Source organism: Vibrio sp. 10N.261.46.E11 (assembly GCF_041472735.1).
Lineage (GTDB): Bacteria > Pseudomonadota > Gammaproteobacteria > Enterobacterales > Vibrionaceae > Vibrio.
Genome location: NZ_JBFRQW010000002.1, coordinates 173,014 through 230,177, shown reverse-complemented (window position 1 = coordinate 230,177; position 57,164 = coordinate 173,014). Strand labels below are relative to the sequence as shown.

Annotated in this window: 40 protein-coding genes and 1 pseudogene; 24 read left to right on the top strand and 17 right to left on the bottom strand. The window is 44.5% G+C overall.

What is annotated here, in order from left to right:
- Positions 1–476 (top strand): annotated as a pseudogene (locus AB4407_RS01410) (hypothetical protein); the annotation flags it as partial.
- 2 nt (positions 477–478) lie between these two features.
- Positions 479–2,158 (top strand): BatD family protein, encoded by a 1,680-nt coding sequence (locus tag AB4407_RS01405; RefSeq protein WP_372117874.1) that lies wholly within the window; start codon positions 479–481, stop codon positions 2,156–2,158.
- 137 nt (positions 2,159–2,295) lie between these two features.
- Here AB4407_RS01405 and AB4407_RS01400 read toward each other — a convergent pair whose 3' ends face one another.
- The 5 genes from AB4407_RS01400 to AB4407_RS01380 form a co-directional block, all read right to left on the bottom strand.
- A complete protein-coding gene (locus tag AB4407_RS01400) occupies positions 2,296–4,440 on the bottom strand; it encodes a GGDEF domain-containing protein (RefSeq protein ID WP_372117872.1) in 2,145 nt (714 codons plus the stop codon).
- 320 nt (positions 4,441–4,760) lie between these two features.
- Positions 4,761–5,510, bottom strand: coding sequence for a phosphate ABC transporter ATP-binding protein PstB (gene pstB / locus AB4407_RS01395; RefSeq protein ID WP_004732036.1), 750 nt, complete (start codon positions 5,508–5,510; stop codon positions 4,761–4,763).
- Positions 5,511–5,600: 90 nt separating this feature from the next.
- Positions 5,601–6,464, bottom strand: coding sequence for a phosphate ABC transporter permease PstA (gene pstA / locus AB4407_RS01390; RefSeq protein ID WP_372117869.1), 864 nt, complete (start codon positions 6,462–6,464; stop codon positions 5,601–5,603).
- 15 nt (positions 6,465–6,479) lie between these two features.
- Positions 6,480–7,409 carry a phosphate ABC transporter permease subunit PstC gene (pstC, locus tag AB4407_RS01385; protein WP_372117866.1) on the bottom strand — a complete coding sequence of 310 codons (930 nt, stop codon included), beginning with the start codon at positions 7,407–7,409 and terminating at the stop codon, positions 6,480–6,482.
- A 110-nt stretch (positions 7,410–7,519) separates the two neighbouring features.
- On the bottom strand, positions 7,520–8,341 hold the full coding sequence (locus AB4407_RS01380; protein ID WP_372117864.1) for a phosphate ABC transporter substrate-binding protein: 822 nt from the start codon (positions 8,339–8,341) through the stop codon (positions 7,520–7,522).
- A gap of 448 nt (positions 8,342–8,789) precedes the next feature.
- On the opposite strand from AB4407_RS01380, the gene AB4407_RS01375 reads away from it, so the two are divergent.
- Entirely contained in the window at positions 8,790–10,433 is a 1,644-nt protein-coding gene (locus AB4407_RS01375) for a methyl-accepting chemotaxis protein (RefSeq protein ID WP_372117861.1), read from the top strand.
- A gap of 181 nt (positions 10,434–10,614) precedes the next feature.
- On the opposite strand, the gene AB4407_RS01370 is transcribed toward AB4407_RS01375, so the two are convergent.
- Positions 10,615–11,508 (bottom strand): lipase secretion chaperone, encoded by an 894-nt coding sequence (locus AB4407_RS01370; protein WP_372117858.1) that lies wholly within the window; start codon positions 11,506–11,508, stop codon positions 10,615–10,617.
- A 38-nt stretch (positions 11,509–11,546) separates the two neighbouring features.
- Positions 11,547–12,488 carry a lipase family alpha/beta hydrolase gene (locus tag AB4407_RS01365; protein ID WP_372117855.1) on the bottom strand — a complete coding sequence of 314 codons (942 nt, stop codon included), beginning with the start codon at positions 12,486–12,488 and terminating at the stop codon, positions 11,547–11,549.
- Positions 12,489–13,003: 515 nt separating this feature from the next.
- Between AB4407_RS01365 and AB4407_RS01360 the strand changes: the two genes are divergently transcribed.
- Positions 13,004–14,251, top strand: a complete 1,248-nt coding sequence (locus AB4407_RS01360; RefSeq protein ID WP_372118041.1) for an SGNH/GDSL hydrolase family protein — start codon at positions 13,004–13,006, stop codon at positions 14,249–14,251.
- 149 nt (positions 14,252–14,400) lie between these two features.
- Here the strand turns inward: AB4407_RS01360 and AB4407_RS01355 are convergent, their stop codons facing one another.
- Positions 14,401–15,732 carry a DEAD/DEAH box helicase gene (locus AB4407_RS01355; RefSeq protein WP_009845828.1) on the bottom strand — a complete coding sequence of 444 codons (1,332 nt, stop codon included), beginning with the start codon at positions 15,730–15,732 and terminating at the stop codon, positions 14,401–14,403.
- A gap of 360 nt (positions 15,733–16,092) precedes the next feature.
- On the opposite strand from AB4407_RS01355, the gene AB4407_RS01350 reads away from it, so the two are divergent.
- Entirely contained in the window at positions 16,093–16,359 is a 267-nt protein-coding gene (locus AB4407_RS01350; RefSeq protein WP_372117852.1) for an Lpp/OprI family alanine-zipper lipoprotein, read from the top strand.
- A gap of 196 nt (positions 16,360–16,555) precedes the next feature.
- On the opposite strand, the gene AB4407_RS01345 is transcribed toward AB4407_RS01350, so the two are convergent.
- Positions 16,556–17,530 (bottom strand): L,D-transpeptidase family protein, encoded by a 975-nt coding sequence (locus AB4407_RS01345; protein WP_372117849.1) that lies wholly within the window; start codon positions 17,528–17,530, stop codon positions 16,556–16,558.
- A gap of 347 nt (positions 17,531–17,877) precedes the next feature.
- On the opposite strand from AB4407_RS01345, the gene deoD reads away from it, so the two are divergent.
- The 4 genes from deoD to AB4407_RS01325 all read left to right on the top strand — a co-directional run bounded on the left by deoD (position 17,878) and on the right by AB4407_RS01325 (position 23,374).
- Entirely contained in the window at positions 17,878–18,588 is a 711-nt protein-coding gene (deoD, locus tag AB4407_RS01340; protein ID WP_004732072.1) for a purine-nucleoside phosphorylase, read from the top strand.
- Between the two features lie 80 nt (positions 18,589–18,668).
- On the top strand, positions 18,669–20,138 hold the full coding sequence (locus AB4407_RS01335; RefSeq protein ID WP_372117846.1) for a lactate dehydrogenase: 1,470 nt from the start codon (positions 18,669–18,671) through the stop codon (positions 20,136–20,138).
- Positions 20,139–20,324: 186 nt separating this feature from the next.
- Complete coding sequence (locus AB4407_RS01330; RefSeq protein WP_372117844.1) at positions 20,325–21,794, top strand: tetratricopeptide repeat protein; 1,470 nt, start codon at positions 20,325–20,327, stop codon at positions 21,792–21,794.
- Entirely contained in the window at positions 21,794–23,374 is a 1,581-nt protein-coding gene (locus tag AB4407_RS01325; protein WP_372118039.1) for a diguanylate cyclase domain-containing protein, read from the top strand. The genes AB4407_RS01330 and AB4407_RS01325 overlap by 1 nt, the downstream gene beginning before the upstream one ends.
- 55 nt (positions 23,375–23,429) lie before the next feature.
- Here the strand turns inward: AB4407_RS01325 and AB4407_RS01320 are convergent, their stop codons facing one another.
- Positions 23,430–24,338, bottom strand: coding sequence for a DMT family transporter (locus AB4407_RS01320; protein ID WP_372117843.1), 909 nt, complete (start codon positions 24,336–24,338; stop codon positions 23,430–23,432).
- Positions 24,339–24,600: 262 nt separating this feature from the next.
- On the opposite strand from AB4407_RS01320, the gene AB4407_RS01315 reads away from it, so the two are divergent.
- The 5 genes from AB4407_RS01315 to AB4407_RS01295 all read left to right on the top strand — a co-directional run bounded on the left by AB4407_RS01315 (position 24,601) and on the right by AB4407_RS01295 (position 29,525).
- Positions 24,601–24,996, top strand: a complete 396-nt coding sequence (locus AB4407_RS01315) for a DUF3302 domain-containing protein (protein ID WP_372117840.1) — start codon at positions 24,601–24,603, stop codon at positions 24,994–24,996.
- Positions 24,996–26,126: an HlyD family secretion protein gene (locus tag AB4407_RS01310; protein WP_372117837.1), complete on the top strand. Its 1,131-nt coding sequence runs from the start codon at positions 24,996–24,998 to the stop codon at positions 26,124–26,126. Before AB4407_RS01315 ends, AB4407_RS01310 begins: the two co-directional genes overlap by 1 nt.
- Positions 26,127–26,439: 313 nt before the next feature.
- Positions 26,440–26,988: an ECF-type riboflavin transporter substrate-binding protein gene (locus tag AB4407_RS01305; RefSeq protein WP_048662433.1), complete on the top strand. Its 549-nt coding sequence runs from the start codon at positions 26,440–26,442 to the stop codon at positions 26,986–26,988.
- A 6-nt stretch (positions 26,989–26,994) separates the two neighbouring features.
- On the top strand, positions 26,995–28,689 hold the full coding sequence (locus AB4407_RS01300; protein WP_372117834.1) for an ABC transporter ATP-binding protein: 1,695 nt from the start codon (positions 26,995–26,997) through the stop codon (positions 28,687–28,689).
- On the top strand, positions 28,686–29,525 hold the full coding sequence (locus AB4407_RS01295) for an energy-coupling factor transporter transmembrane protein EcfT (protein ID WP_372117831.1): 840 nt from the start codon (positions 28,686–28,688) through the stop codon (positions 29,523–29,525). Before AB4407_RS01300 ends, AB4407_RS01295 begins: the two co-directional genes overlap by 4 nt.
- Before the next feature lie 153 nt (positions 29,526–29,678).
- Here AB4407_RS01295 and glgB read toward each other — a convergent pair whose 3' ends face one another.
- From glgB to AB4407_RS01280, 3 genes are all read right to left on the bottom strand, one after another.
- Positions 29,679–31,859, bottom strand: coding sequence for a 1,4-alpha-glucan branching protein GlgB (gene glgB / locus AB4407_RS01290; RefSeq protein ID WP_372117828.1), 2,181 nt, complete (start codon positions 31,857–31,859; stop codon positions 29,679–29,681).
- Between the two features lie 175 nt (positions 31,860–32,034).
- Positions 32,035–34,215: a 4-alpha-glucanotransferase gene (malQ, locus tag AB4407_RS01285; RefSeq protein ID WP_372117824.1), complete on the bottom strand. Its 2,181-nt coding sequence runs from the start codon at positions 34,213–34,215 to the stop codon at positions 32,035–32,037.
- 176 nt (positions 34,216–34,391) lie between these two features.
- Complete coding sequence (locus tag AB4407_RS01280) at positions 34,392–36,845, bottom strand: glycogen/starch/alpha-glucan phosphorylase (RefSeq protein ID WP_372117822.1); 2,454 nt, start codon at positions 36,843–36,845, stop codon at positions 34,392–34,394.
- 566 nt (positions 36,846–37,411) lie between these two features.
- On the opposite strand from AB4407_RS01280, the gene malT reads away from it, so the two are divergent.
- The 7 genes from malT (at position 37,412) to sstT (ending at position 46,574) form a co-directional block, all read left to right on the top strand.
- Positions 37,412–40,120 carry an HTH-type transcriptional regulator MalT gene (malT, locus tag AB4407_RS01275; RefSeq protein WP_372118037.1) on the top strand — a complete coding sequence of 903 codons (2,709 nt, stop codon included), beginning with the start codon at positions 37,412–37,414 and terminating at the stop codon, positions 40,118–40,120.
- A gap of 568 nt (positions 40,121–40,688) precedes the next feature.
- A complete protein-coding gene (locus tag AB4407_RS01270) occupies positions 40,689–41,609 on the top strand; it encodes a DUF368 domain-containing protein (RefSeq protein ID WP_269334816.1) in 921 nt (306 codons plus the stop codon).
- Between the two features lie 203 nt (positions 41,610–41,812).
- On the top strand, positions 41,813–42,253 hold the full coding sequence (locus AB4407_RS01265) for a hypothetical protein (protein ID WP_372117819.1): 441 nt from the start codon (positions 41,813–41,815) through the stop codon (positions 42,251–42,253).
- Positions 42,250–42,846 carry an SCO family protein gene (locus AB4407_RS01260; protein ID WP_372117817.1) on the top strand — a complete coding sequence of 199 codons (597 nt, stop codon included), beginning with the start codon at positions 42,250–42,252 and terminating at the stop codon, positions 42,844–42,846. The genes AB4407_RS01265 and AB4407_RS01260 overlap by 4 nt, the downstream gene beginning before the upstream one ends.
- 114 nt (positions 42,847–42,960) lie before the next feature.
- Positions 42,961–43,419: a copper chaperone PCu(A)C gene (locus tag AB4407_RS01255; RefSeq protein ID WP_009845847.1), complete on the top strand. Its 459-nt coding sequence runs from the start codon at positions 42,961–42,963 to the stop codon at positions 43,417–43,419.
- A gap of 483 nt (positions 43,420–43,902) precedes the next feature.
- A complete protein-coding gene (gene rsgA, locus AB4407_RS01250) occupies positions 43,903–44,967 on the top strand; it encodes a ribosome small subunit-dependent GTPase A (protein ID WP_372117814.1) in 1,065 nt (354 codons plus the stop codon).
- Between the two features lie 389 nt (positions 44,968–45,356).
- A complete protein-coding gene (gene sstT, locus AB4407_RS01245) occupies positions 45,357–46,574 on the top strand; it encodes a serine/threonine transporter SstT (RefSeq protein WP_372117812.1) in 1,218 nt (405 codons plus the stop codon).
- Positions 46,575–46,876: 302 nt separating this feature from the next.
- Here the strand turns inward: sstT and AB4407_RS01240 are convergent, their stop codons facing one another.
- From AB4407_RS01240 to AB4407_RS01230, 3 genes are all read right to left on the bottom strand, one after another.
- The gene (locus tag AB4407_RS01240; protein WP_372118033.1) at positions 46,877–48,112 is read right to left on the bottom strand and encodes a tetratricopeptide repeat protein; all 1,236 of its coding nucleotides are present in this window, start codon (positions 48,110–48,112) and stop codon (positions 46,877–46,879) included.
- Positions 48,113–48,420: 308 nt separating this feature from the next.
- Positions 48,421–49,350, bottom strand: a complete 930-nt coding sequence (locus AB4407_RS01235) for a LysR family transcriptional regulator (RefSeq protein WP_372117809.1) — start codon at positions 49,348–49,350, stop codon at positions 48,421–48,423.
- Between the two features lie 26 nt (positions 49,351–49,376).
- Positions 49,377–49,817: an Lrp/AsnC family transcriptional regulator gene (locus AB4407_RS01230; RefSeq protein ID WP_009845852.1), complete on the bottom strand. Its 441-nt coding sequence runs from the start codon at positions 49,815–49,817 to the stop codon at positions 49,377–49,379.
- Positions 49,818–49,958: 141 nt separating this feature from the next.
- Between AB4407_RS01230 and AB4407_RS01225 the strand changes: the two genes are divergently transcribed.
- Complete coding sequence (locus tag AB4407_RS01225; RefSeq protein ID WP_372117807.1) at positions 49,959–50,543, top strand: LysE family translocator; 585 nt, start codon at positions 49,959–49,961, stop codon at positions 50,541–50,543.
- A 54-nt stretch (positions 50,544–50,597) separates the two neighbouring features.
- Here AB4407_RS01225 and AB4407_RS01220 read toward each other — a convergent pair whose 3' ends face one another.
- A complete protein-coding gene (locus AB4407_RS01220) occupies positions 50,598–50,987 on the bottom strand; it encodes a DUF1294 domain-containing protein (protein WP_372117804.1) in 390 nt (129 codons plus the stop codon).
- Positions 50,988–51,364: 377 nt separating this feature from the next.
- On the opposite strand from AB4407_RS01220, the gene pulA reads away from it, so the two are divergent.
- The gene (gene pulA / locus AB4407_RS01215; protein ID WP_372117802.1) at positions 51,365–55,102 is read left to right on the top strand and encodes a pullulanase-type alpha-1,6-glucosidase; all 3,738 of its coding nucleotides are present in this window, start codon (positions 51,365–51,367) and stop codon (positions 55,100–55,102) included.
- 255 nt (positions 55,103–55,357) lie between these two features.
- Positions 55,358–57,124 carry an alpha-amylase family protein gene (locus AB4407_RS01210; RefSeq protein WP_372117799.1) on the top strand — a complete coding sequence of 589 codons (1,767 nt, stop codon included), beginning with the start codon at positions 55,358–55,360 and terminating at the stop codon, positions 57,122–57,124.
- Positions 57,125–57,164: the final 40 nt, after the last annotated feature.

Below are 57,164 nucleotides of genomic sequence, written 5' to 3'. Positions count from 1 at the left end.
AAGGTCAGCAAGGTCAGCAAAATGATTCTTCGAAAAGCTCGCAGGATCAACAACAAAGCTCTAGTGACAATGGCAAGTCGCAAAGTCAAAGCGGCAACCAAGATCAAAGTGAAAACCAAGCTCAGAATACTGACCAAAGCCAAGCTGATAACCGCTCTGATTCCAAGATGGATGAAGAAAACGACAAGCAAGCTGTGCAACAAAACAAAGCGGCTCAAGCAGGTAGGCCGTCACAAGACAAAGATGACTCTGCATCTCAGACAGCTCAAGCTCAAGAGGCTGCTAAGGAAGACAGTGATAACAACACTCAACAAACTTCAGCACAAGTATCAGGTCAACCTATGTCGAGCGATCCTGATATGCGAAAACTTGAACAAGTAGAAAGCGCCCGAGACCCGAGTCAGCTGCTTAAAGCGCAAATGATTTTACAAGCACGACAAAAAAGTGCTCCTAACAACCAGAACAAAAAGTGGTAACCATGCGATTTCTAAACAAGCCATTTTTATCCGTACTCCTAACATTGTTGTTGGGAGCTTTCTCGTCCTTCTCAGCATTGGCTGCAAACGCTGTGGCGAGTGTTTCACATAACAGTGTCACCAAAGATGAAGTATTCCTACTTAGAGTCGCGACCGATGAAAAGGTCTCTTCTGATGCTTTAGATCTAACGGCGCTCCAACAAGACTTCTATGTCGGTACACCAAGCTTTGGCTCGTCGATGCGAATCGTCAATGGCATCCGCTCGGTGTCAAGTGAATGGAACATCAGCCTTGCTCCGCTGCGTTTAGGCAAGGTTCAGATCCCTAGCTTTGATATTGAAGGGGCGAAAACCAAGCCAATTACCATCAATGTTGCCGTTAATAAAGCTGCACCCACTCAACATGATATGGCTGAGTTCCAGCTTAATCTGAGTAAAGACTCGCTGTACCCGCAAGAAGTCGCTGAACTTGATGTAAAGCTGATAATTAAAGCTGATCCAAGAAGGCTGCAAGATCCCAAGATAGCACCACCGAGCTCGCCGGGCTTAGATGTGGAACCTATTGGTGAATCAAAGCAATTTCAAGATGTCCTCAATGGGCAAGAGGTGACGGTTGTTCAACAGTCTTTCCGCATCTCGTCACAAAAAGCGGGACAATTTAAACTGAACGGGCCGAAGCTGACTGGCGCCGTTGTTTACTCGACCAACAACTCCAGTACAACGCGCTTGTTTCAACTCGACACTCCCGTTGAAACCCTAGATGTAACCGTCAAAGAGGTGCCAAAAGGCTATCAAGGTGAGTGGTTACCAACATCGAACTTCAAGTTGATTCAAAAATGGTCAGATAGTCAAGGTAACGAGCTAACCAATAACAATGGTTTAGAAAGCGACAAGCAAACCATTGAAATGGAAGCGGGTGATTCGTTAACTCGTACCATTACTATGACAGCCAGCAACTTGACCCAACACCAACTGCCAAAACTGAATGTCACCTACCCTAAATCGATACGTGTTTATGAAGAGAAACCGCAATTTGGTACCACACAGTCAGGCGATGCGGTGGTGGTTTATAAACAGGTATTGATCCCGAAAGAAGCTGGAAAGATTTCGCTTCCGGATGTATCTCAAGCTTGGTTCAACACTGATTCACAATCTGAGCAAACCAGTAAAGCGCTTGGACTAGAGTTAGTGGTAAAGGCAAGTGACCGTGCGACATCTAGCACACCACCAGTCACAACACCGCCAACCCAACAAGTAAGCCCGACGGTTGTGACGGTTGATAGCCCGGGGTTCTGGCCTTACCTAACCGCGCTGTTCGCTGCCTTGTGGTTAATCAGTTCTACAGTTGCTTTCTACTTCTGGTCACGCCGCGGCACAACAGTAAAACCAAAGCGCCAAGATGAACATCAATCCGATACAGCCGAAGCGCTGATTACCGCGCTGAAAGCGAAAGATGGGGTGATGACGAGAACCTTGTTTGAGCAATGGAAAACAGAAAACTCAAGCTTGAGTGGTGAAACGTTAGAAGCAATTGAAGCGGAGCTAACCAAGCTCAACCAAAGCCTCTATGCTGAAGCCGGCTCACCAAGTCAGTCATGGGATCCAGCTCTAGCAATCAAAGCGGTTAATAAGCCAAAACGCATCTCGAACAAAGCTCATAAGAGCACGTTAGAAAGGCTTTAATTAACCAGCCATCTAAATAAGCAGAACGCTAGTTGAGCAGAGAATCTAAGTAAACAAAAAAAAACGAAGCCGTGATGACCACCTTGTGAACATCACGGCTTCAGTCGTTTTTGAGACCGGAAAAAATAAAAGTCAAACTAAGTCAGTGGCGTCGCGACCTTTCTTCGCTTCATAGCCGAGCCAATTCTATTTCGCCCTGAATCTTTCGCCTTATACAAAGCCTTATCAGCCTTGCCATACAACAAATCAAAATCGAACTGGCGCTGATCCGAAGTTATCGATGCATAACCCACAGATGCGGTTAAATATTGGCTAGTGCTACTTTTACAATGGAGAATTTTTGCATCTTCAATACTTTGTCGAATCGACTCTGCACGCTGCTTTGTTGTCGTGTGATTGGTGCCGATCATCAACAACATAAACTCTTCACCACCAATACGACAGAAAGTTTCCTTATCGCTATGAACATGAGCATTCAGTATCTTGCCGATGGTTCGCAGAGCAGCATCACCCTCTGTATGACCATAAACACTGTTGTACAAACCAAAATGATCTAAATCGACAAGGATAAGCCCAAATGTAATTTCATGTTGTGTGGCAAAAGCACCTTGATCGTCGCAGTTCAAATCTTCTAAGACCTGCGACAGCATACGACGGTTTCCAAGACGTGTTAGAGGGTCTAATTTAGAAATAATATCCAACTGTTCATTGGCTCTTTCAAGCTCTTGAGTGCGTTTGCTAACCTCTTGTTCAAGCGTTTCATTGAGATTTTTCAGCTCCTCTTGAGCCATGGTTCTTTGCAATACCTCTGCAAGGCTAGAGGCGAAGATACGAATCACTTCACGCAGTTGTGAAGTTAAGGGACTGCGAGTTAACAAGTTATCAGCTGCGATAAACGCAATCGGCTCACCCGTGTTTGTAGTGAGCATAGTCATGGCCGTCCAACCGACTCCGACAATATTGAAGTCGTGATAAATAGGGACTGATTCTTCAAACGCCACTTGATTAGGGCAAGCACGAGCTGCGGCTACGATGTCTCGCTCTACCAGCTCAGAGCGATAATAGGACTCATCGACAATATCGCCTTTTATGTCCGTGCCCCACGTGCCTTGCATGTAACTGCAATTTTTATCGGTAAGGAAAACGGCTAATCGATCAATGCCTAAATGCTGAATAGCAAAACTGACGGCAGACTTACACACAGCACTGACGCTATCGCAGCGAGACAACTCAACCATACTCGAATGCAGCATTCGGATGTTCAGTTCTTGGCGTTTACGAATGTATATCTGAGACAGCAGAGAACCAAACGATTCAAGCATCTGCTTTTGGTAATTGGTAATTGGCGAGCGGTGAATGTAGTTGTCCATGGCAATCCAACCTACGGGTTTATCCCCTTCACGTAAGATAAGCATGCCATTCCACCCTTGCCCGACCACTTTTCCTTCAGTGTAGAGTGGAGCATGTTCAATAACCACCAAGTTAGTGTGGTTGTCAGACAATGCCTCGATATATTCCGATTCAAGCTGATGCAGGTCATATTGAGTGTGATGTTCGCTGTTGGTTTTTCCTAGTTCATCGGTGCCGTAAGTGCCACTAAAACAGCGCTTTTTCATATCCAATAGCATGAAGATCGCTCGGTCAAAGCCTAGACGGTCGCGCACTGCCTCAACAGAAGCCTTATGCAAAGCATCCAAAGAGTCAGGATTAGAAAGCTCTAACGCGACCTGATGGACTAGTTTCATGTTCTCAACAAATAGCTCTCGCAGCTTAATTTCATCAAGGTACTGCGCTTCACGTGTGTCTCTGTATTTTATCTCTAGCGCAGCGTTCTTTTCCGCACGAATACACTGCCAGCGAGCTGCGGCTAGTTGAAGGACATCCAGCCCTTGGTCAAACGTTTGGTTGATCTGCTGAGCATTGCAATTTTGAACAATTAAATAAGTTCTGCAGGCAGGCGCGTTGTCTAGCATCATGATGAACGACTCACCACCCAGCACCTTCATGTGTTCCCACTTACAAGTATTGATAGACATTGGAAGCACACCATCTGCGGTATCAAACTGGGAAACCCAAGGCCAAAATGTTGAGGGATACTTGTCGAGGGAGGTTAGCTCACCGCAAGAAAACAAGGGTAATGAATCGCCTTCTGGTGTTGGCTCGGCAAATACTCCGATCCCTTTTGGCGCGAGCACCTCAACAAGGTAATCAAAAAGAGATTCTGCCAACAGGCGGTGGTCACGCGTAGCAGATATTTGTTTTGCAAAGGCTTTAACAGGCACAGCTTCCGTCCATTGGCTAATGAGATTGAAGCAAAAATACCGAAGCCTTGATATGCAATCAATGTAACTAAAAATGAGATGTTAAGCGGGTCGCAATTTCACTTTTTACATTATCACAAGCATGAGAAGGACGACAAAAATGGGATTTCCTGCCCAAAATTTCATCGACATTAATACTTTTTTAGCAACATAAAAAAGCCCCACATTAGAGTGGGGCAAAACTTCCATCGCTTATAGTTATAGTGATAATTCTGTCGATCTATTCGATTATCTAACCTGCGTTTCAGTTAGTGGTATTGGCCACGTTATCGATTAAGCAATTAACCAAAGTCACCGTTTACATAACCTTTAGTGCGATCATCTTTTGGTTCGCTGAAGATAACGCTGGTTTCGTTGTGCTCTACAAGCTCTCCCATTAGGAAGAAAGCAGTACGGTCTGAGATACGACGCGCTTGCTGCATTGAGTGCGTTACGATAACGATAGTGAAGTCTTTCTTCAGATCTTCCATCAATTCTTCAATCTTATGCGTCGCGATTGGGTCTAGAGCCGATGTTGGTTCATCCATTAGGATTACATCCGGTTCCATTGCAATGGTACGAGCGATACATAGACGCTGTTGCTGACCACCAGACAAGCCAAATGCGTGTGCTTTCAAACGATCTTTCACTTCATCCCAAAGTGCCGCACTGCGCAGTGAACTTTCTACAACTTCATCAATGTGCTTCTTGTCTTTGATACCTTGAGCACGTAGGCCGTAAGCCACGTTCTCGTAGATGCTCATTGGGAATGGGTTTGGCTTTTGGAATACCATGCCTACGCGGATACGCAGGTCAGCCACATCAATATTGCCGTAGATGTTTGTGCCATCCATATCCAGCTTACCTTTGATAGTAACGCCTTCAATTAGGTCATTCATGCGGTTCAAACAACGTAGTAGCGTTGACTTACCACAACCAGATGGGCCAATCAGTGCCGTAACCTGACGCGTTGGAATTGGCAGGTTGATAGATTTAAGCGCTTGGTTGTCGCCGTAAAACAGATCTAGGTTCTCAATATCAAATTTGTTCATGTTCGTAATCTCTAAATTCTTAAATTCGTGTCTAGCTTGATGCTTTCTTTATCACGGGGGCTCTCTTTATTGTTGAGCCAGCTAATCAGCTTAATAAGTTGCCGTGTTGAAGCGTCTTGCAATCAGTTTTGTAACCATGTTGATCAAGAGAACCAATACGATTAGGACTGTCGCCGTGCCGTAGGCTTGGTTCCACTCATCGATAGTAAATAGCTCTGTCGTCAGCTTATATAGGTGAACCGTTAGTGTACGGCCAGAATCGAATACCGATTCAGGAACACGTGCCACCATACCTGCTGTTAAAAATACAGGTGCAGATTCGCCAATTACACGACCAATACTAAGAATGACCGAAGTTAAGATACCTGGCATTGCGCTTGGTAAGATCAAACGCCAGATAGTGTAGATTTTTGAAGCGCCAAGGCCGTATGAGCCTTCACGGTAAGTTTGTGGTACTGCCATCAATGCTTCTTCTGTAGTACGAATAATGATAGGAAGAATCAAGATACTTAGCGTTAATGCACCCGACAGAATCGAGAAGCCTAGGCCAAGAATCGAAACAAAGAAGGTCATACCGAACAGACCAAAGATAATCGATGGGATACCAGCGAGCGACTCAGTACAGAATCGAATCACTTTCACCAATCGGCTACCTACTTTCGCATATTCTGTTAGGTAGATTGCCGTCATGATGCCCAGTGGCGCTGCGACTGCAATCGATGCAATGACCATGTAGATCGTGGCGATGATCATTGGGAAAATACCACGTTCTTCACCAGTACGAGTGTAGTCATCAGTGATGAAGTTCCAATCTACGTATTGCAGACCGTTCGATAGGATGTACCAAATGATCCAGAATAAGAAACCAACGGTTACAGCTGCTGCCGCCCAGATAAAGCCTTTCAGGATGTTATCTTTGGTTTGACGTGCTTGTTTTAGTTTTACGAGATCCATATTACTCATCCTCGCCTACTTCGCTTTTTCACGGTTAAGATAAAGTAGAGCACCATTTAACATCATGATGAACACTAGAAGTACAACACCTGTTGCGTACAGTGCGTTAGCGTGAACGCCACTGGCGTAAGACATTTCAATAGCAATGTTTGCTGTTAACGTACGAGCCGAGTCCAAAATACCTTCTGGCATTGCTGGCGCGTTACCCATAACCATGATGATTGCCATCGTTTCGCCAAGTGCACGACCGATACCCAGAATCACACCAGTCATAATGCCTGAACGTGCAGCAGGAACGAGTAACTTAAAAATCGTATAGATTTTCGAAGCACCCAGTGCAAGTGAGCCTTCTTTGTACGTACGAGGTACAGCGCGGATCGAAGTTTCAGAAACCGTAATAACGGTAGGAAGAATCATGATACCCAGAACAATGATACCTGCGAAGATAGTGTTACCTGCTGGTACTTGGAAAATGTTCTGAATCATTGGAACGATAATTACTAGACCGAAGAAGCCGTAAACTACCGACGGGATACCCGCTAGAAGCTCAACTGCTGGTCGAATAATATCGGCAAGACGCTTGGGAGCAATCTCAGCAATAAAAATAGCGGTTAATACACCAACTGGTACACCAACAACTACTGCGCCTAGTGTCGAAACAATCGATGCAACAATCATAGTTGCAACACCGAATAGAGCTGGCGGTAACCAATCCACACCCAGAACGATGCCAGAAACACCGGCCTCTTGGAATGCAGGGATACTCTCTGCAACGATAAAGTAAGCGATAACGGCTAGTGATACGATGCCGATTACAGCACTCGATAAGAACAAGCCGTGGAAGATTCTTTCTCTCCAGTCAACGCGCTTTTTGGTGCGCAGACTCGGCTTATTGATTTGAGTCGCTTCAGTATTCATAAGCTTTTCACTATTTGCGATGGTCATATATAAAATCTCAAACTTTGTGGCTCAAAAAGAGCTCGAAATAGACAAAGTTGAAAGAAAAGGCTCAGCCTAAACAGGCTGAGCAATAATTAAAAGTGAGTCAGTTAAGATTAGTTAACTGTGATGTAGCCTTTCTTACCAGCGATAGCTTGAGCTTCTTCTGCAACCATCCAATCTAGGAATTGTTGAGTTTCAGCTGATGGAGCGCCATCTTTGTAAAGAACTAGGAAAGGACGAGCAACTTTGTAAGAACCGTTCTTAACGTTGTCTACAGTCGCAGCAGCGCCGTCGATAGTTAGAGCTTGAACAGATTCATCAACGGTACCTAGAGAGATAAAGCCGATAGCGTATGGGTTGCTTGCTACAGAAACTTTAAGTGCGCCGTTACCGTTTGCAACTTGTGCACGTTGAGAGATAGCTGATACTTTCTTATCGCCAATCTTCTTCTTAAGCTTCATGATGTCTTCGAATGCACCACGTGTACCAGATGCAGTATCACGAGTGATTGCTACGATTGGCTTGTCAGCACCACCAACATCTTTCCAGTTAGTGATATCGCCTTTGTAGATTGAAGTGATTTGCTCAGCAGTTAGAGCAGATACTTCGTTGTTCGGGTTAACAACAACTGCAATACCGTCACGAGCAATAACGAGCTCTTTCAGATCAGCTGATTTTTCTTCTTCTTTAAGGTCACGAGAAGAGATACCAAGGTCAGCGCTTCCATTTTTTGCTGCTTTGATGCCAGCAGAAGAACCTGGTGCTTGAATTTCGATGAACACTGGTTCGCCTTTATTCATGTAGGTTTCTGCAAAAACTTCAACCAGTGGAGAAGCACTGTTAGAGCCAACTACAGAGATAGTTTCTTTAGCTGAAGCTGTATTCACTGTTAGAGCGCCTAGTAGTGCAATTGCACCGATAACTGTCTTTTTCATCACAAATTTCCTTTAGTGGCGTTATTGCCGTTATGTTTTGCTTGAACGAGGCCTACTTTAGAATCCGAATGTGACAGTTGTGTTTCATTAAATTGAAGCCTATATGACAGCTGACAATTATTTTAGTTTTGCTCTCCTGTTATTCAAACCTAGAGAATAGATTTGAATAACTCATAAACGTTAAACATCTATTTCAGTATGCTTAACTCAATTCGGTCAACATTTCACCGCCCTAGACACACCACCCCATAGCCTATAAACCATAGAGAAATAAAGAAAAATGCTCATTTCGCACAATAAACAGCCTTAATTGATCGATTATCTATCGCATATATCTAAATCGAATGCATTACTGATTGAATTATCATTCTCAGTAGTTAGAATCACGGGATAATTATAATAAAAGCAATTGCATCTGCTCATTTACTTATTCATAGAGGGACAATACATGCGCCAACTTCTCAGTGGCTTATCAATTAAAATACAAATTCTTATTCCAGTGCTCTTTTCCGTCGTATTACTTTTGACGGGTGTCATCATCGGTGGTGACAAGCTGGAAAACGCTTTTAAAGATGTATCAACAGCAACCGATCGACTCGTTCTACATAAAGAAGAACTCAGCGAAATCGTCGACAATAGTTACGGCATGCGCATCAAAGCAATCTATAGTTTGTTCAACCCTGATGATGTAAACACGCTCGTTGAAACGCTTAATCAAAAACGCGATCAAAACTCACGCCTACTGAGCTCATTAGACACAGTGCCAGGTATGCAAGATGAAGTCGCAGCAATGAGCAAGGCGATGGACCACTACGTTAACTTTTCACGCAATACCATGCTTCCCCTGTTAAAGGCAAAACACGGTAATTCAGTGTTAACTTCTGACTTTGATACTCGCTACCAAGCCGCAATTGACCAATACCGCCATGCAGGTAACGAAATGGTAAAAGCAATCGACAGTCTTTCTAAAAAGCTAAACTTGCTTGCGACTCAACAAGTCCATACCAATGGTCAGCAACACACTAGCACCCTAAATACTGCGACCGTTGGGCTTTTAGTGATTCTATCTATTGCACTTGTTATTAGCTGGACACTGGCTGGCATCATTGTTAAACCAATCAACAATATTCAGGCAACCATGCGCGAAGTAGCAAAAGGTAACTTGCTAGTAAAAGCCGAAGAACATGGAGACAATGAGATCTCACGTCTTGCGCAAGACGTAAACAAATCCATTGAGCAATTGCGTGACACGGTAAGTTCACTATCTCGAATCAGCATCGAAGTTGCGTCAGCATCGACTGAGCTTGCTGCTGTAATGACACAATCAAGTGCGAACTCAGACCAAGAGAAGCAAGAAGTGGAACAGGTTGCTTCTGCCGTAAATCAACTTGAGAGCACAGCAGCAAACGTCAACGAAAATGCTGTACAAGCCGACTCAGCGTCTAAACAAGCTGACGAAATGGCGACACACAGCATGAGCTTATTTAATGAGAGCAACCAAGCAAACGAGCAAATGGCGATTCAACTTAGCGAAGCTGCAAACGTTGTTGGCACGCTAAAAGAGCACTCAGAGAAGATTGGTAATGTCATTGAGGTTATTCAAAGCATCTCAGAGCAGACTAACCTTCTTGCGCTTAACGCTGCCATTGAAGCCGCTCGTGCAGGTGAAAGCGGACGTGGTTTTGCGGTTGTCGCTGATGAAGTGAGAATGCTGGCAGCACGTACACAAGATTCGACCAAAGAAATCCAAACCATCATTGAAGGCTTGCAGGTTCAATCTGGAAACGCGAATGAGAGTATGAGCAGTTCGCTGTCTATGTTGGAACATAACCAGACGCTTTCGGGTGAGGTAAGCTCTGCACTTTCAGGCATTGCGAACTCAGTAACGGATATCACGGAAATCAACACTCAGGTCGCAGCAGCAGCAGAAGAGCAAAGCCAAGTGACTTCAGACATTAACCGTAATATCTCAAATATCTACAGCTTAGTAAGCCAAAATGTAACAGGCATTACCCAAGCTGCAGCAGCAAGCCACGAGCTATCAAACCTCGCTGAACAACAAAAGCAGCAGTTGGGCTTCTTTAAGGTTTAAGGGGTAAGGGCGAATAAGCTTTAAGGTACAGCTGTAACGGCTTATGGTATAGGCTCTAGGATACAAAATTTAAGCCTTAAACTGTAAGCACTTACTTACCATGTATAGATTGCAGTAACCGACCTTAATTATTAAGCCAACTATTGAGTCATCAGTAGTTGGCTTTTTTAATTGCTGGAGATTACTGACCGTTCTCAGCAGCTCTGATTCTTTCAATCGCTTCTACCCTTCTCAGCTGTTGTGGCTGAAAATGAGTTTCTCTAAGCTGGGCAATCGTTTCTTTTTGTTCAATTTCTGAGAGTGCAGAGTCATTCAAAATGTCATTTCGTTCAATAAAGTAAATTTCTAAAGCTCCATCAAAGGCCGCCCTTTGTTGATCAAGCGCTTCGAGCCTCTGTGTTGCTTCTTCGCCAACCAGTTCGTTTCTCTTCAAATATTTACCTTGTTCGTCTAGACCTTCTGAACTGGATAACTGTGGGAGTAATACCTGATTCTGATGGCTCGTTTGAACGTAATCTGGCTGTTCAGATAAATAAGACTCAAGCCTTTGCTGATATTCTGACTCGTCTAGCCCTTCTTGTTTCAGAAGTAGCTTTTCTAAAGCGATTTCCCTCATTCTGTTGTCATGGGTAAACAAAATACTTATCTCACTCTCACTGAAAAACTGCGTTTGAAGATCGAGGAGAGCTTGATTCAGTGCGCGTAGATCCTCTGCGGATATTGAGGTGGTATCAAATTGGACATCTAATGATATCAGTGCCGACTTGTACTCAAGATATTTAGAGAACAAAGCTTCATCGACCACCGCGGCTTGTGATTGCTCATGGTGTTTTGCCACGTTGTCGCGAATATCTTCGAGGGTTAATTCTGTATTGCCTGACACGAAATATTCCATCATGTCTTTAGCTGACGCACTATCGATTTCGGTATCTTGTTGAGAGGCGACTTTCAATAAAGAAGCGCTTTGTCTATCGTCGTGATGTGGCTTTAAGTCTTCCTTTATTTGATATAAAAAAACCGCCGCTGTACTCATCAGGGCTATCGTGGTTATCGACAAAATGGCGGTCTTTTTCATTGTGCTTTCCTTGCTCTCTTTAGGAATGACTATGTGGCCTATAAACCGGCTAACTTCAATCGATTGGCGTGCTGACGATATAAGGTCACCGGGTCTGTTTCAAAAAGATGGTGGATACCCAATAGTCCATTGATCTCGTCTAGGTGATTCATTTTGTAATCATCACCAATCACTTTGCCCAAATGCGCGCTACATGCTCCAACTAACCCATCATTAGGTTCATTGAAGGCTAAGCCAAGGATTGTCATCGCTCCGTCAGTAGGATCAAGAAGATTGGTGAAAGTGGAAGACCCTGTCCATGAATAGTAATAAACGCCGTTTTTTGCTTGCCATTCACCATCACCACACTCAGACGTCGGAACGCCTTCAGGGTAAAACTGATTAAAGGCAAGAGAGCCTTTTGTAGTCAGCGCTTCAAGAGACGCAAGTCCATCTTGATCAAGGTCAGTTCCACCAGATAACAGGTTGATAAGCGCCGTTAATCCACCCGCTAATTTCACCGCGATACCTTCTGTGACAGAGCCTTCAGATACGTTCCCGCGAACAAGGTCTGCCACTTTAGAACCTTTATGAACACCACCAATACTCGTCACCGAAGCAACAAGATCAGGTCGAACCGATGCGACATAGCGCGCAGTAGGACCACCGTGACTATGACCAACAAGATTCACTTTACTTGCGCCTGTCGCGGCTAACAGCGTCTCGACTTGAGCGAGTAACTGTTCACCACGAACTTCGGAACTGTTGGTAGCAGAAACCTGAGCAACGTATACGCTCGCACCATCTTTAGATAGAGACTCCGGTACGCCATAGAAGTAATCCACTCCTGCTAATGTATCGAAACCAAACAAACCGTGTACCAGCATAATAGGGTATTTCGTTGCAGTGTATCCGCTGGTTTCTAATGCTGATGCGCTTGTTCCGGCATAGACGCCAAAACTGGATAGGCAGGCTATCGTCCAAATTAATATCTTTTTCAATGCTCTTTCCTTAAACAGATTAGACCTCTGATGAGCAAGGAAACCGTAGATGATGATTTTATAAAACAAAAAGTAACAACTTGATATTTGTGATATTGAACTTGAATTAAACAATTGTGATGAACATAGAAAATGCAACGTCGCTTGATATTACCAACGGGTAAGCTACTGATTAAATTATAATTTACCTCCCACCCTTCTGATAACGTTTTACTTGAGCATTCAATAGACACATCATCCCGTACCGATCAATGACGACGTGTTTGCCTGCGATAGTTCGTTAAAATCAAATGTTAGATATTAGCCATTGCACTTCGAAGCCGTTGTTTTTCAATCAAAAAGAGGTTGAAACTTTGACACTGATGCCAGTTATAAGCCGCGAACAAACTGAATGTATTGACGAGAGTTATTGGTTTTAGATATAGGTCATACCAGTTATTAGCAATTCAGTTATTAAAACAATCACAAGCAACAACGTTTTGTTTGGCTCACTAAATATAAAAGAGAATACAGTGATGAAAAATACGGCTTTTATACTCGCGTTAACCCTGCCTTTTGGCGCTTATGCAGCTGAAGATTCAATACCGACACCTGAACCCATTACATCCGCACAAGTACTTAGTACACAAGGTTCAGAGACCTATTCTTATGTTCGATGCTGGTATCGAACCGATGCCTCACATGACTCTCCAGCTTCCGACTGGAAATGGGCAAAAAAGGAAAATGGTGATTACTACTCGATCAATGGATACTGGTGGTCTTCTGTATCCTTCAAGAACATGTTCTACAGCGACGCTCCTCAATCTGAAATCAAGCAGCGTTGTGAACAGACGCTCGACATCCAACATGACGCCGCAGACATCACTTACTTTGCAGCAGACAATCGCTTCTCTTATAACCACTCGATTTGGACAAATGACAACGTTGTCCAAGCGAACACCATCAACCGTATCGTCACCTTCGGTGATAGTCTTTCTGACACCGGTAACCTATTTAACGGTTCTCAATGGGTTTTCCCGAACGCTAACTCATGGTTTTTAGGGCACTTTTCAAACGGTTTAGTCTGGACAGAGTATTTAGCCAAGGCGAAAGATGTGCCTCTTTATAACTGGGCAGTAGGTGGGGCTGCTGGCACCAATCAATACGTCGCATTAACCGGAGTATATGACCAAGTCACCTCTTACTTAACCTATATGAAAGTCGCCAAAAACTACCGCCCTGAAAACTCGTTGTTTACTTTAGAGTTTGGCCTCAATGACTTTATGAACTACAACCGAGAAGTGGCCGATGTAAAGGCCGATTTCAGCAGCGCTTTGATACGCTTAACGGAATCTGGTGCAAACAATATCCTGCTGTTCACCTTGCCCGATGCAACCAAAGCACCTCAATTCAAATACTCAACTGAACAAGAGATCATTAAAGTTCGTGGCAAGATTTTAGAGTTCAATCAATTCATCAAGACGCAGGCCAAGTATTACCAAAGCATGGGTAAAAACGTGGTGTTGTTCGATGCAAGCGCGTTGTTCGCCAGCATTACCGATAATCCAGAGCAACATGGCTTTCGAAACGCGAGTGATGCCTGCCTAAATATCAATAGAAGCTCAGCAGCCGACTACCTAAAAAGTCACAGCTTAACCAATGATTGCGCAGCGTACGGATCAGACAGTTATGTCTTCTGGGGGGTGACACACCCAACCACCGCCACTCACAAATACATCGCCGACCATATCTTGGCGTACTCGTTCTCAACGTTCAATTTCTAGCTAACAAGCTCCTAAGTATCATCAGATACCGCCTGTAAGTGCCGAAAGCTAAGGCTTACGCAAAGTGCAGATACAAAAAAACCGCCATCCTCGGCGGTTTTTGTTTGCATCAGCCTTTCAAGGCTAAGCTTTTAGCTTACACGAGTTGATTACTCGTCGTCAGTTTTTGGCGCAACTTTCTTCTTAGGGATAAATACGGTATCACCCACTGCCACATTCTTGTGGAAGCTCTTATCGCGCTTAACCGGTTTTTTCGGAGTTTTCTTAGCTTGAGTATTGGTTTTCTTCTTCGCAGGCCCGCCTTTAGCAAAAGCAGGTTTACGCGGCTTAATGCCTTTGAATTTACCTTTCAAGCCTTCAAGTACTGAGAAAGTAAGATCTTGTTGAAGGTAAAGCTCAACACGCTTGAAGCTGTCCCAGTCTTTTGGACCCACCAAAGAAATCGCATCACCTTTGTTACCCGCACGACCGGTACGACCAACACGGTGCACGTACTCTTCTGTATGTTTAGGCATGTCAAAGTTAATAACGTGGCTTACGTTTGGAATATCAATACCACGGGAGGCAACGTCTGTTGTTACCAAAATCTTGTAAACCGCACGCTCGAACTGGCTCATAATTGCATTACGTTGCGTTTGGTTTAGGTTACCGCTCAATGCCACCGCTTTAAGCTTCTTCTCGTTTAGCTTCTCGGTTAGGCGATCAGTATCAGCACGAGTTGCCGTGAAGATCATCACCTGACGGTATTCCGCTTCTTCGATAACACGATCCAGAATTGCTTCTTTATGATCGAGATGGTCACACAGGTAAAACTTCTGAGTGATATCAAGGTGCTGTTCGTTAGAAACACCCACTGAGATGCGTTTAGGTGAGTCTAGCATTTCATTTGCAATGTCGTTCACTTCCGCGTGATCGAGCGTCGCAGAGAACATCAACGTTTGACGGCGACGGTGTTTAGCTGCATTCGCGATACGACGCAATTCAGGTGCGAAACCTAAATCAAGCATACGGTCAGCTTCATCAAGGATTAGCGTTTCAACACCATCTAGGAACAATGAACGATGTTCTAAGTGGTCAGCAAGACGGCCTGGGGTTGCAACAATAAAACGAGGGTACTTACGCAGAGCTTTAACTTGGTCGTTAAAGTTTTCACCTCCCAAAATAAGTGTCGCTTCGTAAGACAGACCACCAAGCATGCTACGCAGCTCGCCGTAAACTTGCTTTGCTAGCTCACGAGTAGGAGCCAAAATTACACCACGAGGATCTTTAGCAGAAAACGCTTTTGTTTTTAATGCTTTATGTATCATCGGCAACACAAACGCCAATGTTTTTCCTGATCCCGTTTTTGATGAAGCCAATAGATCCTTACCAGCAATAGCAACAGGGATCGCTTTTGATTGGATCTCTGTCGCCTTCTTGAAGTCGTAATGTTTTAAGTTCTTCAGTAAGCGGTTATCTAAGCCTAAATCTTTAAAGTGCAAAGGACTCTCCAGTCATGATGGTATTGAATAAAATTAATTTAACGTGACATGATACCGCGAAAGTACTTTATAAGGATAGAGATCACAGAAAATTTATCCCTTTATCTCTCGTTTGCTAGAACATTGTATGCATTGCTCGCAAAGAAATAACTCTCCAAAACACATCAAAACCGGCTCTCACCCCTCCATCTCATAAACGAGACATAACGTGACGCTCAGCTAATTACCTCAAAAATTTAGTAATTTCTCTAGTTATTGTTTTTGCAGTTAAAAAATTAGTCGCTACAATCATTAATGAAGCGACTATATGATAAAGAATGTATAGCGCATCTTTTGATGATAAATAAGCAAGGAGTTCTTATGAATAAGACGTTAATCGCAGCTGCAGCCTCAGTTTTCATTTTAGCTGGTTGTTCTTCTGAGCCAGAAGAAGCTGCAATGTCACAAATGGATCAATTGACTAACCAAGTTGCTGAGCTAACCAGTGAAGTTGAAGCACTTAAGGGTGACAAAGCTGCAGCTGAAATGAAAGCTCAAGAAGCTACTGCAGCCGCTATGGCAGCAAAAGAAGAAGCGGATCGTGCTAACGACCGTATCGACAACATCGCAGAGTCTTACACTAAATAGTTTGAGAGCTCAGTGCGATTAAGCTGTAGATTAAATCAGTCGCAAAATGCAGTAAATAGACAGCACCACCTCTTAACGGATGTGGTGCTTTTTTTGGGCGTTACTAATTCGAATAGAAGGCATTAATTCGAGTAGAAGGTATCAATTCAAGTAGACAAAGGTAAAACCGCCCCTTGTTACAGAAGAGGCAATCAAATTAGAACTCAATCACAGGTGGGGCTATCTCAACAGGCACACCATTTTGAGCAAATATCACCGCTTTCGCTTTTGAATTTGGTAGATCTGCATCTTCAAGCCACCATTTTAATTCAACGGGGATTTGCAATAATTTCTTAGAGCCGTCGCTTCGCGTCAATGGTTCGTGAGCTTCAACAAACACGCTTCTATCTGGTTCTAAAGACACTTTAATCGGCTCATCGATTATTGTGACTTGTTCACCTCGGCTCACCTGTCCAAAAAGCCACTCAATATCTTTAGGTTCCATACGGATACAGCCAGAGCTGACTCGCAAGCCTATCCCAAAGTCTTTATTGGTGCCATGTATCAGATAGTCACCTGCACCATAAGCAAGTCGCAATGCGTACTCGCCCAGAGGGTTTTCCGGCCCAGCAGGAACCACTCTTGGTAGCTCAATCCCTTTCTCTAAATACTCTTTACGAATTGAGTTTGGAGGCGTCCAAGTCGGGTTGGGTCTTTTTTGGCTTATCTTAGTGATCATCTCTGGGGTATCTCGCCCCACTCGGCCAATGCCAACAGGAAATACATGCACCTGATTTTTATCAGGTTCAAAGTAGTACAACCTCAATTCAGCAAGATTAATCACAATACCTTTTCTCGGCGTATCCGGCAAAATCAAACGGCTAGGAATGCTTAATACATAGCCTTCAGCAGGAAGAAAAGGATCGACCCCTTTGTTTGCCGCCATTAAAGAGAGAAAGCCAATATCGTATTGCTTAGCAATGATGGCCAACGTTTCACCAGCAGCCACTTCGTGTTGTTGTATTCTGCCGACGATGCGGCTTTCAGCCGGAGGCAGTACAAAAGTCGCCGCAGACACACACGACGAAGCCATTGCTACCACGAGCATGGTGACCCTCACTAGAGGTAAAGCTACCTTACGTATCTGTGTTCTCATTGAGTGCAAAGGCGTCGAGTTAGCGCGATACGACATACAATTCCTTGGTTTGTCTTTTTATCAAAGTTTAGATTATCGCTGATCAAACGTCGCGACAACGTATTGTTGTCTCTAAATCAATATGCAACAGGCTTGTTTTTGCTAATTTTACTGTCGGTACCGTGCAATTAGCCGATACAAAATCGATTGCCTCTAAACTTCCAACATATTTAGTTATCAATTACAATAATACTTTAAAGGTAGAGCATTTTTGTGACAAGCATCTCACGGACCCTCGTTTTAACTCGCTAATATTGCCTCAACAAAACGAATTCAATTCAACAGAATCGGTAATTAATAAAACCCTGTTCCTATAATTGCCGTTGAAACTTTGGAGAACGACCATGGCTACACCTCATATTAATGCTCAAGCTGGTGATTTCGCAGAAACTGTACTTATGCCAGGCGACCCGCTTCGCGCAAAATACATTGCTGAAACATTCCTTGATGACGTGAAGCAAGTTTGTGACGTTCGCAACATGTTTGGCTACACAGGCACTTACAAAGGTAAGAAAGTTTCTGTAATGGGCCACGGTATGGGTATCCCATCATGCTGCATCTACGTACATGAGCTAATTGCTGAGTACGGCGTAAAAAACGTTATTCGTGTAGGTAGCTGTGGTGCGGTACGTGATGACGTTAAACTAATGGACGTTGTTATCGGTATGGGCGCATCGACTGACTCAAAAGTAAACCGTATTCGTTTCAACAACCATGACTTCGCGGCAATAGCTGATTTCGGCCTTCTAGAAGAAGCTGTAAACCAAGCTCGTGCACAAGAAGTTCCAGTTAAAGTTGGTAACGTATTCTCTGCTGACCTTTTCTACACTCCAGAGGCTGACCTTTTCGAAAAAATGGAAAAGCTAGGCATCCTTGGCGTTGATATGGAGGCTGCTGGTATTTACGGTGTTGCTGCGGATCTTGGTGCTAAAGCCCTAACTATCCTAACGGTATCAGACCACATCATCCGTGGTGAGAAACTAAGCTCTGAAGATCGTCAAAAATCATTCAACGACATGATGAAAGTTGCTCTAGAGACTGCAATCAACATCTAACGATTTGATTAGATACATCGAAAAGCGTTACCCCGCAGCCAAACTCATTTGGCTGCTCAAATAATCCCGAGGGGGAGATCGTGTCTAACGACAAGCTGCCAAAAGATGCATATGGTTTGCAACTCAACTTTTGTAAAACATTGGCGTGTGACAACTTTGGCTTGAGCGATGCAAAACGGTATGTTTTGCAACACGCAAACCCTAAGCGTCCAGCGATGGTTTGTCGTGAATGTGGAGCTTTCCCCCCCTTACTTAACAATCGTGAAGTGTTAAGCGAACTTCATCGCCTAAGACAACTTCACAGCGACGGGCTTCCTGCTTGTCGTAATGATGATTGCGATAACTTTGGCTTATCGGTTCATACCCACAAACATCTTTATCATGCCTTCGGCTACAGTGGCGATAGGCAGCGTTACAGATGTAAAGACTGCCAATCAACCTTCGTTGATAAGTGGTCAGGATCCAACAAAAAACTTCAGTTTCAAGAGAACCTCATGGGCTTATTGTTCATGGGGTATTCAGTACGTGAAATTTGTAGAAAATTAGAGATCAATCCAAAAACTTTCTATGATCATGTTGACCATATCGCCAGTCGCTGTCGTCGCAAGTTGGCGATGATCGATGCTCGTTGGGTCAACCATGCTAAAGATTACGAATTCGCTTCTCACTACCAACGCCTGCAACCGAAAAGCAACAATGGTGTGGTATGGATAGCGACTGGCGAGGCACACTCTGGCTACATCCTTTGCCAACACGTCAATTACTCTCAAAATGAAGAACCATCTGGAAGTGCTGATCACAACCCTTATGATGACGTTGCACGCTTTGTGTCTAAAGAGCACTCTTCAGAAGCGAATCTCGAACTTCCTCAGCCGTCTGACAAACTGAAAGAGCGCATTGAGCAGCAATATCAAGTAATTCTTGCGAGAGGCAATGTAGAGGACCCGATGGGGAACCTTACGACATTCAGTTACCCTTCGAAGGGCGCGCTAATTCGACCGCCTTATACTTCCTATGCTCACTTCCTACACGTGCTTGATATGTGTGATGAGAATAAGCATGTCACGATCTATATGCCACAAGATCCATTACTAAGATCTGCCGCTCTAAGCGTTTGCTTGCCGCGTATTCAGAGTCAAAATGTTGACCTTATGTATGTAGAGGAAGACTCAGGTTGGCAAGATGACCAAAATTTTGAAAAGATCGACATCGTTCATATGAGTTGGTGGCGCGATCGTTGGGCTATCGCGAGTCAAGGTGACAGTCAAAAAGGCATCTGCTACCTAACGGGTAATAATCCAGAACCAAAACAGTGGCTTAATACAGCTTCAATTCAGCAAACAAAGTTCTATCAACAACGTTTTCAGTTGTTATTTGATAGCTTCATCAATGAGCCCAGACGTAAACTCCGCCCTGGAGGCATTCTTCCATTACTCGACATATTTAGATCTTGGCACAATCTGTGCTACCAAGATAAGCAAGGGTTAACGGCAGCACAACGCTTAGGTGTGACAGAGCAGCCATTAACTCTTAGGCAATTGCTTTCATAGAGATTTACCATCTAGACAAGCGCTCTAGAACTCATTGATTTCAAAGCAAAAGCATGAGATAACACCCAAAATTGGAAAAGATACGTGTCCCCTTTATGCTCAGCGAAAGATAATTGATGCTTATCATCAATCATACTCCTATAATGATTGTGTTATCAATATGTTCGATAATTATGGATCTAAGCCTTGGACAAAAATCAGTACCTTCTTGAAACCGAACTAGAACAACTCAAAACTCGCGTTGATTCTGAGCCATTGGTGATCCTAGAGATCGCACAACAATGCCTAGTCAGATCAGAGCAAGTTCTGTTTGAAGATGGCGCTATCCAGTCATTAATGTTAATAGCGAGATGTTATTGGAACCTTATGGATTACCAGAAAGGTTTAAAATACATCAAGGAAGCCTACAAACGCCAAAGCCGATTAGATACCGATCATTTTCTCCCTGAAATTCTCCATTTACACGCACTCCAATTTTGGGGACAAGCCAAGTATTACTCCGCCCAACAGTTCTGGATCAATGCATTAGAACAATCGGCACTGGTTGATGAAGTTGAGATTCAAATTGAATGCCTCATTGGCCTTGGTAACATTTGGCGAATGACTCACGAATATAAACTTGCACGCTCTACCCACCAGCTCGCTGTAAAAGTCGCGAATAACAGCCGCATTGGTTGGCTAGAGGGCAAAGCAAGAATACTCCTCGCATGGGATTACTACCTGCTTAACAACTATGTTGAAATGCTGTCGGTACTCGACGGTGCAGAAGAAGCGTTAAAAGAGCATAAAGATAACACTTGGCACGCTGAAGTATGGGATTTTCGAGGCCTTGCCCTACTTGGCCTTGAACGTTTGGATGATGCAGAACGAGCCACAGCCAAAGCGCACAAGCTAGCAGTAGAGCATAATCTGGTATGGATGAAAGCGCATTCCTACATCAGCCGAGCTAGACTGGAGCTCTTAAGAAAGAGGCCAGAACAGGCCGCCGAGTTGCTCAGGCTGGCAGAAGAGTCAGCAAACGAATTCGATAATGGCGAACTGCTTAGCCAAATCTGTTATCAACAGTCTTTAGTCGCAGAAGAAAATCAAGATTTTGAAGCTGCGTTAGTCGCCTTTAAAAAGTACCGTCAATATTCTATCGGTATGCTGAAAGAACAAACAAATCGTGTCGGTTTAGACAAAGCGCGCAGTTCAAAACGCCAACTTGAGCAGAGAGCTCGTAAGCTAATTAACCGCATTCGAGGTCAACACGAACACGACCCGGAAAAGCACCTCTCTTATGTCGTTTCCGAAACCTTCTGGTGGGAAAAACTGGTACTATTTAAGACGGAGCTTAAACGCTCTAATCACTGCATCATCATGTTCCATCACGTCGATACCGATTACTTAGATGTCTGTACCGAGATAGCGCATACCTTGTGTAATCAGAACGACTTCATTGCAAGGCTAAGTTCAGAACGTGTGGCTCTGATGCTTTCCGAAAAAGGCGAAGCTGCAGACCAGATCTTTCAAACTCTGACCACCATGCTAGATATCTATCCATGGCACAGAAAAGGATTAAAGGGTTCGAGACCGACCGTCAGCCTCAACGATATTTTGACGTTCCCGTTCACTCTTGAACAACTAGAAGAAGACGATGCTGAGGTAACAGAATGATGGAAACCCTATTAAGCAAGATTACAGATGCAGGTCTAGATCCTTCATCGGTATCGGGTGAAGAGGCGATCATATTCTGGAATCATATTCGCCAACACGTTTCGACGACACAAACAGAACAAGCACACTGTTACATCATCAGCTCTGAGTACCGCGCCGAGTTACAACAAAATCAAACCAGTATTGAAGAGTTGAAACTCGCACTCGACCTACTCCACCTTCCTACAGATATAGAAGATATTCTTACTGTAAAGACCAGCTTAAGTAACCGCTTGGTTGAAATTGGTGATTACACGTCGGCACTGAATGAATTCGTTAGCTCATCGACAATCGCCGTTGAGCACGGACATATCGATGAATATGTCATGGCTATCTTGGGTATGGGGAACCTGTGTGACGCTTACGGAGATCATAGCAGAGCTCTTCGCTACTACCAAAAAATCAATAGCATAGATCACGCGATAAGCAGTCGATCACTTCGTCTTAAATTCAAGCTTTATATGGTAGCAAGTCTACTACTGCTTAACCGAATAACGGCGGCCAGCGATTTACTGAACGAATGCGAAGAACTGAGCATTTTAGTGAGTGATAAGCTACTCACAGCTCAGATACTGTTGTATCAAGCAAAAGTGCTCCGTGCTAAGAAAAAGCACCATGAAGCGCTACGTTGTCTGTCAAAAATTCAATACCCAGCCAACAGTACTCAAGCAAGTTGGCTCGCGACCATGACTCGTCTAGAGTTGGCACATAGCCTGAGTGCGACCGGAAAGCAAGACTATGCAAGTATGATCTTGTCGATCACCCACAAACGTGTGAAGCCCGGCTCGTCACCAGTGCTTGCGAAGCGCTTCTATGATTCTCTAAGTGATGTGTGTATGAATCAAGGACGTTTTCAAGAAGCGCTGAGCTACGAGAAAAAAGGCTACCGAATCGAAACGGATCTGATGAAGCAGATCCCGATCAGCGAACTTGGTGCAAGCCAACTGCGCCGTCTATCTCGGTTTGAATTACAACTTAAACTCATTCTCTCCGAACAAGAGAACAAAGAGCTTAAAGAGACAACAGAGCAACATAAAAATACAGTTGCTCAGCTACAACAAGATGTTTTCACCGATCCACTGACTGGGTTACACAACCGTCGCTGGTTAGATGTGAAACTGAAAGATCTACTGCTACACGAAACGCCTTTCGCATTAATGGTTATCGATATCGACCACTTTAAGTCAATCAATGATGAACTGAGCCACTTAGTGGGTGATAAAGCGATCGTCAGCGTTTCTCAAGAACTGCGTTCATACTTTAAGTTTAGAGGCGCGTCATGTGTCAGGTTTGGCGGAGAAGAATTTCTCGTCATCCTTGAGAATACTGACCTTGCGAAAGCAGAGATGCACTCTGAAAATTATCGAGAGCGTATCTTCCAATTTGGGTGGCATGAAATACTCGGCGAGCGTGGTTTAACCGTTAGTATCGGTATCACTTTGCATCGCGATGGAGAAAATACTCAGCGTACCTTCTATCGTGCAGACAAAGCCCTATACCGAGCTAAAGCCAACGGCCGCAATCAAGTGTGTACAGAGTAGTAACACGCCTGTCTGTAGGTCTGTAGGTCTGTAGGTCTGTAGCTAAGCCAGCCTCTTATTGATAAAAGAACAAAGAGATTCCACCTAATGCGGCCAGTGTCCCGATGATACTTTGCTTTGACACCTTCTCTCCTCTAATCGCATAAATCACCAAAATAAAGACCGGGCTGGTCGCTATTAATGTTTGAGCAATCGCAGGGTTGGCATTTTTCAACGCCACTTGCTGAAGCCATAGAGCGAGAAACGTCCCGACAAAGATTGCCCCTAATAACCAAAGTTTATCGAGCTTGGTCATTGCCCATAAATCTCTTTTTATCGACGAGTACGGCTTCTTTTCAACGAAAGGGATAATCAGCATTGCGGCAAACACGCCAATCGTCAGGCGAATCAAAGCACCTAACAATGGTGGGATGTCACCCGCCACCAATGCGTAGTGGGAAATCACCACACCCGACGCCTGACAAACACTTGCCATAAGCCCATATCCAATGCCCCCCCACTGTGCTTTGTCATTAGAAATATCATTACCGTTCGCTGATTTCGACGGCTGAAAGACCACAAAGGTCACCGCTAAGGTTGTTATCACAACACCGAGCCAACTTTGCAAAGTGAGTGCCGCGCCAAGAAACATTAATGCCAAAACACCAGAAAGAGGTGGAGCCAGAGATTCCAGCAACAAGGTCTTATTGGCACCAATTCTTTTTAATGCCGCAAAATAGGCGCTATCTCCAATCGCGATTCCAATAACACCTGAAACCGCCAAGATCCAAAAATGGTTAGCACTCAGTTCGAATTCAGGCATCGGTATTAACGGCATGACTAAAAGCATCATACCGGAGGCTACAACCCCCTTAACAATGTTCAATTGCATCGCAGAGAAGCGATGCCCAAACTGCCCGTAAATCCATGTCGCACATGCCCACACCATCGCAGCGCCAATGGCCGCTAATTCACCTATATACATCCGCATTTATCCTTTATTTATTGTAGTTATGGTTATGCGCGTCGTTTAAATCGTAACTGTCACCTTATCCGCAAGAATACCAACAAGAAATCCGAAATGACCTATTCAAGTTCAATTGGATTTTATAAGATCCATCAATGATTTTATTCTCATTATCAGCGGCAACATATTATTTGCAGATTGGTAAATCATTTTGATAACAATTACTTGGATGATAGCGTAGTATATTTGTAACTAACATCTTACATTACAAGGATCTGTTATGTTTTTAGACTACTTTGCACTCGGTCTACTGGTTTTCGTAGCATTAGTTATCTTTTACGGCATCATCGTTATTCACGATATTCCCTATGAAATTGCGAAAGAACGCAATCACCCACATCAAGATGCTATTCATGTCTCAGGTTGGGTTAGCCTATTCACTTTACACACTATTTGGCCGTTCCTCTGGATTTGGGCCACACTATGGCGCAAAGATCGTGGTTGGGGCTTCGCTAAGCTTGAAGAAGAACAACACGATATTCATCACCGAGTCGACACTCTCATCGACCAAGTGAGTGCACTTCAGAATGAAATCGCACAACTAAAGCAAGCGGGCACTGAGCAAAACAGCACAGAGAAACAGACAAATAACGTTCAAGATCAGGAGGCTAAGTAATGGATTTACTGCTGATAATGACCTATGCGGCGCTTTGTATTACGATTTTCAAAGTATTCAAGATCCCGCTAAACAAATGGACTGTCCCCACCGCCGTACTGGGTGGTGTTGTCCTCATCGGTACTTTGATTCTATTGATGAATTACAACCACCCTTTCACACAGATCGGTAACCAAGTTTACTCTACGACACCGATTGTTTCTGGTGTGCGCGGTAAAGTCATCGAGGTTCCGGTTGAAGCAAATAAGCCTCTCAAGCAAGGGGATATCCTTTTCAAAATAGACCCGATTCCTTTTGAAGCTGAAGTTGCTAAGCTGCAAGCCAAAGTAAAAGAAGCGAGTCAAGGTGCCTTAGGTCTAGAGTCGCATGTTGGAGAAGCCGAAGCAGCCAAAATAAAAGCCATTGCAGAAAGAGATAAAGCTCAGCGCGAGTTTTCTCGTTACAAACGTGGTTTTGAGAGTGGTGCATTCACTGAACAACAACTCGATACTCGCAGACAAGCTTATAAGGGTGCAGAAGCTGCAGTGAAAGTAGCCGAAGCAAACCAACAACAGGCTCAGATCGCACTTAACTCTGAGATTGGCGGTGAGAATACAGCGGTTGCAGGCTTACTTGCTGATTTACGTAAAGCGGAATTCAATCTTGACCAAACGGTAGTAAGAGCACCAACCGATGGCTACGTAACTCAACTAGCTCTTCGCCCGGGTGTCATGGCAGTACCACTTCCATTAGCGCCTGTGATGACCTTTGTTCACACTGAGGCTCAATTCTATACGGCAGCCTTTAGACAAAACTCGCTACAACGCCTGCAACCTGGCTACGAAGCTGAGTTTCTATTTAGAGCATTACCAGGGAAAGTGTTTCAAGGACGTATTGCTGAAGTCATCCCAGCCATTGGTGAAAGCCAATTTCAAGCTCGAGGCACACTTCTAGGTACTGACGCACTGCGTACTAGCGGCCGTGTATTTGTTAAGCTGACCATCACTGATGATCTGTCTGAGTACCATTTACCAATGGGTACTGCCGTTGAAGTTGCCGTTTATTCTGACAGCTTCACTCACGTATCTATCATGCGTAAGGTGCTTATTCGTATGAAGAGCTGGCAGAACTATCTATACCTAGATCACTAAGTTACCGTCAGCTAAACCAAAAAATTAGCGATGCTTAGCCCTAAAATAGAACTAACACATTGTTAATATGAATGAAAAAGCCAGACTCGTTCTGGCTTTTTGTTGCTTGATTAACCGCAAAGTCGCGCTTTTTACACAATATTTAAGTGTTCAGATGGAATTTTAGACATCTAGACACTTATCTTCCCTTATGGAAGGGTTCTACTGTATAATACGCGCCTTATTTTTTGTATTTGCCCAAAAAACGTTCTCATTGAGACGCATATCAATAATGGCGAATATTACGCTTTATTTTCAGTATTCGAGGTTATCTATGAACTTTTCAGCTAAAACAGTCGTCGTTATCGCCATTGGCGCGGCACTGTACGGCATTGGTGGTTTACCTATGTTTGGTGTCCCAGTGTTTGCTAACACGACATTGAAACCAGCAATGGCAGTTCTCGCACTGTTTTCTGTTCTGTTCGGCCCAATTGTGGGCTTCTTGGTCGGCTTCATTGGACACTGGGTAACAGACTTATTCGCAGGTTGGGGAGTATGGTTAACTTGGGTATTAGGCTCAGGTATCGTGGGCATGGTTATTGGCCTATTCCCTATGATGACTAAAAACCGTCTTCAACAAGGCGAACTACCAATGAAAGATTTTGCGCTATTTGTCGTGCTTGCTCTAGCAGGTAATGTTGTCGGCTACGGCTGTTCTGCATTCCTAGATACCATTTTATACGCAGAACCATTTACTAAAGTCTTCACTCAACTGTCTATCATCGCAGCGGGTAATACCGTTCTGATCGCTGTTGTTGGCTTCCTGATCTTAAAATCAGTCGCTAAGCGTAACAAACAAAGCCGCAACCTGACCGAGGCATAAACGCTAATGGCTATAGCATTTTCGAACTTCTCTTTTAGATATGAGTCGCTGGATAAACCGACGCTAAAAAATATCAATCTAAGGATAGAGAAAGGAGAGAAAATCGTCATTATTGGACCAAGTGGTAGTGGTAAATCTACGCTAGGTCAGTGTCTCAATGGTCTGATACCTCATGCAATTAAAGGTGAGGTATCTGGTTCTTTAGAGATCAACGGCAAGAATATCTCTGAATTTTCAATGCACGACTATACCGAGCAAGTAGGCACAGTATTACAAGATACTGATAGCCAGTTTGTGGGGTTAAGTATCGGTGAAGATATCGCGTTCGCATTAGAAAACCAGTTGATGTCGAACATTGATATGTATCCGTTAGTTAAGTCGACGGCAAAAATGGTCGACCTAGCGGATATGCTTGATCGCTCTCCTCATGACCTTTCTGGTGGTCAAAAGCAACGCGTATCGTTAGCGGGTATCTTGGTTGATGACGTTGATATCTTACTGTTTGATGAGCCTCTAGCCAGCCTTGACCCTAAGACAGGCAAGGCAACAATTGAGATCATCGACCAACTGCATAAAGAAACCAATAAGACTATCGTGATTATCGAGCATCGCCTCGAGGATGTCCTACATCGCGATATCGACCGCGTGATCTTAATGGAACGTGGTGAAATCGTTGCTGACACAACACCCGATGAAATCTTGGCTTCTGAATTACTTGATACACACGGTATTCGTGAACCGCTTTACTTGTCTGCACTTAAAGCAGCAAAAGCTCCTTTGACTAACGAAGATAAGCTGTCAAACCTCAAAACTTTGGATTACAAAAGGTTCCGTCCTGCAGTTAAAGCTTGGTTTGCTGAGCGCCCGGCACCGGTAGCAGAGAAACAGTACCAGCCTTTGCTCGAAGTTCATGGCTTAACTTATTCTTACGACGGCGAAAAAAATGCACTCGAAGATGTGAGTTTTAAAATTGGTAAGGGTGAGTTTGTCTCGATTTTGGGCAAGAACGGTTCGGGCAAATCCACTATCACCAAACTCATCATGGGTGTGATAGATGCTGATTCAGGTTCTTCCTATCTAAATGGTCAAGACTTATCTGAACTTTCCATCTTTGAAAGAAGTCAGAAAGTCGGTGTGGTCATGCAGAACCCGAACCATATGATCTCGCATCATATGATTTTTGATGAGATTGCTTTTGGTCTTCGTAACCGCGGTATGGCAGAACAGCTGGTCACAGAAAAAGTAGAGAACGTTCTTGAGCTTTGCGGGTTAAGTAAGTTTCGCCACTGGCCCATTGAGGCGCTGAGCTACGGTCAGAAAAAGCGCGTAACGATCGCTTCTATCTTAGTGTTGGAGCCTGAACTCCTCATCTTAGATGAGCCTACAGCAGGCCAAGACTACCGTAACTACACATCGATGCTGGCGTTCATTCAAAAACTCAACCGCGAGCTAGGCATCACCGTTGTGATTATCTCACACGACATGCACCTCGTTCTCGAGTACACCACACGTTCAATCGTGATTGCAGACAGCAAGTTGATTGCCAATGCCGCGATGACAGAAGTATTCAGTCAGCCATCGCTGTTAGAACGCGCAAATCTTTGTACCACTAGCATTTATGAACTCGCGACCATGATGAAAATCGACGACACCAATGCATTTATGCAGTACTTCATCGACTACGAGAGAAGCACTCAATGAATGCATCAAAAGTAAAATTCGGCATCAATTACATTGATACTAAATCACCGTTACACGCACTGAACGGCATCACTAAATTTGTACTTTTTCTCGCTTGGGTCACTGTGGTTTTAACTACGTTCGACCTAAGATTGATTGCGTTACTTATTGCGACTGGTTTATTCCTGCTAAAGCTTACCAATGTACCTGTGCGCGTTTATAAGCCTTTGTTATTGGGAACGGTGAGTGTATTAAGCCTAAATGCTTTATTCATGTTTCTGCTTGCTCCACAGCAAGGTACAGAGCTCATCGGTAGCGAGACTCTATTGCTGACACTGCCGGGGAACTACTCGTTGAGCCAAGAGACTCTGTTTTACTTAGTCACTGTCACGCTCAAATACATGAGCATGTTCCCGATAGCCCTAATTTTCGTCTTTTCCACGCACCCGACCGAGTTTGCAGCAAGCCTCAACCGTATCGGCGTTCCATACAAAATCGCCTATGCGGTCAGCTTAACACTGCGTTATTTACCTGAAGTTAAAAAAGACTTCATCAATATCATGCACGCGCAACAAGCTCGTGGCGTAGAGCTATCGAAGAAAGCTCCTTTACTCACTCGTATCAAAAACGTTGCTAAGGTTCTAGGCCCGCTCATTTTCTCTAGCTTGGACCGTGCAGACGAGATTTCAAACGCAATGACGTTACGAGGCTTTGGCAGACATAAGTCACGGACTTGGTATAGCTATGCGCCTTTGAAACGTATCGATTATGTTTGGCTAATGGTTATCACCTTTATCGTTGTGTTAGCGATCGTAAAACGTGTTTTAGAACCGCAGTTATTCTGGTATCCATTTTAGATTGTTTCATTGAAATCGACGCTTAAATTAGGTGCCGCTTAATGTTCGACTTAACGACATTCAGCCGTCTTAGAATGAAAATCGAAACAAAAAGAAGGGAGCCTCAGGGCTCCCTTTGTCGTCTTTGTGATCACTTACTTACTGCGATTGTTATTAGTTTAATTTGTAAAACACCGTTGATAGTGGTGGCAAACGCAGCTCAATCGACGTGTCCAAACCTTCGCTTGCTATTGATTCAACCTGAGCAAGCTGCTTCACTTCAAAACCACTGCCTGCGTAATCAGCCGAGTCAGTATTCAGCAATAGCGAGTACTGTCCTTGGACTGGAACACCTAGACGGAAACGCTCATGAGGAACGGGCGTAAAGTTAGAAACAACCAATACTCGTTCACCCGACTCACTAATACGTTCATGAGCTAAGATACTTGCTTCAGCAGAATCTTGTAGACGCCATTCAAAACCTTTCGGGTCGAAATCAAGATCGTGCATTGCTGCCTCAGAACGGTATAGATTGTTCAAATCTTTCGTTAAGCGTTGGACACCTTGATGGCGTTCATATTCCAACAAGAACCACTGCAGTTGATCATCATGGTTCCATTCAGCCGTTTGACCGAATTCAGCGCCCATGAAGTTCAGCTTTTTACCCGGTTGTGCATACATGTAACCCATGTAAGCGCGTAGGTTAGCCGTTTGCTGCCACTCATCACCCGGCATCTTGTTGTGGATAGAGCCTTTACCGTAAACCACCTCATCGTGAGACAAAGACAATACGTAGTTTTCGCTATGAGCATAAACCAACGGGAAGGTAATCGTATCGTGGTGATATTTACGGTTGATTGGATCTTCTTGAATGTAAGACAAGCTATCGTGCATCCAACCCATGTTCCACTTAAAACCGAAGCCTAAACCGCCCATAAAGGTTGGTGCTGAAACACCCGGGAAAGCCGTCGATTCTTCAGCAATTGTCATCGCGTTAGGGAAGTGTTTATAAACTTCTTCGTTCATCCACTTAAGGGTCGCGATAGCGTCGTAGTTTTCATTACCGCCGTCAACATTCGGAATCCATTGATCATGGCTACGCGAGTAATCGAGGTACAACATCGAAGCAACCGCATCAACACGAATGCCATCGATATGGAATTGTTCGAACCAGTACAATGCATTTGCTACTAAGAAGCGACGAACATGCTCTTTACCTAAGTCGTAAATGTACGAGTTCCAATCTTGGTGCCAACCACGGCGTGGATCTGGATCATGGAACAAAGGCGTTCCATCAAAGTTAGCTAAGCCGTGATCATCACTTGGGAAATGAGCAGGAACCCAATCGAGAACAACACCCAAACCAGCTTGGTGACATTGGTCGACGAAGAATTTGAAATCATCTGGAGAACCAAAACGACTTGTTGGTGCGAACAAGCCTATTGGCTGGTAGCCCCAAGAACCGTAAAACGGATGCTCTGAAACCGGCATCAACTCTACGTGTGTGTAACCCAGATCCGTTAGATATGGGATTAGCTCTGCCGCTAGCTCACGGTAGTTTAGGAATTCACCTTCAGCATTGCGCTTCCAAGAGCCGGCATGCAATTCATAGAATGAAAGGGCTTCTTTGCGCTTTTGCGTTACCGGGCGATTCTGCCATTGAGAATCTTGCCACTGGTAGCGAGCGTGATCGTAAGTCACAGATGAAAAAGATGGGTACTGCTCAGAGTAGAAACCCCATGGGTCAGCTTTATGCGGTAAGCCTTCACCATTTGGCCCTTTTAATTCAAACTTGTATTGAGCGCCTTCTTCCAGTTCAGGAATGAATAGGCCCCACATACCGTAATCTAGACGCTGCATTGGGTGGCGACGACCATCCCAAGCGTTGAAGTTACCCACCAAGCTAGCCGCTGTTGCATGCGGTGCGTACACCAAGAAACGCGTGCCTGAAATCGTCTGTCCATCACGCTCTAGCGTAATAAACTGAGCCCCCATGTGATGATACATATCTTTCGGTGTATGAAGGTCCTCATAACTCGCGTACAGATCATGGTATTGGTATGGATCATCGATGATCTGCTCTACACCATTCCAATCAACCGCAAGTTTGTAGTGAGTAAAACGTAAGTCTCTTTCTTGCTTAAGAATGAAACCACTTTCACCCTCTCGCGCTAACTTAATACGAGGTTCCTTTCCAACAATCAACTCGACTTTATCTGCCCCAGGAATCCATACTCGTAATGAACCTTGTTCAGAAGGTAAGTATGGCCCTAAAAACGCAAATGGGTCTGTGAAGCAAGCCTGTGATAGTTGGGTATATATTTGTTTTTGCTTTGAAATCGAACTTAGTTCCAAAACGCTTCTCCCTAACCAAACATCCAAAAAACATAATACAAAAATGCCCGCTATTAGTGCGGGCAATATAACGACGGTTTATTCTACCAGATGAGCATTCGATATTGAGTGACCGAGGTTGTAGTTTCGTACGGCGTAAGCAAAAAACCATCTCTTTTCAAGCCACTCAATTCCATTACTTACCTGCTTTTTCTCGAATGTCAGTTAGCTTAGAGGCGATACGATTTACGCCTTCATGAGCGAAGATTTCGTCCAAGTTCATTGATAGTTTACGACGCCAGTTAGGGTACTCATCGACCGTACCAGGGATGTTTACTGGCTTATCCATTTCCAGCCAATCTTCCAATTGAACACTTAGCAATGTTGAGCCACCAGCCGCAACGTGTAGTTGAAGTGCTTCCGCAAGGTAAGAATCCATTGGTACTTGGCTTGCATCGCGCCCCACACCTTCAGGTAGGAAGCCGTGCCATGCCACTGAGTCTAAGATACCTTGCTTACATTCCAAGCGGTTATCGAACAAGGTCTCTAGCTGTTGTGCGTCTGGGTATAACCCTATCTCTTGACCCATTTTCAAGTCATCACAGTGCCAGAAGCCGCGAAGCGTTGGCATGTCGTGAGTACACAGTGCCGCCATCGATTGTGACGCGTAGTGCTTCGGAGAAATAAAACCACCGTCATTTTCTGATGTTTCGAAGAAGAATACTTTGTAAGAATGCACGCCAGCATCAGCAAGGATGTCTACGATCTCATCTGGCACTGTCCCTAAGTCTTCACCGATAACGCTACATTGGTAACGGTGAGATTCAAGTGCCAGAATCGACAGCATGTCTTGTACTGGGTAGTAGATGTACGCGCCTTTCGTTGCGTTTTCACCTTTTGGAATCCACCATAAGCGCAGCAGACCTAAAACATGGTCAATACGCAATGCACCACAGTGCTTCATGTTGGCACGAAGCAATTTGATGTAAGCGTCGTAGCTTGTTTCTTGAAGTACTTCTGGGTTAAGTGGCGGTAAGCCCCAGTTTTGGCCTAGAGGACCAAGAATATCCGGTGGAGCACCAATGCTCGCATCCATCACTAAGTTGCCTTCATCAGCCCATGTCTCGCTGCCAGAATCTGCAACGCCTACCGCTAAGTCACGGTACAGGCCAACCGCCATGCCTTTCTCTTCAGCCAGAGACTGTGCATCGTTGATTTGGCAATCAGCTAACCATTGCAGGTACATGTATAGATGCACTTGATCTAGGTTATCTTTGATGTATTTCTGTGTTGCTGGGCTTTCAAATGTACGGAATTTCTCTGGGAATACAGGCCAGCCCCACATACCTGAATCTTCAGCGTGTAGTTCACCATGTAGAGCATCAAACGCCGCTTGATGCATCAGGCTTTCACCGCCCTCTTCAACGAACGCTAAGAACGCTTGTGCGCGGTCGCTGTTTTTGTCTAGATGACGAGTCTTAAATTCTGCGAATAACAGAGGTAAGATGCTCATCTTCAGCTCAGACACTTCAGTGTAATTCACCCAGTGCGCTTCACGAGCTTTCTGTAGGCGCTGCTGGAACTCGGCGCTGCCTACCGTTTGTTGCGCTTCCGCGCTTAATGCGAACTCAGGAACTGAACTCACATCAATGTATAAGACGTTCAACCAACGACGTGAAGACGGGCTGTATGGGCTCGCACCTTCCGGGTTCGCAGGGAACAGTGAGTGAATGGGGTTTAGACCAACAAAGTCACCACCGCGAGACGCGATATCCGAAACAAGCTGTTTTAGGTCACCGAAATCACCAATACCCCAGTTGTGCTGAGTTCTTAGCGTGTACAGTTGAACACTTGGTCCCCAAAGCTTTTTGCCTTGCTCAATAGGTGACTGCTTGAAGCACGCTTTTGGCGTAATAATCAACGTCATCTCGTAAGGTTTCTTACGGCGCTTACGACTCACAATGAGCTTGTGATAACCCCATGCCAAATCACTTGGCAATGCAAACACTAAAGGGCCACCCTCGGCACGCTCGTCACGAACGACTTGAGATTGAAGATAGCCTTCAAGTACCTCTCCTTGCTCGGTTTCTAAGCGCCAGCTGAACTCACTTTCACGAGCACTCACACCCAGATTGAGTGTCACTTCTACTGGCTCACCGTCACGCAAGACAAGAACCGGGTCTAATACATCTTTTCTGTGCTTTCTTTCTGCAGATTTAAGCAGTGCATCATCGCTGCTTGTATCGTAGCCCAATGAAGCCAATAGAGACGTAATCGTCTCTTCTGATACTTGTGCTTCATAGCCCCACGCACTAACGTAACTATCGGCAATATTTGCCATTTCTGCGACTTGTTTTAATACGGTCTGTTCTTTCATCGCTCTCTCCGAAAACGTTCTGACGCTTTCAATTTTTGTAGGGTTGTCTATTTAATTTTTACTAATCAATTAGCTTGTGACAATCAGTTTGTAAGCATTGCTATCTGAATAAGCCGTCTATTTGCTCACAAGCTAATTGAGCCAAGGCAGAAACTGCCTTGGCTACTTTGCAACTATTAACGGTTAACCGCTTCAAGTTTCCAAATGTTGTTCACGTAGTCGCGAATTGAGCGGTCTGATGTGAACTTACCAACCAATGCCGTGTTAAGAATCGCTTTCTTAGCCCAACCAGCTTGGTCTTTGTATTGTGTGCCCATGTCTTCGTGTGCTTTCACATAAGATGCGAAGTCAGCAAGACATAGGTAAGGGTCACCACCGTCTAGTAGGCTATCAAACGTTGCACGTAGAAGACCGGGTTGACCTGGAGTGAACTCATCGCCAGTCAGTAGATCTAGAGATGCTTTCAATAGTGGGTCTGCATTGTAGTAATCGTATGGGTTGTAACCCTGAGCTTTCAGTGCAACAACACCGTCAACTTCTAGGCCGAAGATGTAGATGTTTTCATCACCAACTTCTTCACGAATCTCAACGTTTGCACCATCCATCGTACCGATAGTTAGAGCGCCGTTTAGAGCCATCTTCATGTTACCCGTACCTGAAGCTTCTTTACCAGCCAGTGAGATTTGCTGAGAAACGTCTGCCGCAGGGATGATGATTTCAGCCATGCTTACACGGTAGTCAGGGATGAATACCACTTTCAGCTTGTTACCGATGCGAGGATCGTTGTTGATCTTCTCTGCAATCTTGTTAACCGCGAAGATAATCTCTTTCGCTAGGTGGTAACCCGGTGCTGCTTTCGCTGCGAAGAAACATACGCGTGGCTCACACTCGAAACCAGGTTCGTTAAGAATACGGTGGTACAGAGACAGAATGTGTAGCAAATCTAGATGCTGACGCTTGTATTCGTGCAGACGCTTAATTTGAACGTCGAAGATAGCGTTAGTATCTAGCTCGATACCCATGTTCTCTTGAACCCAATCCGCAAGACGCTGTTTGTTTTCTTTCTTAACAGCCATAAATTCTTTTTGGAATTTCGCATCTGTTGCAAACTTAGCGATGCCTTCTAGCTGCTCAAGTTTTGCTGGCCACTCAGAGCCAATCTTACCTGTGATTAGATTAGATAGACCTGGGTTACAGAACTTCAACCAACGACGTGGCGTGATGCCGTTCGTTACGTTAGTCAGTTTACCTGGGAAGATTTCGTTGAACTCTGGGAACAAGTCTTTCTTAACAAGTTGAGAGTGAAGTGCAGCTACACCATTTACTTTGTAAGAACCAATCACACATAGGTTTGCCATGCGAACCATGCGGTGGAAACCTTCTTGGATGATAGAAAGCTTCGCTTGTTTCTCACCGTCACCAGGCCACATCTTGCGAACTTCTTGCATGAAGCGGTGGTTGATTTCAAAAATGATTTCCATGTGACGTGGAAGAAGACGGTTGATCAGCGATTCAGACCAAGTCTCTAGCGCTTCTGGAAGTAGTGTGTGGTTCGTGTAAGCGAACGTATGTGCACTGATTTCCCATGCTTGATCCCAAGATAGACCTTTCTCGTCGATTAGGATGCGCATTAGCTCAGGAATCGCAATCGTTGGGTGCGTATCGTTCAGCTGAATCGTTTCTTGCTTAGGCAGATCTTCTAGAGAGAAACCTGCGGCTTCGTGGCGGCGTAGAATATCGCGAACTGACGCTGCTGAGTGGAAGTACTGCTGCATTAAACGCAGTGTCTTACCTTTCTCGTGGTTGTCGTTCGGGTAAAGTACTTTAGTGATGTTACCTGCATCGATTAGCGCGTGTTGCGCTTCGAAGTAATCACCGTTGTTAAAGCTTGCTAGTGAGAATGGTGCGATTGCCTGACATTCCCAAAGACGCAATGGGTAAACCGTGTTTGACTCGTAACCTACGATAGGTAGATCCCAAGGCATTGCTTTTACTTCCATACCTGGAACCCAAGTACGAACTTCTTTACCGTCGATGAATTCAACTTCTACATGACCGTAAAAACCAATGTGTTGTGCTAGCTCTGGACGAGCTACTTCCCATGGGTAACCTTCAACACCACGCCATGCGTCTGGTGCTTCTTGTTGACGACCATCTTGGAAAGACTGTTTGAATAGGCCGTATTCGTAGTGAAGACCGTAGCCTACTGTTGGGTACTCTTGAGCTGCACAAGAATCCATGAAACAAGCAGCAAGACGACCGAGACCACCATTACCTAGCGATGGATCGCGTTCTTCTTCTAGAAGGTCAGTTAGGTTTTGGCCTAGCTCTTCCATTGCATGAGTAATCTGTTCGTACAGACCCATGCTGATCAGGTTGTTACCTGTTAGACGACCAATCAAAAACTCTAATGAAAGGTAGTTAACGCTCTTCGCGTTTTTGATTTTTTCATCATTTTCAGTTTCTAGCAGATCAAATGTTGTCAATTCTGCTAGCGCACGCCCCATTGCTAGGTACCATGCGCGGCTATCTGCGTTTTCAATCGTTGTTGCGTAAGTTGCAGATAAATGCTTTTTAACGCTTTCTTGGAACGACACTTTATCGAAAGTTTTTTGCTGAGTTGGTTTCATTTCAGAAATCTCGCTTTTAATAGTTCTAATTCATCTGTGACATATCGTGCATGGTCACCATTAACTAAACATCCTCCCGTTAATACGACTAACTAGGAGTAGATGAGAGGGCGTAGGGGGCGTACCGATGTAAGGTTAGTGATCTGACTCTCATGTTCTAACTTCGAACAAAAAGTTGGAGTGACTAAGATCACAAGCTCCCGTTCGATAACTTAACTTCAATTGATGTGAGTTTTATTTAACCGGAATAAACTGATTAGCAAATCTGAGTTTGAGATCACGAAATTATTTCCCACATATCATCTTTTGCATAAATTTCAGTGTAAGACCGAACAAAGTCACATTCACAAACCACCACACAACGTGAGCAAAGTCTCAAATTAAGGGCGTAGAAAGCCAAAAACATGCAAGACCGCAAGGTTTCTGAGGAGAATCATAGTCGGTGCCATTTTTCTTCACGTAACATAAGCACAGACTTAAGTAATTAGGCAGATGTGATTGGGCAACTCTTTTACGGTTTTAGAATCCCCAGAACATAGGCCACGGAATAGGTGAAAAACTTCGACATGTGGATCCCTTCGAAACTGACTCGTCCCGGCCGCTTACACAATGCAATCCTACGACCTAGGGTTCTCGATCTGCTCCAAAACGCAGATTGCTATAAGCTTGTATTGTTCCGTTCTCCTGCGGGCTATGGCAAGACCACCATGGCTGCACAGTGGCTGTTAGATAAGCCGAATGTGGGTTGGTACAGCATCGATGATAGTGACAACGATGCCTTCCGTTTTATCAACTACCTACTCCAATCACTCAATAAAGCGACTCAAAATTCCTGTCCCAATGCCCAAAAACTGGCAGAGAAACGACAGTTTTCATCGCTGCATTCTTTATTGAGCGAAGTATTCGCCGAGATGTCGGCCTATCATCATGAATGTTTTCTTGTTTTAGACGACTACCATTTAGTCAACAATGATGACATTCAAGAAGCAATGCGCTTTTTCCTCAAACACATGCCCGACAATCTCACGCTAGTTGTAACCAGTCGTGGTACACCACCCCTAGGTACGGCAAACCTTCGCGTTCGAGACTTAATGATCGAATTAGGTAATGACTCGCTGGCTTTTGATACCGAAGAGACCACACGCTTTTTTAATCAGCGTGTTGCCGATGGTATTGATGACACAACGGCAGACAGTATTTGTACCTATGTAGAGGGTTGGCCTTCTGCACTTCAACTTATTGCGCTGCAAGCTCAACATCAAAAGCGTACGCTTGCACAGTCTGCGGAGTCTTTCTCCCACTTAAATCAAGCCCACCTGTGGGACTATTTGGTTGAAGAGGTTTTCGACCTGTTAGACCAAGAAACTCGACAGTTCTTGATGCAGTGTTCAGTGCTTGATCACTTCAACGACGAACTGGTTTGTGCGCTAACGCAGCGTGAAGACGCACTGGGTATGATCGAATCATTAAATCGATTCGGTTTATTCATCTATCCGCTTGAAGGCGAAAAGAACTGGTATCGTTTCCATAACCTGTTTGGTGAGTTTTTGGCACATGAGCGTCAAGCTCGAATTCCTCAACAAGAAGCAGAGTTGCACCGAAGTGCCGCGAAGGCGTGGATTAAACAAGACACACCACACCAAGCACTACGCCATGCACAGCGCGCTGAAGACCCAGAACTGATCATTCAAATACTGACTGATCACGGTTGGCCGATGTTCAACCAAGGTGAGCTTTCCTCTTTAGAGATGGCGATCAAGCAACTGACTACGGATCAACTCTATAGCGACCCTAAACTGTCTATGCTACGAGCTTGGCTAGCACAAAGTCAGCACCGCTACGAACAAGTAGGAACATTATTGGAAGAGGCTGAAACTCAATATCAAGCTCGAAATATTGAACTCGATACTCAGCAGCAAGGGCAATACAACGCGCTACGCGCGCAAGTTGCGATCAACAGCAATGAACCTGAAAAAGCCTTAGAATTGGCAGAGCTTTCGCTAAGTCAGCTGAACACCACCGTTTATCGTAGTCGTATTGTTGCGACCTCTGTTGTTGGTGAAGTCAATCACGTAATGGGCAACTTAAGCCGTGCACTGCCAATGATGCAGCAAACAGAAAAACTTGCACGCCAGTACCAAGTTTACCACCAAGCGCTTTGGGCAATTCTACAGCAGAGCGAGATTTTAATTGCACAGGGTTACGTTCAAGCGGCATTCGAGCTGCAAGACAGTGCGTTCAAATTGATCGAAGAACACCAACTAAAATACGTGCCTCTGCATGAATTCTTACTGCGTGTTAGAGCGCAAATATTCTGGTGTTGGAACCGACTAGATGAAGCGGAAGAGTGCTGTTACAAAGGCTTGGATATCCTTGGTCACCATTCGCCAAGTAAGCACCTGCACAGCTACTCAATGCTGGCTCGTATTTCACTGAGCCGCGGTGAAATTGATAAAGCATCTAAGTTTATTGACCAAATTCAACACCTATTGCGTCAATCAACTTACCACGTGGATTGGACAGCGAACGCTTCCCTTTCTTTGATTCTTTTTTGGCAAGTAAAAGGCAATAAAGAGGCGATACGTGATTGGTTAAATGTGGCTGTTCGACCTGAATCGGCAAGCAACCACTTCTGCCAGCTTCAGTGGCGAAACATCGTAAGATCTCACATCATTCTTGAGCAATATGAAGAAGCGGAAGAAGCGTTGGCGTTCTTGAAGAGTGAAGCACAACGTTCACACCTGATCACGGATACCAACAGAAACTTGATCGTCGAGGCCGTATTACGCACGCAAATCAACGATGAAGACAGCGCACGCGTGCTACTTGAAGAAGCGCTTCATATGACTAACCAAACCGGTATGGTCGGCAACTTCTTAGTAGACGGCGGGACTATCGGACATATCTTGGATAAGCTGAGCAATAAGCCTGGATTGGGCGATTTAGAACGTCATCGTGCTCAGCAGATCATGAAAGATATCTCAACCACCCAACGTAGCCGTTCGGTTCACTTTGACGAAGATTTTGTCGAGAATCTGGTTAATCACCCGAATATCCCTGAGCTTGTGCGTACCAGCCCACTCACCCAGCGTGAATGGCAAGTACTTGGCTTGATCTACTCCGGGTTCAGTAACGAGCAGATAGCTCAAGAACTCGATGTAGCAGGTACCACCATCAAGACTCACATCCGTAACCTTTACCAAAAGCTAAATATTGGTAACCGTAAAGAAGCGATAAGCACAGCAGAGAACTTACTGCAGTTGATGGGGTACTAAACGATTCGAGATTGATTCGAGATTGATTCGAGAAAAGCTTAAGCTAGTTACCTATGGTGACTGGCTTTTTTTTCGTTTGGAGCATGGGGTTAATAGCAGATAGCAGATCATAAAGAGCCAAACGACAGACAAAAAAATAGCCAACCGCAATAATCGCGATTGGCTCTATATATTTGTGAACAAATCATAAGTTCACTAACAACGTCAGTTGGCTAGGTGACCCTCGGCTTAAGAAGGGTCAATGTATATAATGCAGTTAGCGTGCCAACTTTAATCTAGCCATTTTATAAGCCCTGCATCGCATAAAAACCTCTAATTCATGATGCGAATTGCAAAGTGCATTTGCATAATGCAACCAAGATGCAATATCGATAGAAAACAGGTTTCACTGCAGCCGATAATAATAAGACACCAAGCAGTTGTATTTTAAATGCAAGGCAGATGTTCACATCAACGTATTACCTTACAATTAAAGAGGTAATAAAAGCACCTCGCCAAAGGCATATTCATACTTTTTTGACACTAAAGTTTGTATACTGCACAAAATCACTCTCAACTCTATGAAGCAATGAACTACTTAAGTACTTTTTTCAAAGGCATGGCAATGGGCGCAGCCGACGTTGTCCCTGGCGTGTCGGGCGGAACCATCGCATTCATCACTGGTATCTACGATACGCTACTAGAAAGCATTCGAAGAATTAACCCTAGCGTACTTGGACTATGGAAGCGTGAAGGTTTCAAAGCCGCGTTTAGCCACATCAACGGTTTTTTCCTAATTTCACTGTTCGCTGGCGTATTCACGAGCATTGCGACATTTGCAAAACTGATTTCTTGGTTATTAGTCACCCACCCAGTTCCACTATGGTCTTTCTTCTTTGGCCTTATCTTGGTGTCGGTTTTCCATATTCTTAAACAAGTAGAAAAGCGCGATATGATTCGATTCGTATTTTTGCTGCTTGGTGTTGCCTTCGCTTACAGCATTACCGTGCTTAAGCCGCTGCAAATGGAACCTACCAGTATCAATATTCTCATTGCAGGTGCGATTGCAATCTGTGCGATGATTTTGCCAGGTATCTCAGGGAGCTTCATTCTGCTATTAATTGGTATGTACGGCCCGGTACTTGGTGCCGTTAAAGAATTTCAGGTTGATGTACTTGCCCTATTCCTTGGTGGCTGTGTGATTGGTCTACTGACTTTCTCACACGTACTCTCTTGGCTACTGCGCTCATTCCGCGATTTCACATTAGTATTCTTGACTGGTTTGATGATCGGCACACTGCCGAAGATTTGGCCGTGGAAAGAAACGATCAGCTGGCGTACAAACTCTAAAGGCGAGCAAGTTCCTCTGATTCAAGAAAACTTGTCACCGTTTGATTTTGAAGCCGTCACTTCTCAACCTTCACAGCTAGTAATGGCAATTGTGATGATGCTTGTAGCGATTGCTCTGGTCCTTGGGTTAGAGAAATTTGCAGAGCGCAACGCTGACTAATCATTCAGCCAACTTCTGGAAAGCGTTTAGAACGGATAATGCTTAGAAAGACTAAGCTCACGCCCCTATGACACAGACAAAAGCGAAGCCAATGGCTTCGCTTTTTTAGTTCTACCATACGCACAAAATTACTTTTTGATACAAGCACATATTGAGGAATATGATAACATCGCCGCTCTTATAAAATTAGATGAGAACACGACATGCACTCTGCATTAAAGGTTGCTGCTCTTGGGATCGCTCTCGTGGCAGGCTTTTATGGGCCGCAAGCAATTCAGCAATTTGAATCAGCGATGGGGCGAGCCTCTGCTGAGGTTAACTTAGATGATTACTGCATGCTTTCCACCACATCGTGTGAGCAAAATACAGTTACGATGACACTTGATCGCGAGACGGCTCAACCTCTGGCTTCCACCAAAATCAAAGTAGTGTGGGAAGGCGCAGCCTCTGACACATTAATGCTGTCTCTTACAGGTTTAGAGATGGAAATGGGCTCGGCACGTTTTCAATTAAAAAACATTGGCAATAATACCTATGAAGGTGATGTAATTTTACCTGTATGTACTTTAGACAAGATGACATGGATCGGTGAGCTCACTGATGGTGTCGATACTGTAAATCCGGCAATAAGGATGGCAAGATGAGTAGAAATTGGTCGTTAGCATTGGTTGTCGCTTTTGTCCTTGGCTTTGGCGTTAAAAGTTACTTTGATGGGCAAAACGAAGCTCAAAAACAACACGCGGCAAAACAACAATTCTCCGCAACAACCCTTTTCGGCAAAGATAACCAGCCAACGAAAATCTTTGACCAAACCGATGACAGAGTTCGTCTCGTTTACTTTGGTTTCACACGTTGCCCAGATGTGTGCCCTACTTCTCTAGCAATGTTAGCCGGAGCACTTAACCAGATTTCTGATGAAGCAAAAGCCAAGATTCGCCCTATGTTTGTTTCTCTCGATCCAGAACGTGATGCCGCTGAAGCCTCATACGAATACGCACAATACTTCCACCCAATGATGGAAGGATTGAGTGGCCCGTTAGATGTGACAACAACGCTTGCACACAACTACGGTGTTATTTTTAGAAAGACCAAGCTTGAAGGTTCAGAGTTGGAATACACCCTAGACCACAGCTCATATTTCTATTTTTTAAAACCCGATGGCACGCTGATTACCAAAGTGCCGCATACGTTAACGCCAGCGCCAATTGTTGAAGCTATTAACACATTAACGCGCTAACGTACCAAGTCATCAGCGACGAGAAACAACGTGTACAAAAATAAAGAACTTAACGAATAAAGTTCGAACAAAAAGTCAGGTCCCAGACCAAAACAAAAAATTAAGGACAACAACATGAAGTTAAAAGCACTTGCTCTAGCAGGCTTATTGCTCACTCCTCTTGCTCAAGCGAATAACGACATTATGGTTCATGACGCGTACGCGCGCGCAACCCCGCCTTCAGCAGTGAACAGCGCGGTATTCACGACTCTGATGAACCATAGCGATAAAGATCGCGCTATTGTTTCTGCAACAACACCAGCAGCAGGCAAGGTTGAACTTCATGATGTTATCGTTGATGGCGACGTAATGAAGATGCGTCAAGTTCAAGCGATCACCATCCCTGCAAATGGTAAAGCTGTACTTAAACCAGGTAGCTTACACATCATGTTGTTTGACTTAAAAAGCAGCCTAAAAGAAGGTGAACAAATCAAAATGACACTGACCTTCGCAAACGGTGAAACACAGACCTTTGATGCGCCAGTGAAGAAAGTAATGAGCGGCATGAAAAAGATGAATCACGATCATCATTAATCAGATTCACAATCGATGAAATAATTTAAGCCACGATGACTTCTCGCCATCGTGGCTTTTTGCTAAACTGAGTTCGCTTTTTATTCAAAGCCTGACAACATTAATAACCAAGGAGAATAGAAGATGATTGTAATGAAGACACTAAAACTGGCAGTAAAAGTAACGCGTTAACTTGTTTGGTTAATCCAACTTAAATACCGATCGACCAACTTATCGTCACTCTTTGACGACCGCACACTTTTACCCGGTTTACTATTGATCGTAAGTGATCAATTCCTGCATGCCTGTAAAGCATGACTCAATCCGGGGTCCTATCTATTTGAATTCGACCCAAGCTCAAACATTTTTGACGTCTCGACGCTTTTTAATCTCAGCAAGTCTTTTTGGTCTCATTAGCTCTTTGAGCTCATCAACAAATTGAGATCTCACAAGACGTTAATGCTCTCATGAGAAAAGAAAGCTCGCTCGTCTGGGTAAATAAACATGAATTCACAAACTGCATTTTCTCATCCAATGTCACTTCAACAACTTGGATGGCAACCTGTATTCCAACAACAACTGACACTCGAAGACTATGACCAATCCGTCATTGCTCGTATTACCGCGCACCATCGCAGCGGCTATACACTAGCGTCAGAACAAGGCGAAATCGTTCTCCCTATCCATCAAAACCAACCCGCAATGACGGTTGGAGACTGGGTGATATTAAATGCTGAACTGCAATTCGGCCGCTTATTAGACCGTCAGTCGCTCTTCAGCCGTAAAGCGGCAGGTAGCCGTGTCGCCGAACAATATATCTCAGCTAACATCGACACGGTTTTTATCGTGGTTTCGTTAAATAACGACTTTAATCTAAGCCGTATTGAACGCTACCTAGCACTCGCCAATGAAGCACAGGTTGAAGCCGTTATCGTACTCACCAAGAAAGATTTGTGTGATGACTACGAAGACAAAGTACAACAAGTGCAAAGTTTAGATTCTATGCTGATGATCGAAGCGGTAAACAGCCTTGACCAAGACTCAACTCAAGTTTTGTCGCCTTGGTGTAAAACGGGCAAGACTGTGGCTTTAATGGGTTCATCCGGTGTGGGTAAATCTACGCTAGTAAACTCATTGCTCGGTGAAACTCAACAAGCCACGGGTGGCATTCGTGAAGACGACAGTAAAGGCCGTCATACAACCACATCACGATCGCTCCACTTGCTAACATCGGGTGGTTTACTGCTCGATACTCCAGGAATGCGAGAGCTACAACTTGCTGACTGCGCAGAAGGCGTGAGTGAAACCTTTTCTGATGTCGAAGAGTTAGCCATGCATTGCCGTTTCTCTGATTGTCATCATGAATCAGAGCCGGGGTGCAAGATACGCAAAGCCATTGAGGAGGGTGATTTGTCTGAAAGACGATTTACTAACTATCAAAAGTTATTGAGAGAGCAAGCCAGAAATGGCGCCTCATTGGCAGAGCAACGCGCGAACAGTAAACAGCTTTCCAAGATGTACAAAACCGTACAATCAGAAAGCCGAAACATAAAAAAGGCGACCGACTAAACCAATCAGGTTAATCACAATACGCTTTATTTAAACGACTAAGCCCCACCGTGTTAAACACGTGGGGCTTTTTGTTTCAATTTGGTAGCAAAGCGACTATTTATGCACACAATGTTCTTACCTATGAGCATTTACATTTCCAAATTTACAGTATATTAGGTCTAATAAATGTAGTTCCACAGATTTATAGCTCAATCAAAATACAATTATTTAACATTTAGCTCTAAAAACACCACGTAGCGCAAACAATCACCCTAAAAGTAAACTATTCCTAGACACCCTCTAAGATCCCGCTAATATGACCGCCCATTCCACTAGTGTATAGTTGGATTTGGTACAACTTTATAAAAGATACATCACTATAATAATTTAACAATTGCAGGTATTTTATGCAAAATCACAACATGCTCGCCCGCATCGCTCGTGGGAATCTTGTCCTACAGATCCTTGCTGGTATTGTTTTCGGTGTCGTTCTCGCCATGGTTTCTCCTTCAGCAGCTCAAGATGCAGGCCTATTAGGTAGCCTGTTTGTTGGTGCTCTGAAAGCTGTTGCCCCAATTTTAGTATTCATTCTTGTTGCAGCTTCTATCGCAAACCAAAAGAAAGGTCAGCATACCCATATGCGTCCAATCATTGTGCTTTACCTGATTGGTACGTTCTCTGCTGCACTGACTGCTGTAGTACTGAGCTTCATGTTCCCAACCACTTTGACACTGGTTGCTGGCGCTGAAGGTGCTAACCCTCCTCAAGGTATTGCGGAAGTTCTTCATACCCTTCTATTTAAGCTTGTAGACAACCCAGTTAGCGCGCTAATGAACGCGAACTACATCGGTATTCTTGCTTGGGCAATCGGCCTTGGCCTTGCATTGCACCACGCATCTGCAACAACCAAAGCGGTTTTCGAAGACCTTAGCCACAGTGTTTCACACATTGTTCGCTTCATTATTCGTCTTGCGCCATTCGGTATCTTCGGTCTTGTTTCGACAACATTTGCAACAACGGGCTTCGATGCACTAGCAAGTTACGGTCAATTACTAGCGGTTCTACTAAGCTCAATGCTGATCATTGCTCTTGTGGTTAACCCATTGCTTGTATTTGCAAAGACAAAACAGAACCCATACCCACTAGTACTGCAATGTATTCGTGAATCTGGTGTAACGGCATTCTTCACTCGTTCAAGTGCTGCAAACATCCCAGTGAACATGAACCTTTGTAAGAAACTAAACCTAGACGAAGATACTTACTCTGTATCTATCCCACTAGGCGCAACGATCAACATGGCGGGTGCTGCAATCACCATCACTGTGTTAACGCTTGCAGCTGTACATACAATGGGTATTGAGATTGATATCTTCACTGCGATTCTACTAAGCCTTGTTGCTGCAGTATCAGCATGTGGCGCTTCAGGCGTTGCCGGTGGTTCACTACTGCTTATCCCGCTAGCTTGTGGCCTATTCGGTATCTCAAACGATGTAGCAATGCAGGTTGTAGCGGTTGGTTTCATCATTGGTGTGATTCAAGATTCAGCTGAAACAGCGCTTAACAGCTCAACTGACGTAGTCTTCACTGCGGCTGTATGTAAAGCCGAGCAAAACAAAGAGCAATAATCCTTTAGCTACTCTGAACCTAAACAGTTCTGAGCTCTAAACTCTAAGCTCTAAAAAGCAAATCGTACATAAACAAAAAGGGAAGCAGATGCTTCCCTTTTTTTGTTTGAGTGCTTTACCCGCCGTTGTCAATAACACCTACCGTATGAATAACGGGTCACCTTAGCGGCTTAATACAGTCAGTTATAACATCTACACTCATATAACATCGTTGGATTTTTTAAATCGTAGAACTATAAATTGTAGAACTACTCGTTTCAGTCATATTCAGAACACAGGTAATAACTCATAAACACGGTTTATTAATTGCTCTTCCAGTTAGACTCGACTGCCGGTTGGCTAAAGTCCAAAGAACCGCTATTAGAGTTAGCTTGCTTATCTTGTGATGCTCGATTCGCGCTTGCCTTGTCACCATCATGGTTTTCAGCCGCCTGTTGGTGATTGTTGGCATTTAAACCTTGAGCACTTGAAGCTTCGGTATCCAAATCCGCCTTATCGACACCTAACTCATCACCCTCTTCGTCAGAGGCTTCTTTCACTTTCTTATGCACTGGGATATCGCGTTTGTAGAGCTTGTTGAGCGCTTTAACGATAGAGTGCTTGGTGATTGCTTCTTGCGTCAACTTGGTCATTATTGGCTTAGTCAGGGCCTGTAACCCCACAACGGCATCAACACCAAGATCCCCACCAACTTTATCTCTCAAATACCTCGCATCCGCATAACCAAAATGAGCCGATAAGAATAACCAGATATACGCGATAGCATTGCCGTGCTCACCATGGTCAATCCACGCCTCACCGGCTTTAAACATCGCTTCTGCACAGTTTTTTTCAGCTGCCGTTTCAAACCAGTAAACCGCTTCACGATGATTAGCGACAACGCCAACACCATTCAAATAGCTCATACCCAATTTGATTTTTCCGTCTAGGTTATTCTTTTCAGCCGCTTTTCTGAACCACATGAAAGAGCTTTCTGGAGAATAATCTGGGTTCTCTCTATCTAAACACCAATCCCCCATGAAAAGCATCGCTTCGGTGTTACCACTAACTGCAGACTCTTCAATATAGGCGCTGCCTTTCGGAAGGTTTTTCTCAACTCCGCGACCAAACACGAGTGCTTTACCCACCTCGAATTTTGCAAGCGGATCGTTATCCAGTGCTGATATCGCTAACTGCCAAAAATTGGCCTTTTCTCTTAAAATTAGGTCTTCTTTGCACTTCATACTCAGACGCACAATGCCGTACATGCCGTTGACATTGTCTAAATGGGCAGCTTTGTCGTACCAATACAGAGCTTCCTTAAGATTGACTCGTTCGGCCTCTTTCGCCAAATACAGAATCGACGGCACATGCCCTGTTTCAGCCTTAAATTGACGATCTTTTTGCTCTTGGATACGTGCTTTTTCAATCGCTTTTCGGTAAGCGACAGCGCGAGCTTTACGTTCTTGTTCCAAGCGCTTTTTTCTTAGCGACAAAGAGACCAACCAAACAGCAATCAGTATTAACGAAAGAGCGGTCGCACCAATTGCGATTCCCATTGTACTCATAAAATATTTTGTCCTAACTCGGCTAATAGCACCCTACACAGGAAAGCAATCAACCTATAGCGAGCAGTATGTTTGAATGACAGGGAAAAGCGCAGTTATTAAAACGTTCTGCCCTAAAATGAATTTTGTTCAGTATCTCAGGAATATATAATGATAAAAAGCCTACGAGTATCTATCCGTCAGCACTCCATTAATGCTGTGATCCCGCTCGCTTTTTCTCTATAAGTCTTGGGACGTTACTTATTCTATCTTATCTATCTTATCTATCTTATCTAGCAGCTTATGGCCTAGCGACATAATTAACCTTGCTGCATCTTCTCCCAAATGGTCGGAGAGCCGATATAGTCTTGAACCGTAGTAATGAACTCTTTCACCAATTTGGTCTGCTTACGATGCGGATACACAGCATAAATAGCCGTATCAACCGTCGAGATTGCATAATCTGGAAGTAACGTCACCAAGCCCAGTTCTTTCATTGAGGCATACAAGTTTGATTGGTCAAGGAGGCCATAACCTAAGCCATCTTTCACACACGACACCATGGTGCGAACATCACTGACCTTATAGTTGCCACGAATCGTCAGGCTTTGGAAAGTGTTACCATGTGGCTCTTCACTGATACGCAGATGATCAACCGTCATATCGCCATTGGTATAAATCACCGCAGGTAGCGCGAGCAGATCTTGTGGCGTTTTCGGCTCACCATGCTGCTTCACAAAGTCGTTCGATGCAACGAGCATAAAGTTACTGTCGGCAATCTTCTTGGCAATCAAGTTCGATTCAACAAGCTTACTGAAGCGAAACGCGATATCAAACTGCCCAGCAATGATGTTGGCGATCTTATCGTCTAGTGAAAGTACGATCTGAACATCAGGGTACTTTCTCATGAACTGCGTGATGATAGGTTGCAGATATTGCTGACCAAAATAGATCGGCGAGGTAATTCGTAGCACACCTTTTGGCTCAGACTGGTATGAATCTGCAATACCTTGGATCTGATTGATCGTGTCTTTCAACACGTAGGTTTGCGCGAGAATATCTTCCCCTGCCGACGTCAACGAGAACGAACGCGTAGAACGGTTGAGAAGCTGGACACCTAAATCTTGCTCAAGCTTTTTGATCTGTTTAGAGAGCGATGAGTTGTCCATATCATGCAAGGTTGCCGCTTTGGTAAACGACCCTTGTTGAACCACATCTAAGAACAACAACAATTGGTTAGTATTGGGCACTGCGCCTCTCCTACAATAAAACTCGACTAACGTTCATCTTTGGGAGTGTCCATCACAACCATAGTCGTAATGGATTGAACCTGAGCACATTCCCCAAGCACATCGGCATGAAACTTCTTATAGCCCGGTAGATCTTTGGTTTCTACCCTTAGCAAGTACTCGTTGGCACCAGTGATGTTGTGGCACTCCACCACCTCTTTTTCCATACTGACGTGCTGTTCAAACTCTAGCTGAGCCGCTTTGCTATGGCTCGATAAGCCAATCGAAACATAAGCAATAAAGCCAACGCCCATCAGTCCATTATCCAGAACCGCACGGTAACCTTGAATGATCCCTTTACGCTCGAGATCCTGTACTCGCCTTAAGGTCGCTGAAGCCGACAATCCTATACGTTCTGAAAGCTCAATGTTGGAGATTCTGCCGTCCAATTTAAGCTCTTGCAATATCCTTTCGTCAAATCTATCCATAAGTACTTATTATTGTGCATTAAGTGATAATTGAGGAAATAAAAGCACATAATTGCCTCACTTTCCACCTACTATGTTTCTCAACACGTGAAAGTCATGACCGGTCAGTCACTTCGTTCATTTTACTGCTGGAGAATCACAATGCCTTTAGAACAACTTAGCGCACTTGCCTTGTTTGCGTTTGTCTCGACCTTCACACCAGGTCCAAATAACATCATGCTCATGACATCAGGAGCCAATGTTGGCTTTGCTCGTACCATTCCGCACATGCTTGGCATTGCTCTGGGGTTTGCAGCCATGTTGCTATTGGTTGGCTTCGGCTTAATGGGGGTTTTTAACGCCTATCCGGTCTCTCACCAAATCTTGAAATACCTGAGTCTTGCTTACCTCGTGTACCTTGCGATTAAGATAGCATTGAGCGGTAAAGCGAAAAGTACTAAGGCTTTTAAACCAATGACCTTCATTGGCGCAGCCAGTTTTCAGTGGGTGAACCCGAAAGGTTGGTCAATGGCGCTGACGGCTATTTCAGTGTATAGCAGTGGCAGTTCATGGTGGGAGCTCGCGATCATCGCCAGTATCTTCACGCTAGCCAACTTGCCTTCTGTGACATTCTGGACAGCGGCAGGTAAACAGCTCCAACATTGGCTAACAACACCCTTTCGAATCAAAAGCTTCAACTACGGTATGGCAGGGTTACTTTTAGCATCGACGATTCCGATGATCTAATCGACTTACTTTATCTATTGATGGTTAGTACTTAGGTGCTAACCATCCGTTTCTTTAAAAGAGCTTAATAATCTCGCTTAGCCATTGACCAAATGTCGCCTGCCCACTCGGCGTTAACGTCCAGACAAAAGCCACAACATTAAGTGACACCGTCACGAAAAATATAAGTCTAAATGGTTGCTTCTGCGTTTTATGACGCAGTTTATCTTGAGCAATTAACGCCCCTAACCAACCACCAGCAACAGAAAAAATATGCAGAGTTTTCTCTGGTACACGCCAATTACCATTGATTGCCGCTCTCTTGTCCTTCGCGTACACAAAAAACGTCACTATTCCGATAACTAAATACCACACCAAGAGCGATTTTGAACTTTCTGAAAACAACGCAGATACCGCTACTAATACCAGATAAGTAATAGCGATTTGAATAGATGAAGACAACATCAACTCCTTTGGATAATGAACAACATAGCGTCACCATTCCACATTAAAGACTCACCAAGGCTATTTGAGGCGAATGAGTACAAACTTTTTTTGATAGAAAAAACAACCTGCGAGTGAAGTGCCACTAAGCTCACATAAATAAGGCGTAGTTATCACCCCTAGCGACTACTCCTATCTTCTACGCCTATGGCTAACCAACTGTATTTTATGAGCTATTGAACCAATAAAAAAGCGCGTTAACCACCACAATCCGTGATATCGACACTAGGTTTCCTATTTTTACGGATTAAAAATAACTTAATACATAAGCGTCACAAATAGTGGAGCATCGTTAAGACTAGGATATTCATCTTCGTAAAAAATATGGATATCAAAACGTGAACGAAATAAATACCAATAAACACGAGATTCTACAAAGTACCTTGAAGATTGCAAAAACAAAGAGATTCAATATTGTGGAAACGAAAAGATTCAATATTGCGCAAACAAACACCTTTAAACGTTCATCTATAGCTAAGGCGATATTGCCTCTCGTCACCGCGACCTTGGTAGCAGGCTGTGGAAGCGACACTAGCAAAACAAACTCTGACAGCAATAGTCTATATAAAGCCGCTGAAAACGAAGTTGTTATTTATTACAAACGAGATGTTGCAGCGGCTCGCGCTTCTGGCTCGACCTATGACGGCTGGGGGCTTCACCTTTGGAATGGCGAAGGTTGTACGAGCACTGACTTAGTCGGCATGGGATTAGGTAGCAATGGGACTGACTGGGACGTACCTTATGAATTCAAGGGCATCAATGATACCTATGGCGCCTACTACGTGTTGAAAGTCGATCCAGATGCATCCGACCCTCATAAGTGCATCAACTTCATCTTGCATAATGGCGGCGATAAGGCGTTTGGCAGCGCCAACTCGAAAATTGATCTCACCAAACTGAGTCAATCTCAATCTGTATTCGGTTTCCATGGCAGCAGCGCGCTGTACTACGAACCGATTTCAGAACGCCCAGTTAAGATTGATGGCCAGAAGGCACATTGGTTGGACTCAAACACAATCGCTTGGGAAGCTGCAGACGGTGCCGATTCTCTCAAGTTGTTCTACGCACTCGATAACAGCATCACGATAAACGATGATAAGGCGATCGTCGGTGGGCAGGCCGTTGAACTCAAAAAAGATGGCAAGCTATCCTCTGCATTAAAAGAACGCTTCCGTCATCTAGCAAGCCTACCCGCTTTATCAATTGATGTTGACGCCAGCACGCTGCGCACCATCTTGAAATCTCAGATCATTGTTGTTGCGTATAATGCGAATGGCGACATTATCTCATCAACTGAAGTTCAAAAGCCCGGCGTACTTGATGCTGTATTTGCCAACGAAGAGGCCGGTAACGCAATCGGAGAAACACTGGGGGCGATTGTGGAAGGCAGCACGACGACCTTCAAGCTTTGGGCCCCTACTGCGCAAGATGTTGAACTCGTCCTCTACAGCGAAGACCGACAAAGTTCTAAAGTGCTCCCAATGACAGAAAGCTTGGAAACAGGCATTTGGGCAACGGATTCAATTTCTAACGCCGTGAATAGTTATTACCGTTACCAAGTGAAGGTTTATCACCCAACCACTGGTAATATCGAAACTCGCCTTGTGACCGACCCATACTCACTCGGCTTGTCGAAGAATTCAGCATACTCTCAAGTGATTGACCTTGATGAAGCAGCACTGATGCCACAAGGTTGGGCTGGATATAAGCGCCCAACGGTGAAGAAAGACGAAGACCACGTACTTTACGAGTCACACCTTCGTGACTTTAGCTTCAGTGATAAGTTAGGTACAGCAAGTTTAAACGGCAAGTACCTAGCGCTAACAGAAGCCGATCGTGAGTCAGTAAAACATTTGAAAGCTCTGAAAGAAGCCGGTTTAACTACGCTTCATATCTTACCGGCATTCGATATCGCTACCATCAATGAAGATGACGCGAGCCGCGTGGATATCACCGACACCGTTGGCAAACTCTGTAACGTAAAACCAACGGCGACTTTATGCGGCACCGAAGATGAAAACAAAACCATCGAAACCGTACTCAACAGCTATAACTCTTCAACAGGCGATGCCCAAGCTCTAATGAACGATCTGCGTATGCTAGATAGTTTCAACTGGGGCTACGACCCATTTCATTACACCGTTCCAGAGGGAAGTTACGCGACAGATCCTAACGGTTCAAAACGTATTCTAGAATTCCGTCAAATGGTTAAAGCTGCGCACGAAATGGATCTTAAACTGATCATGGACGTGGTTTATAACCATACCAATGCGTCTGGCGTGAACGATAAGTCCGTACTGGATAAGATCGTCCCTGGGTATTATCACCGCCTGAATGTGAACACTGGTGGCGTGGAAAGCTCAACGTGTTGTGATAACACCGCAACTGAAAACCTAATGATGGGTAAGTTGATGGTCGACTCACTCAAGGTATGGGCTGACGACTATAAGGTTGATGGTTTTCGTTTTGACTTAATGGGCCACCAGCCAAAAAGCGTAATGGTTGAAGCATTGAAAGAAGTGCGCAAGATCGACCCAAATACCCTGTTCTATGGCGAAGGTTGGGACTTTGGCGAAGTAGCAAACAACGCTCGCTTCGAACAAGCCAACCAGATCAATATGGCAGGCACCGAAATTGGCACCTTCTCTGACCGTTTGCGTGATGCAGTACGCGGCGGTAGCCCATTTGATGGTGGTGTCGATTCTGAAGGTAAGCACCCACTTCGATTTAACCAAGGCTTCGGTAACGCCGCGTTTGCCAACGAAGAAACCAAGGTTGATCAAGATTCAGTCAACGGTCGTTTACACAACCAAGATCTTGTGCGTTTAGGCATGGCCGGTAACTTAGCCGAATACGTATTACTGGATTACAAAGGCGATACCAAACTGGGCAAAAACGTCGACTACAACGGCGCACCTGCCGGCTACACCAAAATGCCGTCAGAGAACATCTCTTACGTTTCCAAGCACGATAACCAAACTCTTTGGGATAACAACGCTTACAAAATCGCCGAAGGTACAAGCTCTGCAGAACGTGCTCGTATGCAGTCGGTATCGCTCTCGACCGTCATGTTGGGGCAAGGCATCCCGTTCATACACATGGGTTCTGAGCTGTTACGTTCTAAATCAATGCAGCGTGATTCTTACGACTCTGGCGATTGGTACAACCGCGTGATGTTTGATGGTACTGACAACAACTGGAATGTTGGCTTACCTCGTGAAGACAAAGATGGTGCCAACTGGGAACTCATCAAAACCATCATTGCCGACAGCACAGCCAAGCCTGCAAAAGAGGATATTGACCTCACCAAGCAGCAATTCCTAGAGCTGTTAAAAATCCGCAGCTCAAGTGAACTGTTCCGCTTAGACACAGCAGAAGAAGTCATGAAGCGTGTCGACTTCCGCAATGTGGGCAAAGATCAAATCGAAGGCCTGATCGTGATGTCTATTGATGACGGAATCTCCACAGGCAAAGACCTAGATACTGCCGTTGATGCGATTGTGGTTGTTGTAAACTCAACGAGTAAATCTCAATCGTTCAAGATAACGGGAGCAACGGGCTTTACACTCCATACCATTCAGCAGAATTCTGCCGATGACATCGTGAAAGGCGCCACCTTTTCCGCTGAGACCTTCACCGTTCCGCCATTGACCACCGCGGTATTTGTGCAAACTCAAGGCGCATCACAAGGTGCTGGGTTATCGGTTGATAACTCACAAAAGGACGTATCTAAGATTCCGCCATATGGCAAAACGACCGTCTATGTACGTGGTGCAATGAACGGATGGAACCCGACGGACGCTTGGGCGATGAGCTTCGTTGGTAACGGCGTTTACTCTGTCAGTGGCGCTTTGGCTGTGGGTGAATATGGCTTCAAGTTTGGCGGTTCTACTTGGGGTGTCTTGGATATTGGCTGTCACTCCGTCGACTTAGCTAAAGGCTCGATCAACATTGGCAGCGAAGGCGACTGTAAGTTGAATGTAACCGAAGCCGGCAACTACACATTCACACTGAATGCGATTCATCAACTCAATGACAGCGCAGAAAAAGCCGTGGTATCTGTGACGAAACAATAAGCTTCACATTCACATAATCATCACAGACGAGCCTGTTTTTTTGGGGAAAAGCGAGGGGAGGTATTAACCTCCCCTTTTTTTGAGCAGCCGCTCACATACCACAGCAACTACGCCCCGATTTTCTTACCCAAGGAGGATAAAGCCGCATTCTGATTAAGCTAGCCTCCTAACGATAACTTCTATATCAAATATAACGTCTAACACAGCTTCAACGACAAAGCCCTACAGCTCCACTTCTCGAGATGGAATATAAGTATGTACAACAAGAAACATTCAATCTATCAAATTTTTACCCGTTTGTTCGGCAATCAGAATACACAGAACACACCTTGGGGAACCATTGAACAAAATGGCGTGGGCAAGTTCAGTGACTTCACCAATAAAGCGCTGACAGAAATTAGAGAACTCGGCATCACTCATATTTGGTACACCGGAGTACCACATCATGCTGTGATCAACGACTACAAGCACATCGGCATCTCAGACGATCATCCAAGCGTTGTAAAAGGACGGGCTGGCTCACCTTATGCCGTCAAAGATTACTACTCCGTAAACCCAGATCTTGCTGACAACCCAGCGCAGCGTTTACAGGAATTCGAAGCCTTGATCAAAAGAAGCCATGACAATGGTTTGAAAGTCATCATTGATATCGTCCCTAACCACATTGCCCGTAATTACCAAGGCTTGAATAACCCAGAGGGCGTACGTGACTTTGGTGATCAAGATGACACGACGGTTGAGTATCATCGCAACAATAACTTCTATTACATTCCTGACAGCACATTTGAACTGCCCGAGATCGAACCTGCGTTCATTCCTCTTGGTGGCGAACAACATCCGAATTTAGCCTCACCGTTTCTTGAATCCCCAGCCAAATGGACAGGCAACGGATCGCGTTTGAGCAAACCAAACTTCGATGATTGGTATGAAACCGTAAAAATTAACTATGGCGTGCGACCAGACGGTTCAAAAGACTTCCCTGGACTACCGAATGATTATGCGATGCATGATCACCTCGCCCACTACCATTTCTGGCAGCAAGTTGATGTGCCGGATTCATGGGTTAAGTTTCGAGACATCGCATTATATTGGTTAGAAAAAGGCGTCGATGGATTTCGCTACGATATGGCAGAAATGGTACCGGTCGAATTCTGGAGCTATCTCAATTCATCAATCAAAGTAAAGAATCAAGACGCCTTTTTGATGGCGGAAGTGTATCAACCGGATCTTTATCGTGATTACATTCGCTTGGGTAAAATGGACTACCTGTATGACAAAGTCGATCTTTACGACGGCCTAAAAGCAATTATGCAAGGTAAGGCTTCAACGGCAATCATTCCTGAGATCCAGCATCAAATGATGGACATCGAACACCACATGATGCACTTCTTAGACAACCACGATGAGCAGCGTGTCGCGTCTCCTGAGTTTATTGGTAACCCACACATCGCCAAACCAGCCATGTTAGTCAGTGCGCTATTAAGTAGCTCTCCCACCATGATTTACTTCGGGCAAGAAGTCGGCGAACCAGGTACGGAGAATGCAGGCTTTGGGCAACCTTCTCGCACGTCTATATTTGACTACATAGGTGTTCCTCAACATCAAAAATGGATGAACGGAGGAAAGTTCGATGGTGGGCAGCTCAACGATGACGAAAAGCAACTCAGACTCTTCTATCAACAAGTGATGACGTTTTCACTGAACCATTCATCGATGACCGGAGCGTACCAAGATTTACACCAATCCAATCAGCTAAGTGATTCTGTTTATGCTTTCTTGCGTTTCGATAATCAAGAACTGGTTATCGCCGCGGCTAACTTCAGCCAAAGCAAAACAGACCACATTCAGCTGAAGGTGACGGCAGAGGTTATTCAAAAACTAGGCATCGCTGACGGAAGCTATACGCTCAAAGAACATATTGAAGGCGTCCAACAACAGACTCTGTATGTGGAAAATGGTGTCGGTTACTTCAGTGCAGAATTAAAGCCCCTAGCCGCTTTCGCTTGGGTGTTACCCCTCTAACCGACCATTCAAAAAGCAACTAGCAATGACGGCGTTAAAA

Excerpts from the sequence above, each read along its gene's own strand:
- AB4407_RS01375 (WP_372117861.1), top strand. The coding sequence starts at position 8,790 with ATGCGCCAACTTCTCAGTGGCTTATCAATTAAAATACAAATTCTTATT.
- AB4407_RS01370 (WP_372117858.1), bottom strand. The coding sequence starts at position 11,508 with ATGAAAAAGACCGCCATTTTGTCGATAACCACGATAGCCCTGATGAGT.
- pstC (WP_372117866.1), bottom strand. The coding sequence starts at position 7,409 with ATGACCATCGCAAATAGTGAAAAGCTTATGAATACTGAAGCGACTCAA.
- AB4407_RS01220 (WP_372117804.1), bottom strand. The coding sequence starts at position 50,987 with ATGTTGTCTTCATCTATTCAAATCGCTATTACTTATCTGGTATTAGTA.
- AB4407_RS01210 (WP_372117799.1), top strand. The coding sequence starts at position 55,358 with ATGTACAACAAGAAACATTCAATCTATCAAATTTTTACCCGTTTGTTC.
- AB4407_RS01265 (WP_372117819.1), top strand. The coding sequence starts at position 41,813 with ATGCACTCTGCATTAAAGGTTGCTGCTCTTGGGATCGCTCTCGTGGCA.
- AB4407_RS01300 (WP_372117834.1), top strand. The coding sequence starts at position 26,995 with ATGGCTATAGCATTTTCGAACTTCTCTTTTAGATATGAGTCGCTGGAT.
- AB4407_RS01260 (WP_372117817.1), top strand. The coding sequence starts at position 42,250 with ATGAGTAGAAATTGGTCGTTAGCATTGGTTGTCGCTTTTGTCCTTGGC.
- AB4407_RS01325 (WP_372118039.1), top strand. The coding sequence starts at position 21,794 with ATGGAAACCCTATTAAGCAAGATTACAGATGCAGGTCTAGATCCTTCA.
- AB4407_RS01225 (WP_372117807.1), top strand. The coding sequence starts at position 49,959 with ATGCCTTTAGAACAACTTAGCGCACTTGCCTTGTTTGCGTTTGTCTCG.
- AB4407_RS01380 (WP_372117864.1), bottom strand. The coding sequence starts at position 8,341 with ATGAAAAAGACAGTTATCGGTGCAATTGCACTACTAGGCGCTCTAACA.
- pstA (WP_372117869.1), bottom strand. The coding sequence starts at position 6,464 with ATGGATCTCGTAAAACTAAAACAAGCACGTCAAACCAAAGATAACATC.
- AB4407_RS01345 (WP_372117849.1), bottom strand. The coding sequence starts at position 17,530 with ATGTCGTATCGCGCTAACTCGACGCCTTTGCACTCAATGAGAACACAG.
- AB4407_RS01360 (WP_372118041.1), top strand. The coding sequence starts at position 13,004 with ATGAAAAATACGGCTTTTATACTCGCGTTAACCCTGCCTTTTGGCGCT.
- AB4407_RS01230 (WP_009845852.1), bottom strand. The coding sequence starts at position 49,817 with ATGGATAGATTTGACGAAAGGATATTGCAAGAGCTTAAATTGGACGGC.
- pstB (WP_004732036.1), bottom strand. The coding sequence starts at position 5,510 with ATGAACAAATTTGATATTGAGAACCTAGATCTGTTTTACGGCGACAAC.
- malT (WP_372118037.1), top strand. The coding sequence starts at position 37,412 with ATGTGGATCCCTTCGAAACTGACTCGTCCCGGCCGCTTACACAATGCA.
- AB4407_RS01240 (WP_372118033.1), bottom strand. The coding sequence starts at position 48,112 with ATGGGAATCGCAATTGGTGCGACCGCTCTTTCGTTAATACTGATTGCT.
- AB4407_RS01295 (WP_372117831.1), top strand. The coding sequence starts at position 28,686 with ATGAATGCATCAAAAGTAAAATTCGGCATCAATTACATTGATACTAAA.
- deoD (WP_004732072.1), top strand. The coding sequence starts at position 17,878 with ATGGCTACACCTCATATTAATGCTCAAGCTGGTGATTTCGCAGAAACT.
- AB4407_RS01310 (WP_372117837.1), top strand. The coding sequence starts at position 24,996 with ATGGATTTACTGCTGATAATGACCTATGCGGCGCTTTGTATTACGATT.
- AB4407_RS01315 (WP_372117840.1), top strand. The coding sequence starts at position 24,601 with ATGTTTTTAGACTACTTTGCACTCGGTCTACTGGTTTTCGTAGCATTA.
- sstT (WP_372117812.1), top strand. The coding sequence starts at position 45,357 with ATGCAAAATCACAACATGCTCGCCCGCATCGCTCGTGGGAATCTTGTC.
- rsgA (WP_372117814.1), top strand. The coding sequence starts at position 43,903 with ATGAATTCACAAACTGCATTTTCTCATCCAATGTCACTTCAACAACTT.
- malQ (WP_372117824.1), bottom strand. The coding sequence starts at position 34,215 with ATGAAAGAACAGACCGTATTAAAACAAGTCGCAGAAATGGCAAATATT.
- AB4407_RS01350 (WP_372117852.1), top strand. The coding sequence starts at position 16,093 with ATGAATAAGACGTTAATCGCAGCTGCAGCCTCAGTTTTCATTTTAGCT.
- AB4407_RS01270 (WP_269334816.1), top strand. The coding sequence starts at position 40,689 with ATGAACTACTTAAGTACTTTTTTCAAAGGCATGGCAATGGGCGCAGCC.
- AB4407_RS01405 (WP_372117874.1), top strand. The coding sequence starts at position 479 with ATGCGATTTCTAAACAAGCCATTTTTATCCGTACTCCTAACATTGTTG.
- AB4407_RS01320 (WP_372117843.1), bottom strand. The coding sequence starts at position 24,338 with ATGTATATAGGTGAATTAGCGGCCATTGGCGCTGCGATGGTGTGGGCA.
- AB4407_RS01280 (WP_372117822.1), bottom strand. The coding sequence starts at position 36,845 with ATGAAACCAACTCAGCAAAAAACTTTCGATAAAGTGTCGTTCCAAGAA.
- AB4407_RS01305 (WP_048662433.1), top strand. The coding sequence starts at position 26,440 with ATGAACTTTTCAGCTAAAACAGTCGTCGTTATCGCCATTGGCGCGGCA.
- AB4407_RS01255 (WP_009845847.1), top strand. The coding sequence starts at position 42,961 with ATGAAGTTAAAAGCACTTGCTCTAGCAGGCTTATTGCTCACTCCTCTT.